This window comes from Phaeobacter sp. CECT 5382 (assembly GCF_001457775.1).
In the GTDB taxonomy this organism is placed as follows: Bacteria; Pseudomonadota; Alphaproteobacteria; order Rhodobacterales; family Rhodobacteraceae; genus Pseudophaeobacter.
Map to the genome: position 1 here is coordinate 114,990 of NZ_CYSG01000009.1, position 55,181 is coordinate 170,170.

Sequence of the window (55,181 nt, forward strand, 5' to 3'; positions counted from 1 at the left end):
AAAGCTGGAGCCTGATAATTGGACAACAAGTAATCAACCCGATTGGTCGCCAGCGCATAGGTATCGCGTCCGCCTTCTTCTTCCCAGGTTTCAAAGGGTTTGTAGTCCAGAAGATCAGACTTCCAGAAGGCGGTTTTGAAGTTCGCCTGGGTATGCGCGCAGCCCAGATAGTGCCCGCCCGGACCGACTTCGCGGATCGCGTCCATAGCCTGGGCCTCTTCTCCCATGTCAACGCCTTTGGCAAGACCGTGCAGCACGCCCAACTGGTCAGCGTCCATAACGAATTTTTCAAAATCCGCCACCAGACCACCTTCAAGCCAGCCACAGGAGTGCAGCATGAAGTTCACCCCGGACAAAAGCCCCATGTTGAGCGAATTTGCGGTTTCATAGGCGGCCTGCGCATCAGGGAGCTTGGAGCCACAGAAGGAACCAGAAGACCGGAACGGCAGGTTCATGCGGCGCGCCAGCTGGCCCGCACCATAGGTGATATGCGATGCTTCCGGGGTGCCAAATGTCGGCGCACCCGAATTCATGTCGATGGATGTCACCATCGCCCCAAAGATCGCAGGGGCGCCAGGACGCACCAACTGGCTATAGGCAACACCCGCCATGACCTCAGCAAGAACCTGGGTCAAGGTGCCCGCAATTGAAACCGGCGCCATGGCTCCACCCACGATAAAGGGCGAGATGATGCATGCCTGGTTATTGGCGGCATAGATCTCCAAGGAGCCCATCATCACATCGTCAAAGGTCATCGGCGAGTTGATATTGGTCAGCGAGGTCATCACGGTGTTGTTCTGTACGAACTCCTTGCCGAACAGAATCTCACACATATCAACCGAATCCTGCGCCCGGCTAGGCTCGGTCACTGACCCCATGAAAGGTTTGTCGCTGAGGGTCATATGCGCCAGCAGCATATCCAGGTGACGCTTGTTCACCGGAATATCCGTCGGCTCGCAGACGGTGCCGCCAGAGTGATGCAGCCATTTCGACATATAGGCGAGCTTCACGAACTTATTGAAGTCTTCCATGGTGGCGTAGCGGCGTCCGCCCTTGGCATCGCGCACAAAGGGCGGACCATAAACAGGTGCAAGCACCATGTTTTTGCCACCGATAACCACCGATTTTTCGGGGTTGCGGGCATGCTGAGTGAATTCTGACGGTGCCGTAGCACAAAGCTTACGCGCCAGCCCGCGCGGGATGCGCACGCGTTCGCCCTGCACATCCGCACCGGCATCACGCCAGCGCTGCAGCGCCGCGGGGTTATCGACGAAGTTAACACCAACCTCTTCGAGGATGATGTCAGCATTGGCTTCAATGATCTCCAGCGCTTCGGTCGACAGAACTTCGAAGTTGGGGATATTGCGCTGAATGTACTTTGCGGTCTCGATCTTGATGCTGGTACGTTCTGCGCGACGAGCGGCGCCGCCGCCACCTCGGCTCCTACGACGTGGTGCTTCTTCAGCCATGATCTGCCCTCTTGAGGAATTGCGTTGCAAGACATTTAGCCCGCCCCCAAAGCCCTTCGCCGAAGGATAACGGCCAATCCGGTTGAAAAGCGACACATCCCCCGCATTTTTAGCCACAAACCAGCTCTGCATCTCTGCCAAAGGAACTACCGCCGCCTCTGGTGCGAGCGCCGAACGCAGCCTTCGCAATTTTTTGCGCCGCAGCTGGCGTTCACATCCATCTGTGCTCTTGCCAGATTGCCGTTCAGGGAATAAGAGCCAAACATGAGCCAGACATCCCATGACCGCCTTCTTATCATAGACTTTGGCAGCCAGGTTACGCAGCTTATTGCGCGCCGCCTGCGTGAGCTGAACGTCTATTGCGAAATTCACCCCTACCAGAACGTCACAATGGATTTTGTGCGCCAGTTGGCGCCCAAGGCCGTGATCTTTTCTGGTGGCCCAGACAGCGTGACCCGCGAGGGCAGCCCGCGCGTTCCTCAAGAAATCTTCGACTACGGCGTGCCGATCCTCGGCATCTGCTACGGCCAGCAGGTGATGATGCACCAGCTGGGTGGCAAGGTCGAAAGCGGCCACGGCACTGCCGAATTTGGTCGTGCCTATGTGAAACCCAGTGTCGCCTCGCTGCCGCTCCTTACAGGTTGGTTCGAAGACGACGAAGACCGCGAACAGGTCTGGATGAGTCACGGCGATCACGTCAGTGAAATCGCGCCAGGCTTTGAGGTCTACGGAACCTCGCCAAACGCGCCCTATGCCATCACGGCAGATGTAGCGCGCAATTTCTACGCGGTCCAGTTCCACCCGGAAGTGCACCACACCCCCAATGGCGCCAAGCTCTATGAGAACTTTGTGCGCCTGGCCGGGTTTACCGGTGACTGGACTATGGGGCTTTACCGCGAACAGGCGATTGCTGCGATCCGTGAACAGGTCGGCGACAAAAAGGTGATTTGCGGCCTGTCCGGTGGCGTTGACAGCTCGGTCACAGCTGTGTTGCTGCACGAGGCCATTGGCGACCAGCTGACATGTGTCTTTGTCGATCATGGTCTGCTGCGCAAAGGTGAGGCCGAAGAGGTCGTCACCATGTTCCGCGACAACTACAACATGCAGTTCATCCACGCTGATGAACAGGAGTTGTTCCTCGGAGAGCTGGACGGACAATCCGACCCCGAGACCAAACGAAAAATCATCGGCAAGCTGTTCATTGACGTGTTCCAGAAACATGCCAATTCCATCGAGGGCGCCGAATTCCTGGCCCAGGGCACGCTTTACCCAGATGTGATTGAATCTGTGAGCTTCTCTGGCGGGCCTTCGGTCACCATCAAAAGCCACCACAACGTCGGCGGCCTCCCTGAAAAGATGGGCCTGAAACTGGTAGAACCGCTTCGCGAGCTGTTCAAAGATGAGGTGCGCGCCCTGGGGCGCGAGCTGGGACTGCCCGCCAGCTTCATCGGCCGTCACCCCTTCCCTGGCCCCGGCCTGGCCATTCGCTGCCCCGGTGAGATCACCCGCGAAAAGCTGGAGATCCTGCGCGAGGCGGATGCCGTCTATATCGACCAGATTCGCAAACATGGTCTGTATGATGATATCTGGCAGGCCTTTGTCGCCATCCTTCCTGTGCGCACCGTTGGCGTTATGGGCGACGGTCGCACCTATGATTTCGCCTGTGCGCTGCGCGCAGTGACATCGGTAGATGGCATGACTGCGGATTACTATCCCTTCAGCCACGACTTCCTTGGTGAAACCGCAACCCGGATCATCAACGAAGTGAAGGGCATCAACCGCGTCACCTATGACATCACGTCGAAACCTCCGGGCACCATCGAATGGGAATGATCCCAGCCCGGCAGTGACCCCAAGAATAAAAGCCTCGGCGAAATCGCCGGGGCTTTTTTGTGTCGTAAAGGAAAACCACTAATCCCGCGACCGGGCGTTGACCCCCAAGCAAATTCCCGCTCTCTGTAGAGCTTGAGGATAGTGCGCATGTTTGCGCTCAGTGCCACGCCCTTGTGCCCCCCTTGTGAAAGCTCTCTTGTGAAAGCCCCAGCGACAATGACCAGTGAGACCCATATTCTGCGTGCTGCCCTGTGGATGCTGGGCGCGATCGGATCATTTTCAGCTATGGCCATTGCCGGGCGCGAGGCCGGATCGACGCTGGATACCTTTGAAATCATGACCTATCGTAGCCTTGTCGGCGTCGCGATTGTCGTTACCGTGATCACTGCAACAGGCAATTGGCACGCGATCAAAGGACAACGGCTGGGCCAGCATCTGATCCGCAATCTCGCCCATTTCACCGGGCAGAACCTGTGGTTCTTTGCAGTCACCATGATCCCGCTGGCGCAGGTCTTTGCGCTGGAGTTCACCTCGCCGCTTTGGGTCGTCGTGCTGTCACCGCTGATCCTTGGCGAGCGGTTGACACGCATTCGGGCCTTTTCGGCCATTTTGGGTTTTGTTGGCATTCTGATCGTCGCCCGCCCATCGCCTGACAGCCTGAACGCCGGTGTGATCACCGCAGCAAGCTGCGCCATTTTCTTTGCCCTCACCGTGATGTTCACCAAACGCCTGACCCGGCACGAGGGCATCGCCTCGATCCTGTTCTGGCTCACCTCCATGCAGCTGGTCATGGGGCTTGTCATGTCCGGCTATGATGGTGTGATCGCCCTGCCGGATGTGACCACCCTGCCCTGGATCCTAACCATCGGTGTTGCCGGGCTTGCCGCACATTTCTGTTTTACCAAAGCGCTGTCTCTGGCGCCTGCAACGGCTGTTGTGCCGATAGATTTTGCCCGCCTGCCGGTCATCGCGATTCTGGCCATGCTGATCTACGACGAAGCTGTAGTGATCTGGACATTTGTCGGCGCAGCCGTGATCTTTGCAGCCAATTACCTCAATATTCTGGAGGCCGCGGGAAAGCTTGGCCGCAAAAGGCCTGCGTCTTCCTGACGGTTGTGCAACTGGTTGATGTGTCACAGGCTGGATCTCAAAGCGGAATTGACCTGCGCGTGCGACCGCATTAGCTAGTCCAGACGCCAACAGGAAAGACCCGGAAATGCTTTACAATAATGCACAGGACTGGCGCGATGCGCCGCAAAAACGCGTGTTGTTCTTTGGCATGTCCGGACTGGGAAAAACCTATATCAGCAACATCCTACGCGGTGCTGGCAGCTGGTTTCACTATTCCATCGATTACCGGATCGGCACCCGCTACATGGGGGAATACATCGCCGATAACGCCAAGGCCGAAGCGATGAAAAACCCGTTTCTGCGCGATCTTCTATTGTCGGATTCGATCTACATCGGCTCTAATATCACCTTTGAAAACCTGACCCCAGTTTCCTCATATCTTGGCAAGCCAGGGGATGAGACAAAGGGTGGGCTGCCAATAGACGAATATCACCGCCGTCAGGAACAGTTTCGACTGGCCGAAGTTCATGCCCTGTTGGATACCGAGTATTTCGCGGATCGCGCGACCCGGCTTTATGACTACCCTCATTTCATCTGCGACACAGGTGGATCCATCTGCGAATGGGTGGATGCCGATGACCCCAAAGACGTCATTCTCAGCGAGCTGTCCAAGACCTGCCTGATGGTCTGGATCAAAGGCGATGAAGCCCATAGCGAAGAGCTTATCCGCCGTTTTGACCGCGCGCCCAAACCGATGTCCTACCAACCTGAATTTCTACACAGGGTTTGGAAGCAGTATCTCGACGAAATGGCGATTCCAGAGACGGATGTCGACCCGGATGCCTTTATCCGCTGGACCTATGCCCAGGCCCTAGCCCACCGGCAGCCGCGCTATGCGGCGATGGCAAAGAACTGGGGCGTCACCGTCAGTGCCGAACAAATCAGCCAGGTCAAAACCAGCGAAGATTTCGACCGGCTGATCGAAACCACATTGGACGCTAGGCAACAATAACCAAGAGCGCCTTGGCGAGTTTCAATAGCTTGTCGGCTGCTGCAATCGCTTTGCTGGCATCTTCCAGATCCTTCAATCGCGTCTCTGCCTTCTTCACCGCTTTTTTAAGACGCTTGGCCGGCGTTTCACTATCGGTTGGGCTGGTCAGGTGAACCCGCTGCGCATCCCGCAGCTTGTTCATGTATTTCAGGATCTGGTCAGATTTCTTCCGCGCCGCCTTTTGCTGCGCCAGATCTGGGCTTTCTTTGGCCAGGCGCTGCAATTTGCCGATGGCGGCAAAGCCCATATTGTAGAGACGGATATAGTCTTTCAGCTTTCTGATTTCGGTTTTCTTTGACGCTTTCTTGCCCGCCATGTCAGTCCCTCCTCAGGCTCAGTTCACTTTCAGCGCTTCAATGTCATTCAACAGGGCAATCAAGCCGTCGATATCGCCTGGCGTATTGACCTGCTTATGCAGCAGTTGCTGGGATTTCCACACCGCCAGAAGTGGTGCCGAATGGCTGTTTTTCAGCCTCTTCGAATACCAGTTAAAACTTGCCTCATAATTCGCTACTGCCCGCCGATAGGACTGAATGCTGCCACTGTCTTTGGCGGTGGTCATCCGGCTATGCGCCTTGGCCAATCTGTTGGCGGCAACATTCAGACGATCCGAAGTTTCAAAATGCGCGATGAGTTCCGAGACGATCAACAAGATATCGTCATGGGCCGTATTCACCAATTGTTTGACGATCCGGGCCCGCCTCGCCTCGACATATTTCCCAAGCAGAGAGCTCATCGGAGCGATCTCAGCCTTTTTTACCACGGCCCCCGAGGTCGCACCGGATGCCGCCTTAAATGCATTCAATGACCCCACCATGGAGGCGAAGTTTTCAGCCGTCCCCGGCCCGACCTTGGAAGCGTTGATTGCTTTGAGAACCTTTTCGTAGCTCCTGAGGGCCGCGAAGCCTTCGCTTGCATAGGCAGCCGTACCCCGCACCAAGGGCAGCGCGTAAGTGGCCCCCAGCACACACTTTCCAGGCTGAAACTCATCCTCGGCCCCCAGGCTGGTCACACCAAATGAGACGGCAATGCAATCAGTCGGGTAGTCATAGACCAAGGCCCGCGCCCGGATCTGGCGATCCTTTTCGCGCGCAGCTTCTGCCTGCACGCCTCGTGTCAGGCTCGGACCTGCTCTTTTGGTTGCAACCTTCAGACTGGAAGACAGGCTGGTCACGCCGTCAGTAATGTCGGGATAGGTACAGGCCCCGAGCGGAAATAGAGAAATTAGGGAAATCAATACGAAATGGTGAAACTGTCTCATCTCAAATCAGCCTAACGTCAAAGTAATTCACCCCTCAATGTACTCCACCTTTGGTTTATCTTCAATTGTCACGATCGCTTGCGCACCCTAGCAATCTTGCAGGGCGCGCGGTATCTAAGGCCAAAATCCCAATCGAGCTGTTGCACAATGCCCATCAAGATCCCTTCCGACCTGCCCGCCTATGACGTTCTGACGAACGAGGGCGTCATGGTGATGTCGCCGGATCAGGCCGCGCGTCAAGACATTCGCCCGCTTCGGATTGGTCTGCTTAATCTGATGCCGAAAAAGATCCAGACAGAGAACCAGTTCGCCCGTCTGATTGGTGCTACCCCTTTGCAGATCGAACTGACACTCATTCGGATGACAGAACATCAGACCCGCAACACCGCCGCCGAACATATGGAAGAGTTCTACCATTCCTTTCAGGATGTTAAGGACCAGAAATTCGATGGGCTGCTGATTACCGGCGCGCCGATCGAGCATCTCCAATTTGACGATGTCACCTATTGGCAGGAGCTTTGCGAGGTCTTTGACTGGACCCAGACCAATGTGCAGTCAACCTTTGGCGTCTGCTGGGGCGGCATGGCGATGATCAACTACTTCCACGGGGTGCGCAAACACATGCTGGACCATAAGGCCTTTGGCTGTTTCCGGCATCAGAACCTTGCGCCAGCCTCTCCCTTTTTACGTGGGTTTTCTGATGACTGCGTCATTCCCGTTTCGCGCTGGACCGAGATAAAACAAGACGAAATCAGTGAAAGACCTAGGCTAAAAACCCTGCTTGGCAGTGACGAGGTCGGCCCCTGCCTGGTGCAGGACTGCGATCATCGCGCGCTCTATATCTTTAACCATTTCGAATATGACAGCGACACCCTAAAACAGGAATATGATCGTGATGTCGCCAGTGGCACCGCGATCAACGTGCCGCAGAACTACTATCCTGATGATGATCCAAGCCGGGAGCCGCAGAACCGGTGGCGCAGCCATGCCCATCTGCTCTATGGCAACTGGATAAACGAGATTTATCAAACTACCCCCTATGACTTGAACGACATCGGAAGCTGACGCCTGTATCATAAGGTGGCAGCCAGCCTTCGGCTCTTTCAGTACCAACTGAAAGAATTGGTCATGGTTACGTGAGTAAAAGCGATTCACATTTCACCACGCCTTGCCCTATAAAGGGCTGAGGACAGGAGTGTTTTGACCATGAAACTGCCATTTGACGGCGCCATCAGTCGCTATTTCAAAAAAGAAGCCCCCGCGGAAATCATGACGGCAATCAAAGCCTCCGATAAAGATGATATCCTCGCGCCCAGCTTTCCCTATAAAGACAGGATGGGCCGAAAGGCATATGAACAGGATCTCGAAGCACTCCAGGTGGAACTGGTCAAAATGCAAGCCTGGGTCAAGGCCTCTGGCGCTCGGGTTGCCGTGGTCTTTGAAGGCCGAGATGCTGCCGGAAAAGGCGGCACAATCAAGCGGTTCCGCGAAAATCTCAACCCGCGCGGTGCCCGGGTTGTGGCTCTTGCCAAACCCACCGAGGCAGAGCAGAGCCAATGGTACTTCCAGCGCTATGTCAACCAGCTGCCCTCGGGCGGGGAGATCACCTTTTTCGACCGCAGCTGGTACAATCGCGGGGTTGTCGAACATGTCTTTGGCTTTTGCACGCCAGATCAGCGGGCGCATTTCTTTCGCCAGGTTGGCGGTTTTGAGGAAGCTCTTGTTGATGACGGCATCCTATTGTTCAAATTCTGGCTCAACGTTGGGCGCGCCGAACAGCTGCGCCGCTTTCTGTCGCGCGAAAGCGATCCTTTGAAACAGTGGAAGCTGAGCCCGATTGACGTCAAAGGTCTGGCCAAATGGGATCAGTATTCCCAGGCGATTTCCGAAACCCTGAACCGCAGCCACAGCGACGTGGCACCTTGGAAAATCATCCGTTCGGATGACAAACGCCGGGCCCGGCTCGCCGCTATCCGCACTGTGCTGCACGGTGTCGATTATGACAACAAGGACGCCAAGGCAATCGGCCCTATCGACGCTGACATTTGCGGTGGACCGGACATCTGGGATGTCTAAACGCGGGTATCACCATGGCAATCTTCGCCAGGCTCTTGTTGAGGCTGCCCTAAGCCTGATCGAAGTAAAAGGCCCGACTGGTTTCACCCTTTCCGAGGCCGCCAAACAGGCCGGTGTCACCCCGGCTGCTGTCTATCGGCACTTTGAAGGGCGCGAAGATCTGATTGCGGAAGCCGCGCGTCAGGGATTTTTGATGTTCGCGGATCTGATGCAGCATGCCTATGACAAGTATCAACCCTCGGCTCTGGCTGCGTTTGAGGCCACCGGTCGGGCCTATCTGGCCTTTGCCCGCAAACATCCCGGCCACTATATAGCCATGTTCGAAAGCGGTATTTCGGTGAACCGCACGCCGGAGCTGGCCAACGCCGCCCATCGTGCGCGCAGCATTCTGGAACTTGCGGCCGATGACCTGAGCCAACACATTCCAGAGGACAAGCGCCCGCCGGCCTCGATGTTTTCCGCACATATTCTGGCAATGAGCCACGGCGTGGTCGAGCTCTACGCCCGCAACACTCCAGGAGCCACCTCACCATTTCCTCCGGAAGAGTTGCTGGAAACCGGCATTGGCATCTATCTGCGCGGTCTGGGATTGATCGAACCTGATAAGTAATGTCGCAGGCCTCCTCTGTCACTAGAGACAAGAGCAGCGGCGTTGGAGCCGTCGGGTTCACGCCACTTATAGTGATAGTGCACGCCATTGGTACACAGGACTTTAGCGCACAGGACTTTGCAAGTCGGGAGACGACAAACAAAACGGCCCTAGTAGAGACCAGAGCCGTCTGTTTTAGAGTGTGTTGTTACTTTGGCGCGGATATCAGGCCGCATCTTCTCCGTCCACGTCGACCAGATCGGTGACAATCGAACGCAGGCCTTCCAGCAAACCCTCGTTGGGCGGCATCGAGAGAAGCGGCGCCATTTCCTTGATCAGTTTTTCCGGCAGGTTCCACCACTCCAGCTGCAACAGCCCGGCAACTGTATCCTCATCAAAGCGGCTGCGCAGGAAAGTGGCTGGATTTCCGCCCCAGATTTCGTAAGGTCCAACGTCTTTCGTCACCGTCGAGGTTGCCGCGATCACCGCACCATCGCCAATCGTGACCCCAGACAGGATGGTCACGTCCTGGCCGATCCAGACATCATTCCCAATCACCACATCGCCGTTGCTCTGCGGGTGTCCCTGGATCTCTTCGCCGCCCAGCTCTTCCTGAAAGACATGACCAAATGGGAAGGTCGTGATCCAATCCACCCGGTGGCCGCCGCCCAGAACAACTTTCAGACCTGAGGCCAGAGAGGAAAATGACCCAATACTGAGATTGGCACCGTCACCAAAATGCTGGGTGTCGATCGTCTCGTAACCATAGGTAAACCGGCCGATATTGATCTTGCCATTGCCCAGTGGGCCTTCTTTGAAACTCGCAGGCGAGGTCATAGTTAACTCCTGTTAAACGGGCACTCGTTCTGAGTGTTGGCAGCAGTTCTACGAGAAGTTTCTGAATAAACTTTAAAAATTTTAGCCAGCCTGCCTGGCATTTTGGCCAGACTAGCAGACCAGTCAATCCGGCCAGACCATTCGGAAAAGAAAAAGGGCCCGCCACTGGCGAGCCCCGTAATCCAGAAGGATCTTGATATATTAGCGCTTGGAGAACTGGAAGGAACGACGCGCTTTGCGGCGGCCGAATTTCTTCCGCTCAACAACACGGCTGTCGCGTGTCAGGAAGCCTGCGGCTTTCAGAGCACCACGCAGCGAGGGATCATACAGCTGCAGTGCTTTGGAAACACCGTGCTTGACCGCACCGGCCTGACCGGACAGACCGCCGCCTTTGACGGTCGCGTAGACGTCAAACTGGTCTTCGACACCGGCAACGGTGAACGGCTGGCGCAGGATCATCTGCAGAACCGGACGGGCAAAGTATGTTTTCATTTCTTTGCCGTTGACCACGACCTTGCCGGAGCCAGGCTTGATCCAAACGCGGGCGACCGCGTCTTTACGCTTGCCGGTGGCATAGGCACGACCCAGTGCGTCACGAACGGGCTCACGCGCGATGATGTCTTCTGCGACGGCTTCAACGCCTGCAACGGCGCTCAGCTCTTCGAGAGTGTTGATCTGATCAGTCATCGATATCAGCTCCGCGTGTTTTTCTTGTTCATGGACTTAACATCCAGAACTTCGGGCGCCTGGGCTTCATGCCCGTGCTCGGTGCCAGCATAGATCCGCAGGTTGGTCATCACCTGACGCGACAGGCGGTTGCCTGGCAGCATGCGCTTGACAGCCTGATAGACAACGCGCTCAGGGTGCTTGCCTTCCAGAATTTCCTGCTTGGTGCGGGACTTGATGCCACCGGGGTGGCCAGTGTGCCAGTAGAAGTGCTCTTCGCGCTTCTTGCCGGTCATCTGGATCTTTTCAGCATTGATCACGATGACGTTGTCACCCATGTCCATATGCGGAGTGAATGTGGCTTTGTGCTTACCACGCAGACGCATGGCAATGATCGATGCGAGACGGCCCAACACCACGCCTTCGGCGTCGATGATGATCCATTTCTTCTCGATGTCTGCCGGTGTAGCAGAGAAGGTTTTCATGGCAGGTCAATCCTGTTTGTCGTGACGACGAAGGCAATAGCTCCTTCGCCTGAATTCGATGAAGCGGGTTTACGGGTATCGAATGCACCCGTCAATGCAGCAAACCAAGTTAAAATTAAGCAAAATCAAAGTGTTGCAAAATAGGTATCATAATACCCCAAATCAAACACTGATTTGCTCCGGCGGATTATCCAAAAGAGCCCGCAGGCGAAGCATCGCCTCCTCAAACCGTTTTAGAGAAACATGGCCATTCACAGCAATGCGAACCGCATTGGGCGCACGCCCGTCACGCAGGGCAAATTCATCTGCAGATCGGATCTGAACCCCCGCCGCCTCTGCTGCGCGAGTAAAGGCCGCCGAACGCCACCCTGAGGGCAGCCTAAGCCAGAGAAACGGTACATGATCATTCCAGACCAGCTCAAACCCACCAAGAGCATTCACAGCCACGCGGACATAGTTCGCCATCTCATGGCGCACGTCCCGCGCCAGTACTTTGGTCCTGGGGTCGGATAAGAAAATCCGGCTCAGCTCTGCCAATGGCTGCGCGAGGCCAAAGAAACTGTATTCCGCAGTCCGTCGCAAATCCTGTGCGCGCTCTTTCGGTGCCAAAGCAAAGCCGACCCGCAGGGCTGGGGTCAGGCTTTTGGAAATAGAGCAGACATGCCAAGTCATGTCAGGGGCCAGTGCCCGGTAGCTGGGCGAGCGGGCGTCGCCCATGCGGTAGCAATCATCCTCAAGGATCTGCAGCCCGTGCCGACGGGCCACAGTCAGGATCTCCTGTCGCCGGGCCTGAGGGGTAAAAAGCCCGGTCGGATTGTGCACCTCGGGACTGGTACAAAGGATCGTCGCCCCGGTCTTGCGAATAGCCAGCTCCAGGGACGCGGGTACAATTCCATGTTCATCCATCGCCACGCCAACCACCTTGGCCCGCAGCAGTTCCGCGGCACGCCGAAAGCCGGCATAGGACAGATCTTCGACCAAGAGCACCGGCTGCTGGTCGCGCAACAGCGTTTGCAACACCGTCAGAATGCCGTTCTGCCCTCCATGGGTTAAAACCACCTCGGCCTCCGACAGTGGCCCCAGTGGCTGATCGGACAGCCAGTCCACAACGGCCTGACGTACCGGCAGATAGGCGTCGCGCGTGGGGTAATTCAGATACATCAACGGATCAGCCTTGGCGACTTTCTCCATAGCCTGCCGCAACGCGTCAACCTGGCCGACATCCACAATACGCGGGCTGAACAGGCTGACATGATGCGGGTCCTGCGCCTCAAGCAGGTGCAGCTGGCGGGACCAGACATCGTCCATCACCTGACTCTTCTTTTCCGCAACGAAGGTTCCGCGCCCGACCTCTGCCTGCAGCATACCTTCGTCCGTGAGGATAGAATACGCCCGGGCAACCGTCCCTGGGGTGATCTGCAGCTGGTAGGCCAATTCACGCACCGGTGGCAGTTTGGTTCCGGTTTGCAAGATCTCTTGCGCTATGGCCGCGCGAATGGTGTTCGCCACACGCTGATATTTCGGCCCAGATTGACCTTCCAGGTCCGGCGCCCAAATTGTACCCATTACAATTCACCCTTAGACAGCATGACAATCACATTGTATCAAAACACGACTAACAAATAATCGGGATTGTATCAACACAATAAAGGACCAAGACCATGACACAGCCTGCAACACACAGCCATCCACACATGCCCTACCTGAACAGCCGCCCTGCCCTGCCGGTGCTGGCACAGGTAGCCGTCGCCTTTGCAGTCATGGTAACCAAATGGTCCACCCGCCAACGCACACGCCGCCAGCTGCGCCATCTTAGCGCAGGGCAGCTGAAAGACATTGGGCTCTCTCGCCAGGACGCCCATTATGAAGGAACTCTTCCGTTCTGGCGCCCTTGATCCCCTGGGCAACAGAACCACCTTATGGCCGGGGCCTGTCCCCGGCCTTTTTTATTTTTCGCGCGCACATCTGGGCGGGCAAGCGCAGGCCTTTGCACCTAATCGGTCCTTCCCAACCCACACGCCCAAACCACATGGGCAGACCACATGGGCAATTTCTTAGAGACCTCTTAACGAATTTCCTTGATCGAATCCCGTACCCCGCCTAGATGCGCCTCACTTTCGGTACCGATCCCAACCCCGAATCCGTATTCGGGGGGGCGCTAAGGACCGGCTGGATTTCAATCTACTGGAACGAAGGGGAGTGTCATGAAAGACGCCAACCTCTTCCAACTGGGGATCGGTCTGGAGACAGGCGCCCAAGAGGAAGATACCACCCGCGGAGTAACTCCTGCGAAACTAGAAGCTATTGTGGAAGCGGATCGCGAAGACCATTTCATCCGTCGAGACGGGAAAGTCTTTGCCGGCACCCATCTGATCATCGAAGTGATGAAGGGCACCGGTCTTGACTGCGAGATCCGCATTCAGAATGCCTTTCGCAAATCGGTCGAGGTCTGCGGGGCAACGCTGCTGCACATTCATACCCATAAATTCTCGCCGCAAGGCGTTTCGGGCGTAGCGGTTCTCGCGGAAAGCCATATCTCGGTGCATACCTGGCCTGAAATCGGCTATGGTGCCTTTGACGTTTTCATGTGCGGCGATGCCGACCCGTGGAAGGCCGTCGATGTGCTGAAAGAAGCTTTTGAGACTGCCCATGTCGAGGTGCGCGAACTTTTGCGCGGCGAAGAGTTGATCGCAAAGGAGGTCGCAGCATGAGCGAGGCCACCAAACAAGACGAAAAACAGGTCTGGGTGACAGAAAGCCTGCACGATCACTACGCCCAACGTCTGCGCGTGGATGAAATGCTTTATGACAGTGAGACAGAGCATCAGCGCCTGAAGGTGTTTCAGAACGGCACCTTCGGCCGCATACTGACGCTGGATGATGTGGTGCAGACCACCGAAGGCGACAATTTCATCTATCACGAGATGCTGACCCATGTGCCAATTCTGGCCCATGGCAGTGCAAAACGCGTGCTGATCATTGGTGGCGGCGATGGCGGTATGGCCCGCGAGGCCCTGCGTCATCGCACGGTTGAACACGTCACCATGGTCGAGATCGATGCGGGTGTCGTAGATTTCTCCAAAGAATACCTGCCGATGCTGAGCCAGGGCGCCTTGGACGATCCGCGCCTAAATCTGGTGATCAACGACGGGGCTCTTTTTATGAAAGAGACCAGTGACAAATTCGACGTCATCATCGTTGATTCCACCGACCCCATCGGTCCTGGCGAAGTACTGTTCACCGATACCTTCTACGGTCATGCGGCTCGCGCCCTGACCGAAGACGGCATTATCGTCACCCAAAACGGCGTGCCTTTTATGCAAGGGGACGAGCTGACAGGCACCCTGCGCGCGTTTCAGGCGTTGTTTGCCGATGCCAGCTGTTATCTGGCAACCATCCCCACCTATGCAGGTGGGCCGATGGCTTTTGGCTGGGGCAGTCACAGCAGCACGAACCGCAGCGTTTCGCTTACCGATCTTGAAGCTCGCTTTGCCGCAGCGGGGTTTGAAACCGACTATTACACCCCCGAGGTCCACAAGGCGGCCTTTGCACTGCCGGGCTATGTAAAGAAGCTGTTCCCGTAGTCGGCTCAGAAACTTCCAGACCACGTTTAGGGGTAGGCGCTTGCCTTCCCCTGAACGTTTCTGACCACTGTTGTTTCAGAAGCCCCCCAACGCCAGAGCACCCCCTAGTGACGCAGATAAAGAGCATCGCCGTGACGCGGCACCATTGAGTAAAGATGCGAGATCAACTTGAACCCCTGGGCGCGGAAATGCGCATCGATGTCGTCAAAACTGGCACCGCCTTCATACATCGGCACCCGGCTGACTTCGCATTTACACAGCTCAAACTGTCGCAAACCATCCCCCAGCCCCTGCAGGATCGACAATTCATGCCCCTGCACATCCAGCACCAGCATTGCACGGTCTGCCGAGGTTGGATCGATACCCTGCCCCGCCAGGATCCCCCGCAAGGATTTTGTAGTCATCTCCAGCACCTCACCGGTTTCCCGACTGTGGGGAAATCGCGTCTTGTAGGTCTCTGTGGCAGTGTGAATGGAGGAAGACGATCCATCGTTATTGAAGCGATGAAACTGCAGCTCTTCGCCGGTTTCAGCCGACACCAGAGCACATTCGGTCAGATGACGCGTGGCCCCGTTTCGTGACGCCACAACCTGACACAGCTTGCTATAGGTCGCAGGGTCCGCTTCGACCCAAAGCACGGATTTGGCACCATATCCCTCGTAGACTGCAGCGTCTTCGGCCCAATGCGCACCGATGTGAACGATCAGATCCACCGGAGACAACCGCTGCATTTTCACCTCATAACGGGAGGCTCGGAAATACTTGCGCCAATGATCCGGCACCAGTTTCTTGGCCTGCTTTTCCGCCAGTTTCAAAACTTTCATTCCAAACTCCGCATTCGATTTCTTGGCGATGGCGTCAGCTGCACCGCATCAATCAACTTTCAAAAAATGGCAAAACCACATGCTCCGATCCTGACGGAATGAATTGCGACCGGAACTTACGGTTGCATATCCTGACATCACGGGCGGCAGCTTCACTTTTGGCGCAGAATAAGCGGGGTTCTGCGCCAAAAGAAACCCAAGATCACTGAGAGTCTGCTCGGAGTGTATGATTTTTATAGGCAAAATCGCCGCACTTGAGCTTTACCGCTCCCTTCTGATAGTCGAAGCGAACAGAACTGACACAGGCCAAGTAGGGCCCACGTAGAGGCCAAGTACGGACCAAAGCGGTTTTACAGCTAAGGGCAGACCAGATGAAGAATACTCCAATCCGCGTTGTGAACCGAGAAACCGGAGCCGTTTTCGATGAGGTGATCCTGGGGGAAAAATTGATCCGCTGGGCCTATCAGGATGGCAGTGCCGGTCTGATCGAGCGCCTGTTGTTCCGCTCGCCGCTTGTGAGCCGCCTGATGGGGCGCTGGTTTGACTCTTCCTGGTCGCGTGGCAAGATCCAGTCGGTGATAGACGAGCTGTCCATCGACATGTCCGAAGCGCAACGCCCGGCACAGGATTACAGCTCGTTCAACGATTTCTTTGCCCGCCACCTGACACCCCAATCGCGCCCCTCCAGCCCTGCTGCAGAAGATGTTGTCTCCCCCGCCGACGGGCGCGTACTGGTGTTTCCTAAACTGGACAGGGATGTCTTTGTCCCGGTCAAGGGGCACCCAATGTCAATCACCGCAATGCTGCAAGATGAGGCCGAGCGATTTCTCGGCGGGGCTCTGGCCATCGTCCGGCTTTGCCCCGCTGACTATCACCGCTATCATTTTCCGGCTGCGGGCAAGATCCTGCGCTCTCATGAAATTTCCGGGGCTCTGCACTCGGTGAACCCCATCGCCCTGGGGGCAGGCCCGGATGTGTTTGGCGAAAACAAACGTTGCAATACTCTGATCGAAAACGACCGCATTGGCACCTATTGTTTTAGCGAAGTCGGGGCCTTCGGCGTTGGCTCCATCATCAATACCCGCACCAGTGGCACGGTCGAGAAGATGGAAGAAAAGGGCTATTTCAAATTCGGCGGCTCCACCGTTGTCGTGGTCTTTGAACCCGGCCAGATCGTGTTCAGCGACGACCTGATCGCCAATAGTGCCCAGGGGCGCGAAACCCTGATCAAGGTTGGTCAACCGCTCGCACATGCGCTGAACTGAGCACAGCCTGGCACGGGCTCGAAGCTGACGATCCCAAACGCGCGTTTCAGAGCGCTAGCGTTCCGGAGGGATTGCGTAGGTCATGGTGGAGCGCGCCACCAGCTTATCCGAGCCTTCCGTGAACATATGCACATCGCCCACTGCCAGGCTGCGCCCCAGTTTTAACAGCTGACCTTTGGCAATTATGGCTTTGCCTGCTTCCGGCTTGCGCATAAAATCGAGCGAACAATTGGTGGTGACGGCCAGCGCTTTGCGTCCCAGCCGCGACAAGACCAGCGCGTAGACCGTGACATCCGCGAGCGCAAACATCGACGGTCCCGACACCGTGCCGCCCGGGCGCAGATGCCGGTCTGCCACTTTCAGGCGCATGGTGATGCCATCCTCTGATAGCTGATCAATTCCAAAATCATCTGCCACTTGTGGAAAAATTTCCGCCATATAGGCTTCAAGTCCGCGCGCGTCGAATGCCAATCCCATGCTTTTCCTTCCCTCATTTGCAGCCTAGTGTTCACCCGGAACCTAGAGGGAGAGCAAGATGGCAATTCTGGAACGTGACGACAAAGGTGCAGTAGCGCATCTGCAAATGAATTCCCCCGAACGGCTGAATGCGCTTTCGGACGAAATGCTGGCCGCATTGCAGACCCAGATCGACGTCCTGAAGGACGACAAATCCATCAAGGCCGTTATCCTGTCCGGCATCGGCAAGGCCTTTTGCGCGGGTCATGACATTCGTCAGATGACAGCAGGACGCGACAACGCAGATGGCGGCAAAGCCTATTTCGAGGATCTGTTTGCCCGCTGTACCTCGGTGATGCTTGGCCTGCAGCGCCTGCCGCAACCCGTCATTGCTCAGGTCCATGGCATCGCCACCGCCGCAGGCTGCCAGCTTGTCGCCTCCTGTGATCTGGCCATAGCTGCTGAGGACTGCCGGTTTGGCGTAAATGGCGTCAATATCGGGCTGTTTTGCTCAACACCCATGGTGGCCCTGTCGCGCAACATCCCCCGCAAACACGCCTTTGAGCTGCTGACCACAGGCGACTTCATGATGGCGCCACGCGCCGCCGAACTGGGCCTGATCAATCGCGCCGTCCCTGCGGATCAGCTGGAATCCGAAACCCGCGCACTGGCCGACAAGATCGCAGGCAAGCTGGGGGCTGCCGTCAAGATCGGCAAAGAGGCCTACTACAACCAGCTGGAGATGCCCATCGACGCCGCCTATGCCTATACCAGCGGTGTCATTGTCGACAATCTGATGCAGCGCGACACCGCCGAAGGCATGGCTGCCTTTATCGAAAAACGCGCGCCAGATTGGGAAAAACCCTGAAGCGAAGCGGCCGCATTGGTAAAAAACTGAATTTTCGGAAAATTTTAGGCTTTGTTTACCTTTCGTGAATTATTGTTTCCATATCAGGCCTTTTAAACGAGGCAGGAAAATGGCAAAGATTGGGCACGAGTTGCGACTTGGTTTGCAACACGGACACAATTTGGGCCGCTGCAGCGGAAGGTCCCTCCAACCGGGAATCTCTCTCCCCGGGTGACATTCCCGCGCAGCGGCCCCAAATTCCTCTTCCCAGCCCCTCGAAACAGGTCCTGATCTCCCGAACAGCGCCCGACAGAGCCCTATTGTAGGAAAACAGCCGCTGTCTTCTCATGCGACCCAGCAGTTTCGGAGAAAATGCAGCCATGTAGTGATGGATTGTCTCCCTTTCTGAATGTGGTCATTTTGGTCACCTGCCACCAGTTGCCGAGCCGCAATGCCAAATCTGCCTTGCCTCTTTTGCCCAGTTTCGCCGCCTTGTCGCCACAATTGGCCCCCTGCAATATTGCTTAAGCGCGCGCACTGCCCTATTTGCCCCTCATGACAAAGACATTGCATATCGTGGGCGGCGGCATGGCCGGGTCCGAGGCAGCCTGGCAGGCTGCGAACATGGGCGTAAACGTGGTGATCCACGAGATGCGGCCCAAGGTGGAAACTTTTGCCCATCAGACCGGCAATCTGGGCGAGATGGTCTGCTCCAATTCCTTCCGCTCGGATGACGATGAGCAGAACGCCGTGGGATTGCTGCATTGGGAAATGCGCGCCGCTAATGGCCTGATCATGACAACCGCCGACACCCACCGCCTGCCTGCTGGTGGTGCGCTGGCTGTAGATCGCGATCCTTTTGCTGAAACCGTCACCGCACGGCTCAAGGCCCACCCCAATGTTGAAATCTCCTACGAGGAGATCACCGAACTTCCCGAAGATGGTCATTGGATCTTTGCCACCGGTCCTTTGACGTCCGGCACGCTGGGAAAGGCCATACAGGCCGAAACCGGCGCCGAGGCTCTGGCCTTTTTTGATGCCATAGCCCCAATCATCTACGCTGAAAGCATCGACATGTCGCAGGCCTGGATGCAGTCACGCTATGACAAGGGCGAAACCGAAGAAGAACGCACGGCCTACCTCAACTGCCCAATGACCGAAGCGCAATACGAGGCCTTTATTGACGCCTTGCTGGCGGCGGACAAAACTGAATTTCACGAGGGCGAAACAGCGGGCTATTTTGACGGCTGCCTGCCGATTGAAGTTATGGCGGAACGCGGTCGCGAAACCCTGCGCTTTGGCCCGATGAAACCGGTTGGTCTGACCAACCCGCATCAGCCCGAGGTCAAGGCCCATGCGGTGGTGCAATTGCGCCGTGATAACGCGCTTGGCACGCTGTTCAACATTGTCGGTTTCCAGACCAAGATGAAATATGGTGCTCAGACCGAGGTGCTCAGGATGATCCCCGGTCTTGAGAACGCCAGCTTTGCGCGTCTCGGCGGCATCCATCGCAATACATTCCTGAACTCACCAACCCTGCTGGACAGTGAGATGCGCCTGAAGTCAAAGCCGCATCTGCGCTTTGCCGGCCAGATCACAGGGGTTGAAGGTTACGTTGAAAGTGCTGCGATGGGACTGTTGGCCGGACGGATGGCCGCCGCTGAGATCTTGGGTCAAGAGCTGCCACAGGTGCCGCAGGACAGTGCTATGGGCGCTCTGATCCACCACATCACCGGCGGCGCTGAGGCCAAGACCTTTCAGCCGATGAATGTGAACTTTGGCCTGTTCCGCCCGGTGGACGGATTGAAAGGCGGCCGACGCGGGCGCAAGGATCGCTACAAGGCCTATACAGACCGTGCCAAATTGGCCTGGCAGGACTGGCTCGGTCATTTTCCTGCAACCCCGGTGTGATTGCCCAAGATAGGCCAACCGATTGAGGAGCACGCTTCCCGTATGAGTTACCGTACGCGTTTTGCCCCCTCGCCCACCGGTCCCTTGCATCTGGGCCATGCCTATTCGGCAATACTGGCGTTTGACATGGCCCAGGCCGCGGGTGGGACATTCCTGCTGCGGATCGAGGATATCGACCAAAGTCGTGCACGCATCGAATGGGAAACGCAAATCTTTGACGACCTGCAGTGGCTGGGGCTTGATTGGCCCAGCCCGGTCATGCGGCAATCTACCCGTCTGCCACGCTACCGTGAGGCCTTGGCTCAGCTTGAGCAGCTTGGCCTCACCTATCCCTGCCACTGCAATCGAGCCGATATCGAGGCCGCAGCAGGTGCTCCGCAAGAGGGGGTGCCGCAATTTGGCCCTGACGGACGGATCTACCCGGGCACCTGTCGCAATCGCGCGATGTCGCAGGCCAAGCCCAGTGATGTCATTCGTTTGAATATGGAGAAATCCATCCAGCTGGCGGGCCACGCGAGCTTCAGAGAAACAGGTTCGCAATTTCACGGCCCGCATAAGTTGGACCCGGATCACCTGACCACAGCCGTTGGCGACATCATCCTGGTCCGGCGCGGCATGGGCAGCTCTTATCATCTGTCGGTCGTGGTAGACGACGCCGACCAACACATCAGCCATGTCACGCGCGGGGTGGATCTGTTTGAGGCCACCCAGATCCATGTGCTGTTGCAAACCCTGCTGGCCCTGCCAACCCCGATCTATCATCATCACGTGCTGATCCGTGACGATGACGGTAAGCGATTGGCTAAGCGGGACGACGCCCGCGCCATCGCCAAATACCGCGCCGAGGGCGCGACGCCGCAAGATATCCGAACAATGGTCGGCTTGTAGCCGCTTTTGACATCGAGCCCGGACCAGACGTTCCGGGATCAGGCTTCGATGGAACTGGGCTAATCTCTCATCTTTTCACAGTTACATTGTTAAATTGTACGCTCGTCGCTATTCCATAGGTGCCATCAGTTCCTGCTCTTCACCATCGCGCACAGCCGTATAAAAACAGGTCCGTCGATTTGTGTGGCAGGCTGCACCGACCTGCTCAACCAGGGCCAGCAGGCAATCTCTGTCACAGTCAAGCCGCAGATCAACGAGGCTCTGAACATGACCAGAGCTCTCTCCCTTGATCCAGAAAGACTGGCGCGAGCGCGACCAATAGGTCACCCTGCCCGTCTCAAGTGTGCGCGCGACGCTTTCAGCATTCATCCAGGCCATCATCAGGACCTCACCGCTAGTGGCGTCCTGAGCGATGCAGGGGATCAGCCCGGCGGCGTCGTATTTCAGGCTGTCAGGAGTAAAAGACATGGGAAAACCCTTTTGCATCTGGAATCTGCCCCCTATGTATGGGGAAGATATCCCAAGGGAAAGCCCGAGGCAGAGCATGTCCAGCGAAACAGACCTGATCAATCTTTACTCTTCACGCATTTTGGCGCTGGCGGCGGATATTCCCCACCTGGATCGATTGGATGCCCCTGATGTTACCGCGAAAAAGCGTGCCCCCCTGTGTGGATCTACAGTCACCGTTGATCTAAAACTGGACAATGGGCGGGTTGTCGAATTTGGCCAAGACGTAAAAGCCTGCGCGCTGGGGCAGGCTTCCGCCTCGATTGTCGGGCGCAATATCATCGGCCGTAGCCTCGCCGAAGTGCAAACCGCACGCGACGAGCTGAAAGCCATGCTCACCGATGACAAGCCCGCCCCCAAAGCCCCCTTTGGGGATCTCGAAGTCCTCATGCCCGCGCGTGAATTCAAAAATCGACACGCCTCAATCTTGTTGTGTCTGGACGCCTGTCTTGACGCGATGACGCAGGCCGATACAGAAAACTCCGCCTAGTCTTCTCTCTTGCGTGTTCCACGCGACATGTTTCTCGCGTCATCCGCGCCCCGGTGACTGATGAAAAGGTCGTTTCCAGACACTCAAAAAAAATGCCGCCACGCATCCGGGCAGATGGTGGCGGCAGGCAATGCGTTGTCATGCGGGGTCCAGGCACACTTGTCGGCTGATAGGCACAACCGGCAGGAAAGTAGTCAGGCGGGAATTTCCTCATCTGATCGGGACAGGATGCAAGTGCGCCCGGCATGGCAACGGCAGGCAGAAACAAAAATACTCGGTACAGAAATTCGACTATACAGTAGGCTGGGTTTGAAGATCTGAAGAGACAGATCCGGGAAAATCTTGGTGCAGTTACAGCAGGCGCAGTTACAGCAGGCCGGGCAAATGCAGAGCAACCACCAACATCACCATCAAAGAGGCTGCTCCAATAGCATCTTGCAGAAGGGTGGACTGGGTGTTGTGCAGGGTTGTTTTCAGTTGTGAAATCATGGCTCTGGCCTCCTCAGCTCTGTCGGTGTGATCAGCTTATGCTGTCATCTTGTTGTTCGCGCCGCGCTCCGTCGGTCTTGTTGCCTCTTTGTTCTCATTTTTAAAGCGACCTGTAAAGAACTTTTTGAGAACATTTGCGAACTTTTGAGAACAAACTAAATGCTGAGGGTCCGAAAAATCCTTAACCCACTGAAATCAAACGAATTGCCTGATCCTGTTTCATCAACCAAAGCAGAACACGCGCGGCCTTGCCCCGTTCCGACGCCAGATTCGGGTCTGTTGCAAGCAGCGCACGTGCGTCACTTTGGGCCACTGCCATAAGTGGCGCCTGCCGTTCCAGATCAGCAATATGGAACCGGGGCAGACCGGATTGCGCCGTGCCGATGACATCCCCAGCACCGCGCATCTGCAAATCGGTTTCCGAGATCCGGAAACCGTCTTCGCTTTCACGCAGCACCTCAAGACGTCGTCGCCCGCCCTTGCTCAGCGGAGGTTGATACATCAACAAACACGTCGAGGCGGCACTGCCACGACCGACGCGTCCGCGCAGCTGGTGCAATTGGGCCAGGCCAAAAATCTCTGCCCGCTCAATGACCATGATCGTTGCATTGGGTACATTCACTCCCACTTCAATCACGGTAGTAGCCACCAGAACTTTAGTGTCACCCCGTTGAAAGGCGGCCATGGCAGCGTCTTTTTCAGCCGGTGGCATCTGGCCGTGGACCAGGCCGACAATGCCTTCGCCCAGAATGGCCCTCAGGTGTTTGAAACGTTCTTCAGCGGCTGTCAGATCCATCACTTCCGACTCTCCGACCAGGGGACAAACCCAGTAGCATTGGCGCCCTTCGTCAATGGCGCGGCGCAGATGGTTAACTACTTCCTCCATCCGCTCCGTGCTCAGAACAGCGGTTTTGATCGGCAGGCGTCCGGGCGGTTTTTCATCCAGTACCGAGACATCCATATCGCCATATTGCGCCAAGGCCAGCGACCGCGGGATCGGAGTGGCTGTCATCACCAGCACATCCGCTCCCTTGCCTTTTTCCGCCAGTTCCAGCCGCTGACGCACCCCAAATCTGTGCTGTTCATCAACGATCGCCAGACGCAACTGCTGGAACACAACATCCTGCTGGAACACCGCATGGGTCCCGACGAGGATCTGAATGTCGCCCTTGGCCAACGCGGCCAGTTTGGCACGCCGTTCGCCCCCCTTGTCGCGACCAGTCAGCAACTCCAGCACCACGCCTGCGTCTTCTGCCAGCGGCTGCAGGCTTTCGAAATGCTGCTGCGCCAAAATACCCGTCGGCGCCATCATCACACTCTGCCCGCCAGCTTCGACCGCGACCAGCAGCGCCATAAATGCCACAAGAGTTTTCCCTGACCCTACATCCCCTTGCAGCAAACGGTTCATCCTCTGGTCAGAGGCCATATCGGTGGAAATCTCCTCGATCGCCCGCGCCTGCGCGCCTGTTGGCCGATACGGCAAGGCGGCCAAAACCTTTGACTGCAAGCGCCCGGTGGCCTGACTGCGTAGCCCCTTGTGTGTACGCTCAGCCTGACGAGCCAGCGCCAAGGTCAGCTGATGCGCAAACAGCTCATCATAAGCCAGCCGAGTGCGTTCCGGCGCCTCAGGGGAAAGATCGTCCAGCCCCCGCGGCGCATGCGCCGCCAGCAAGGCCGCGCGCCACCCCATCCAGCCCTCTCGCTTGATCTGCCCTGCATCGATCCATTCCGGCAGATCCGGCAGACGGTCTAGCGCGCTGTGCACAGCTTTGGTCATGGTTTTCTGGGTGATGCCATGGGTCAGCGGGTAGACCGGTTCGAACTCCGGAATGTCTTCAGCTTCGGCCAGCGGCACGATGTGATCCGGATGCACCATCTGCGCCACACCGTCAAACAGCTCAACCTTTCCCGAGACCAGCCGCCGCGACCCTTCGGGGCATTGCGCCTCCAGGTAACGACTGCGTCCGTGAAAGAAAACCAGTTGGAATTCAACCTCTTGGTCACTTACATTAATGCGGTAAGCACCGCCGCGATTGCGCGCCGGACGATGCGCGCCCACCGTGACTTCAACCGTGGCAATTGCAGGCAGGTCGAGCCCTTGAATGCTATCACGCCGACGCCGATCAAGGACCGAATGCGGCAAGGCAAAGGTCAGATCACGCGGGGTTTCCAAATCGATCTGCGCCAGTGACTGTGCAGTCTTTGGCCCAACCCCTTTGAGCGTCTCTACCGCTGCAAACAGCGGAAACAGGATTTCCGGGCGGCCCGTCATGCGCTGCCAACAAAGGCGAGCCATTCATCCTCGCCCATCACCTTGATGCCCAGGTCAGCTGCCTTCGTCGCCTTGGAGCCTGCACCCGGCCCCGCGATCAAAATATCGGTTTTCTTCGAGACAGATCCAGCCACTTTGGCACCCAAGGCTTCTGCGCGCGCCTTCGCTTCGGCCCGGGTCATTTTCTCCAAAGTACCGGTAAAGACCACGGTTTTGCCAGCAACCGGGCTATCATTACTTGGCGCTTCTGGAGGGATCACAGTCAGATGCGCCAACAGACGATCAAAGGCCGCGCGTTCATCCGTGTTGGCGAGGGCGTCCGAGAGAGACAACCCCAAGGCGGGGCCAATTCCGTCGGCAGAAATCAGATCATCCCAGGCGGCGGTCGCTTCTGCAGGCACATCACAGGCGGCGATAGCAGCAGCGCGGGTTTCGGTGATCCGCGCCCGACGATCCTCTGCCGCGGCTTTCAGGCGTTCGCGTTCTTCGGCCTCGTCTGCAGTCCGATGCGCCAGTGCCGCCGGACGCGCCTGATCCAGCGCTGTCACTAGCCTGTCCCAATCGCCATAGTGTTGTGCCAGATCCTTGGCGGCGACTTCGCCCGTGTGGCGAATACCTAGCGAGAAAATCAGGCGCCCAAAGGCAATATTACGCTTCTCATCAATGGCCATAAAAAGGTTGGTGGCGGATTTCTCGCCCCAGCCTTCGCGGTTTTTCAATTGCTGCAGTCCAGCGCCATATTTTTCTTTTATATCAAAGATATCCGCAGGCTCTTTAACCCAGCCATCACTGTAGAACTGTTCGACCTGTTTAGCGCCGAGGCCTTCGATATCAAAGGCGGCACGTGAGACGAAATGCTTTAACCTTTCAGTGACCTGGGCCGGGCAAATGACGCCGCCAGTACAGCGACGCACGGCATCGCCTTCTTCGCGCACAGCCGGGCTGCCGCATTCCGGACAGGTCTCGGGAAAGCGAAAGATCTCTGCTCCTTCGGGACGTTTAGACAGATCGACATCAGCCACCTTGGGGATCACATCGCCAGCACGATAAATCTGAACCCAGTCGCCAACCCGGATGTCTTTGCCCCCCCGGATCACGTCACCTTTAGAGTCCAGACCGGTTATGTAGTCTTCGTTGTGCAAGGTCGCGTTGGAAACGACAACACCGCCAACAGTCACAGGTGTCAGCCGGGCAACCGGGCTCAGCGCCCCGGTGCGGCCAACCTGAATATCAATCGCCTCGAGTCGGGTCCAGGCGAGCTCTGCGGGGAACTTATGCGCAATTGCCCATCGTGGCGTGGTCGACCGAAACCCAAGACGCTCCTGCAGCGCCAGATCATCCACCTTGTAGACAACCCCGTCGATATCATAACCCAGCGTTGCACGCTGTTCTTCGATCAGACGGTAGTGACGGATCATATCAACGACACCTGAACACAGGCAGGTCAAAGGATTGGTTTTAAAGCCGAGTTGAGCCAGACGCTCAATCGCCTGCATTTGTGTTTGCGCCAAGGGAGCCGAAAGATCGCCCCAGCTATAGGCAAAAAATCGCAAAGGTCGTGCACGGGTTTTTTCAGCATCCAATTGCCGCAATGATCCCGCAGCCGCGTTGCGCGGGTTGGCAAAGATCTTGCCACCGCGCTCTTCATGACGGGCATTCAGTGCGGCAAAATCGGCGTGGCTCATGTAGACTTCGCCGCGCACCTCAAGAACCTCCGGCGCGCCGATCAGCTGCTGCGGAATATCCGAAATGGTACAGGCATTGGCCGTGACGTTTTCCCCTGTTGTGCCATCGCCACGCGTCGCCGCCTGGATGAGGCAGCCGTTTTCGTACCGTAAGGAAAGTGACAACCCGTCGATTTTGGGCTCTGCTGTAAAGGCCAAAGGGGCACGATTGTCCAGACCAAGATAGTTTCGGATGCTGCGATCAAAATCGGCAACATCCGAATCGTCAAATGCGTTGCCAAGCGAAAGCATGCGCTGGACATGCTGGATCTTGCCAAAACCAGAGGTCACCGGCGCGCCGACAGAATCCTTTTGGGTCGCCTGAGCGCCCAACTCAGCAAAGGCGTCGATCAGGTCAAGATAGCGTCGTTTGGCTGCATCATAGTCCGCATCACTCAGAAATGGCGCATCCTGCTGATGATAGGCCTGATCAGCAGCAGCCAGCTGCTCCTGCAGGGCGAGAAACTCCTCTCGTGCCTGTTCCAGCGAAAGCTCTTTTGGAGGTGTCAATTCTTGCTGTCCCACGCGCAGTCCCCGTCTCGTTCAGACCTAGGTGATAAAACGCGGATCGAGCCAGGTCCAGACACGCCAGACACCGAAGCGAAGAGAAGGAGGATCAAGGCAGTAAAAAACCCGCCGTAGCGGGTTGATCGCGTAAACTGGCCATTTGTGTCCCGCCGAGAACACAGGGCCGTTAACCATTAATTCACAAAGAAGACATCCTGACCGAAACCTTTGGGCCATAAATGGCCCAAAGGCTGGAAGGGTCAGTGGTAGGTTTCAGGATCAAATGCGATCGCCTCAGGCACCAACCGCCATGCGGTGGCCGCCAGACATCTGATCATCCTGCGGGTCCCGCAGCACATAGCCTCGGCCCCATACGGTTTCGATGTAATTGTCGCCACCGGTCGCTGTGCTCAGCTTTTTGCGCAGCTTACAGATGAAAACATCGATGATCTTAAGCTCGGGTTCGTCCATCCCACCATAAAGATGGTTAAGGAACATTTCCTTGGTCAGGGTGGTCCCTTTGCGCAGGCTCAAAAGCTCAAGCATCTGATATTCTTTGCCAGTCAGGTGAACGGTCTTGCTGTCCACTTCAACGGTCTTGGCGTCCAGATTGACCGCGATCTTGCCCGTCTTGATGATTGACTGCGAGTGCCCTTTTGAGCGGCGAATGATTGCGTGAATACGTGCAACCAGTTCTTCGCGGTGGAAGGGTTTGGTCAGATAATCATCTGCGCCAAAGCCGAAGCCTTTGATTTTATTGTCGGTATCATCGGCACCGGACAGGATCAGGATCGGCGTTTCAATGCGCGCCAGGCGCAGTTGACGCAGGACCTCATGACCATTCATGTCGGGCAGCCCCAGATCCAGCAGGATCAGGTCGTAATCATATAGCTTTGCGAGATCGATCCCTTCCTCACCCAGATCCGTCGAATAGACGTTCAGGTTGGCATGGGTCAGCATCAATTCGATGCTTTTCGCTGTGGTAGGGTCATCTTCGACCAGAAGAATGCGCATGTTTATGTTCTCCGCCTGTACACTGTTTCCCTCAGGTTGCGTTAACCCTGATGGAAAAAGGTTAATGGCCCGTTACCATAATCGTTAATTCTCAACTTTGACTCAAGTGCTGAGGTATCTATTTGGCACAAACTTATCGGTAGTCTTTAAGACGGGTGGTCTTAAGTGCATCCTCACCATGGTCTGCTACGGCAGCAATCCAGCTTCGAAACTCCTCTTCACTTAGCCCATACCTACGTAGGGCCTCTGTCTGGGGAATCAACCCATACAGCACCCCACGCACCACCGCAGCCTTACGTGAAGCCACCCACCTGCGGGTCGTCTCGGGTGGCAAATCAGCGCGGGTCATAGTGGAGCCATCAGGCAAGGTCACGGCGCGCGGCCCCTCTACTTTCTTCAGAAACATGCCTCTACCCCTATTCGGTACATCAATTTCTCTGGTCTGCTGCAGCATTTGCTCAGTCTAATTAAAGACGCGTGAACCTGCCCCCTTGAGAGTCTGTAGGATTTTCATATATTCTGCGACGCTTGCCCCCTTGATCTAAGGATTTGCCTTATGGCGCTGGATATCGACACTCCGCTGAACTCTCTTGGCTTTGCCAAACCGCCCTCAGAAACCCGCGTGGTCGTGGCCATGTCCGGAGGCGTCGACAGCTCAGTTGTCGCCGCCTACCTCGCCGATCAGGGCTATGACGTGGTTGGCGTGACACTACAGCTGTATGATCATGGGGCTGCCTTAGCAAAAAAAGGCGCCTGTTGTGCCGGCATTGATATCCATGATGCCCGCCGGGTCGCCGAAGAACGTGGTTTCCCGCATTATGTTCTCGACTACGAAAACATCTTCAAAGACGCCGTGATCGACGAATTTGCCGACAGCTATCTGGCCGGCGCCACCCCGGTGCCCTGCATTCGTTGCAACGAACGGGTAAAGTTCAAGGATCTGTTGGAAACTGCACGCGATCTGGAAGCAGACTGTATGGCGACAGGGCACTATATTCAGCGCAAGATGGGCGCCAATGGTGCAGAGCTGCACAGTGCAGAGGACGCGAATCGCGACCAAAGCTACTTTTTGTTCTCGACCACGCCCGAGCAGCTCGATTATCTGCGCTTTCCGCTGGGGCATCTGCCCTCCAAGGACGCCACCCGCGAGATGGCAGCGCAATACGGGTTGGCCGTTGCAGATAAGCCCGACAGCCAGGACATTTGTTTTGTTCCTGATGGTAATTATACCAGTGTCATCGAGAAATTGCGCCCAGGTGCGGCTGAACCAGGTGAGATCGTGCATGCCGACGGGCGTGTTCTTGGCACGCATACCGGCGTCATCCACTACACCATCGGCCAGCGCCGCGGTCTTGGCATTGGCGGGCTGAGCGAGCCACTTTATGTGGTGCGACTGGATGTCGACAAGAAACAGGTGATAGTCGGCCCCAAAGAGCTGCTGGCCACCCGTACCATTCCGGTGCGCGAAATCAACTGGCTCGGCGATGAGCCGTTTGACAGCCGCGCCGAATGGCATGTGATGGTCAAGGTCCGCTCGACCCGCCCGCCACGCGAAGCCATCATTCGCCCGCTGTCGGCAACCACAGCCGAGGTCGAACTGCTGACACCGGAAGAAGGCGTCTCCCCCGGTCAGGCCTGCGTGTTCTATGAAACCGAGGGCAGCCGCATCTTTGGCGGTGGTTGGATCTGGCGCGGCTACTAAAGCGCGCCAGTCTCTTACGGAAGCAAAGTAAAGGTCAGAGGCGGCTCAGCACAGCGCGGGCAGCGCGCAGGCCGGGCGCCTCACCGCCCTGCCCCAACCGCTCCATGGTCAGCGCCATAGCCGCTTGCTGGCGATCTGGCGCAGCTGCAACTTCGCTGAGCCGTGCAGCGATATTCTCGACCGTGCAGTCCGGGCCAAGACATTCCGGCACCACGCGCGTGTCACTGACCAGATTGACCAATGTGACAGTGTCAATCAACGCCATGCGTTTCATGATCTGCCAGGATAGCCACTGGAAGCGATAGGCAATCACCATAGGCGTTTGCGCGGCAGCTAGTTCCAGTGAAACCGTTCCCGAGGCCGCGAGCGCAAGATCTGCGGTAGTAAAGGCCGCACGCTTCATCGCCGCAAACTCCGCACCCTCAAGTTCATTGGGATCAAGCAGCACAGTGTTTTCGGGCCAGTTTTCCAATTGCGCCCGAACCAGCCCGGCGACTGGCGCCGCACAGGGGACAATGATCCGATGCGCAGGGTGCTGGTATTGAAACGCCTTCAGCGCCGCCCCAAAAACCGGGGCCAGTCTACTGACCTCCGAGCGGCGTGATCCCGGCAAAGCCAGCACCACCGGGGCATCGCTTAGACCAAAGTGGCGGCGCAGATCAGTGATCTCCGGCATGCTTGCCTGTGGTTCTGCCACAACCGGATGGCCGACAAAATCGCAGGCCATGCCAGCCGCTTCCATGTAGGGCGGCTCAAACGGCAGCAAGGCAAGCACCTGATCGATGCATTTCGCCATCTTGACCGCCCGCTTTGGACGCCAGGCCCAGACCGAAGGTGCCACATAGTGCACCGTGCGGATATCGCTTTCCGCCTTGACCAAGCTGGCTACACGTAGCGAAAAATCCGGGCTGTCGATGGTGATCAGTACATCCGGGCGCATATCAATGACGGCATCGGCCGTTTCACGAATGCGCCGTTTCAGATGGCGGTATTTGGGCAGCACCTCGGCGATGCCCATGACCGACAGTTCTTGCATGGCAAAGCGGGATGTCAGCCCCTGCGCAGCCATGGCATCGCCTCCGACTCCCTGAAACTCCACATCCTGAGCCAGCGCTTTCAAACCGGCCATCAGCGTCCCACCCAGCCGGTCGCCAGAGGGTTCTCCGGCCAGAATGAAGACCCTGAGGCTCAAGGTTTGCGCAGCCAGAGAAACAGCCCCAGCCGGTCGCAGGTCGCGATCACCTCCTGCTGGTCCAGCACGATCACGCCGCCGGCCTCCAACACGATCCCAGAAAGACCAGCTGCTGCGGCTAGCTCCACGGTTTCAACTCCCACAGTTGGCAGGTCCGCGCGGCGGTCCTGCCCCGGTTTGGGCGCTTTGAACATCAATCCGCCCTGCCCGTCGGGGCGATGTGCAAGACTGCGCAGCATCCAGTTGGTTCCAAAGATGTTTTCGACCGCGATGGCCTGTCGGGCCCGAATGGCACAGGACTGGCCAATATCGGCGGCGCTCATGGCTGCAACCACGGTTGTGCCACGCATAGCATCTGCCTTGTCCAGCTCGCCGGGTTGCACCTGTGTTGGAATACCCTCTTCCATCAACAGATCCGGCGCCACGTCATGGGCCGCGCGCAGGGTAAACCCAGCCTGTTCTAGAACCCCCATGATGGCGCGCAAGGCTCCGTCATCGCCTGCGCCAAGGGCGGACTGGATCACCGGCACCAGTGGCAGAGTCGCGGCATCAATTGCCGCAGGATCGATTTGCGGGCGCGTGACCGCGCCTGCCAAACAGATTTCGCTGATGCCAGCAGATTTGAGCCGCGCTAGAAAACTTCCCAGATGCTCCAGCCGGAAATGAATTTCGGCATCGACCTCGTCGGGTTCGGAACCTTCCATCGCACAAACTAGCGGGCGCTTGGGTAGTCGTACAGCCACTTCCCTGGGCAGCGCACCGGTTCCGGCAATAATCGCAAGCATGGTCTCAGCCCCCCGGCGTCAGAAAGGAACGATCCGTCTGACCGGTAATGAAGGCGACGATTTCCTGGACATAGACACTGTCGGTTTCATCGCCCAGCCGGCGCGCGCGTTCCTGAAAGGTGCCATCGCCCTGTGCCAGCATCTGAAAGGCCGCCCTGAGAGCGGTAATATCGCTGCGGGTCACGCCGCGACGCTTGAGACCGACCAGATTGAGCCCATCCAATTCGCCACGTGGGGCCTGTACAAGCCCATAGGGTATGACGTCATTGGTCACCATGGTCACAGCGCCAATAATGGCGCCACGACCGATCCGCACCCATTGGTGAATGCCTGAGAGCCCACCAATGATGACATCATCTTCGAGCACACAGTGACCGGCGACGGCCGCAGAGTTCACCACGATCACCCGATCGCCGACAATGGCATCATGGGCAATGTGGCAGCCGGCCATGAACAGCCCGTCATCGCCAATCCGCGTGACACCACCACCGCCTTCGGTGCCGGCATTGATGGTGACATGTTCGCGAATGCGGTTTCTCTGGCCAATAACCGTGCGGCTTTTTTCCCCCTGAAACTTCAGATCCTGTGGGATTTCACCAATCACTGCAAAAGAGAAAACAGTTGTCTCGTCGCCAATCTCGGTATCGCCGGTGAGGACCACATGCGACTTCAATGTTACCCGATCACCCAGAACCACCTCGGGACCGATATGGCAAAACGGACCAACCACACAGTCCTTGCCAAGTTTGGCGCCCTCTTCGATGACGGCACTGGGATGGATCTGGCTCATATGCATCAGTCCTTTTGCAGATCGACCATGGCGGTGAATTCGGCCTCGGCAGCAACTTCACCTTCGACTGTCGCGGTTCCTTTGAATTTGAAGATCTTGCCACCGGGTTTGCCGCGCAGGGTTTCGACTTTCATCTCCAACACATCACCGGGGATGACCTTGCGGCGGAATTTGCACTTGTCGATGTTCATGAAATAGATCAGCAGATCCGTGTCGACCATATCCATGCCGACGCCCAGCATCACGCCCGCAGTCTGCGCCATGGCTTCGACGATGGTGACGCCCGGCATGATGGGAGAACCGGGAAAATGGCCCTGAAAATGCGGCTCGTTCATGGTCACGTTCTTGATACCACGCGCCGAAGAAAAACCGTCGATATCCAGCACCTTGTCCACCAAAAGGAAGGGGTAGCGATGGGGAAGGATCCGCTGGATCAGATGAATGTCGGCACTTTGCAGCTCGGAGGTCATGGCAACTATCCTGTGGTTTAAAACGATTTGCGCCGTTCCCTATCAACTGAGCGCAATTTCAGCAAGTTTGGCGCGCGATTACTCCTCGTCCAGCCGTTCTGGGATCAACGATGCCCCAGACAGACCATCACCAAGAACCTTATCGATACGGGAAATCGCCAAATCGGTGATATCCACGGCATCCGAGCTGAGAAAAACGGTCGAATGATCCAGAATGGCGCCGGCGCCGGCATCGCGCATGATCTGTTCCAGCAGAGGTAAGGACGCCGCAAAGAACTCCCGCCGGGCAGTCTCGCTCAGCTGGCTGATTTCACGTAACTTCTGGTCTTGGATACGGCGAGTTTCCTGCACTTTTTCATCAAAGGCATCCGCCAGAGCGCGAAAAGCATCGGCGGCAATTGTGGCACGGCGTTTGGTCAGATCCTGCTCTTCGGCACGCAGCTCGGCTTCGATACGACGGTTCTCAGCTGTCAGCACCGCCCCCTCGGCCTCGACTTCGCGGGAAATCCGCTTGCCAAAAGCGCTCTCGGCAAACAAACGATCCGGCTGAATAGTCAGAATGCTGCTTTGTGGCGCGCCGAGTTGAAAATCCTGGGTCGGGTCAAAATGTGGGAGAAGGTTTTGTGTATGTGTCTGCGCCCATCCCTGCGACGCGCCTCCAATCAACGAAACCATCGCGCAAAGGCCAAAGAGCGCCAGCCAAACAGCCAGCGCTCCTTTCGTGCCATGTGTCGCCTTTCGCACGGTCACGCGGTCAGAACCGCGCTTGCAGCGTCAGGTCAAAGCTTTGTTCCTCGTCGAAATCCTCTTTCTTCAAGGCTTTGGAGAAATTGAAACGCAGAGGGCCAAAACCTGTGGTCCACAAAAGTGAAAAACCGATCACATGCCGGAATGATCCGGATTCACCAACGAGGCTATTACTGCCGACAGTGTTGACATTGCTCAGATCCCAAAGATTTCCGACATCGTAGAACAACCCGCCCCTAAGCCCAAGTTCTTCGGGTAGCCCCAATGGGAACTCGGCATCAAAACGCGCCACAGCATAAAGGTTGCCGCCAAGGAAATCGCTATAATTTCCATCAGCCGGTGTCAAAGGATCCCGTGCGCTTCGGTCTCTTGGTCCGATACCGCCTGGTTCAAAGCCCCGCATGATCTGTGGGGACAGGATAAAGCGGTCAATAGACCGGCTGCTGTCATTGCCCAGCCAGTTGAGCGCGCCCCCTTCAAAAGTCGCACGCAGGGTGACTTCTTCATTGAAGATCTGCTTCTGGGCTACAAATTTGGCCGTAGCTTTGAGATATTCATTATCTCCGCCTAGCCCGGCATAATCTGCACCGACCTGAACCAGGAACCCGGCGTTGGGATCCAACCCTGTCAAACGACTATCGTAGGAATAGGTAAAGCCCAAGGCACTAGCAGATTTTTCGCCCTGATTGATCTCACTTTCAACGACAGGACCCGCAACAGGATAGACAGTTCCGTTTGTGGTCAAAGGAGAGCGACGGAGCATCTCGTCCGAATCCCAAGTGTAGCGCACTTGCAGACGTGAATTTTCACCGGTCTGAAAAGTTAGCGCCGGACGAAAGAACACCCGTTTGGTATCATATTCAGAGAAGCTGGAATCGGTTTCAGAAAATCCAAGATCCAGGTCAAAACGCAGATCTCGTCCAAGCAGATAGGGCTCGGAGAAGCCCAGAACATATTCTTCAGATTCCTGTGCGGTAGAAATCGCAAAGGACAATCGCTGTCCGCGGCCTAGGAAGTTGTTTTCGGTCAGACCAAGAGTCACTCCAAAACCATCTTCGACGGAATAGGCACCGCCGAGACTCAAGGAGCCTGTGGGTTGTTCTACAACATCCACATCGACAACCACGTGGCTGGGGGAGCTGCCTTCGCGCACGTCGACATCAGATTCGCTAAAGAAACCCAGCGCGCGAATACGCTCCGCCGTGCGCCGGATCTCCCGTGGATTAAAGGGGTCCCCTTCGACGGTTTTGAACTGCTGACGAATAACCCGGTCCAGTGTGGTGGTGTTCCCCTCGATATCGATCCGCTCGACAAAAACACGCGGTCCACGCGTCAGCGCAAATTCGACATCCAGCGTCAGATCCCGATCATTGCGCGTTACCCGCGGCTCCACACGCAGGAAGTCAATTCCCTTGCGCAGGGCGAGGTTCTCCAAACGTTCGATCGACTGCTCCACCAAAAATGGCGAATAAACAACACCCGGTTTGATTTTCAGCGCCGCGCGAAACTCATCCGCATCAGCCTCGGAAAGATCACTCACAACGGAAAGTTCACCAAAGGAGAACTGCTGGCCTTCGACAACATCGACCACCAGGAAAACCGCATCCCGTTCACGCGTGACTTCGGCATTGGCGCTGTTGACGTTGAAATCGACATACCCGCGAGACAGGTAGAAATCGCGCAGCACCTGTTTGTCAAATTCGATGCGATCTTCGATCAATGTATCGCCACGGATGAAAGCCCGCAGGAAACCAGCCTGTTTGGTCTGCAGAACGCGGCGCAATCTGCGGTCCGAATAGACTTGATTGCCCAAAAACGAAACCCGCTCGACCTCGACGGTGTCACCTTCGGAAATTTCGAAAACCAGATCAACCCGATTGTCGCTGCGGCGAATGATTCTCGGTGTCACCTGAGACGCTAGGCGCCCCTGTGCACCATAGGCCTCGGCAATTGCGGCAGCATCGCGTTCGGCCAGGGTCGGGTTGAAGACACGACGAGGTGCCGACTCGATGATTCCCGACAGATTTTCATCTTTGATACGGCGGTTGCCCTCAAAGTTGATCTTATTGATTGTCGGGAATTCGGTCACCTTGATGACCAGAGTATTACCCTTTGGAACCAATTCAGCGCTTTCGAAAACACCACTGTCTAGGATGTTTTGATAGGCATCATTGAGCTGGCCAGCCGAGACGGTCTTGCCCCGCTCAATCCCTGTATACGCAACGATTGTTGAGGTCTGAATCCGCTGATTGCCTTCGACCTGAACCGTGTTGAAACGGTAGTTTTGCGCGGCCGCGAAATTGGGTGACAGCCCAAATCCAAAGACCACAGACAAGGCGACCACAGAGACGCCTCTATACAAAATATTGGTGCGTGTTGTACGCACACCGCAGGATGTGCCCGCGTTCTTCCCCCAAAACATCAGTCTTTACCCGATTTTATAGCACCTTTGAATCGTGCGTATCGGGTTTGTGCCGACTTGTCAAAACCAACAAAAATGCACGCGGGCAATTACCCGCGCGCAAGTTGTAAAAATACTCTTTTATTTGTTCCCGTTACAGCCCGGCGAGCCAGGCACCGAGGCTCAGCGACACAAAAACGATCGCAGCCGCAAGCGCGCGATCCCAGTTCAAACGCAGTAGCAGACCAACCCCTCGTTCGGACTCTATGTGTTGTATATGCATGCCGGAACACTCCCCAGATTGACACAGTCGCAGGCCCAGACTGACGAGAGACTGCAGGGATTGCCCCTGCTGAACCTTCGTGCTGCCGCCGCGTCCATGCGCATTAACGCAGATTTCCAAAACGTTAACCGAGGAATGTGGCCAGAGTTTGACGCAGACATAACCGCATCAAACTCTGCAAAACCACCTAACAGAAAATGTCATTCGCCAAGGCAAAGACCATCAGCGACAAGATCATGGTGATCCCGAGGGTCATAAGAACCTGAATCGCACGATCGCTGGGCGGACGCCCGACAACGGCTTCATAGGCGTAAAACACCAGATGCCCCCCATCCAGAGCCGGGATCGGGAAGAGGTTCAGCAAGCCGACCGCGGTCGACAGTACGGCGATGAAGCGGATAAAACTTTCGGCCCCCTGGCTGGCCATCGCACCTGAGGTTTCCGCGATTCCAATCGGACCGGACAGATTACAGGTGCTGATAGCACCGGTAATCATATGCCCAAGACCAGAAACCGACGTCGAGATGACGGCCCAGACCTGAGCACTCCCCGAAGCGATCGCAGTTCCGATTCCCACAGCTTCGGTGGCCGGCTCATAGATTTGCCCGCCAACGACGCCAATGCGCCAGTGGCTGGCGAAGCTTCCATCCGCCTGAGGTTCATCCGTACGCCGGGGCGACAGTGTGAGTGTCTCAGTTGCGCCCTGGCGGTCAACCGAAAGGGTAAGCGCCTGCCCGTCTGCGGCCTCAACTCTCTCCTTCAGCTGATCAAAGGTAAAAATGTCATCCCCGTCGACGCCAGTGATGAAATCCCCTCCCCGCAAACCTGCATCTGATGCGGCACTGCGCGGCGCCACGGCCTGAACATATGAAGGTGAGAGATAGGGCCCTTGAACCTCGAGCTCCGCCCCGTCACGACGCACCAGATAGTCAAGGCTCGGAGTCACCGGCAGCGCCGCACGAAAGGCACTCCAGGCGTCGCGGTCTTTAACTGATGGAACTTTTTGTCCGGAAACTTCAAGCACTTCATCGCCGGGACGCAATTCGCTTTCAATGCCGGGAACCTCGATAAGCGAGCCGATGGTCAGTGGATCGCGTACGGTTCCATAGGAAAAGGCCAGAGCCGAAAACACGATGGCAGACATCACGAAGTTGAACATCGGCCCGGCTGCAACCGTGGCCGAGCGTGCCCAGAGAGGTGCACCATGCATGGTCCGGCGCAGTTCTGTCGGATCAGCGGCAGCTTTCGCAATAGCATCCACGTCCTTGCCCGAGGCCGCATCAGAATCCCCAAGGAATTTCACATAGCCGCCAAAGGGCAGCAGCGCCACCTGCCAGCGCGTGCCATGCTTATCGACGCGGCTCCACAACACCGGGCCAAAGCCCAGGGAGAAAACTTCGGCATGGATGCCTGACCAGCGACCAACGATGTAGTGGCCATATTCATGCACGGCAACAATGACCGACAGGGCCACGACAAAGCTGGCAATCGTATAGAGAAGCCCGCCAAACTGGGGGAGAAATGAAAGTGCGTCCAAAACGTTACCTTATGCCTGTTGCTGCCGCCGCATCCGCCGCGTTACGCGCGATGTGGTCAATCCGGCTGACGTTATCAAGGGTCATTGCGGAATCAATGAGGCCGCTTTGCGTCTCAATCTGATCAAGAACCCGCGCGGTGATCTCAGCCATGTCGGTGAAGCCGATCCGGCCAGCAATGAAAAGATCCAGGGCACGTTCCTTGGCCCCATTGAAAGCCGCGCCCATCATGCCGCCCCGCTCCATCACCGCATAGGCCTGAGCCAGCGCGGGATAGCGGATCGGATCGGGTTCGGCAAAGTTAAGCTGGCCGATGGCCGCCAAATCAAGCCGGGCCACCGGCAGATCGCGCCTCTGCGGCCAATGAAGCGCATAGCCGATGGCATGGCGCATATCCGGAGCGCCAAGATGCGCCATCAGGGCGCCATCGTTGAAACCAACTAGGGCATGCACCATGGATTCCGGGTGCACCAGAACCTCAATTCGATCGGGCGAAACTCCGAAATACTCACGTGTTTCAATCACTTCCAACGCCTTATTGAACATGGAAGCACTGTCGATTGTGATCCTTTGCCCCATATCCCAATTCGGATGCGACGAGGCCTGCGCCAATGTTGCATTTTTCAGATCGGCCAATGGCCAGTCGCGAAACGCCCCACCAGAGGCGGTGATGATAATGCGCTCGACAGCCTCAATATCCTCCCCGACAAGGCCCTGGAAGACTGCGGAATGCTCGCTATCGACCGGCAGTAGTCGGGCACCATAGCGGGCAGCCGTTTCCAGCAGCAACTTACCGGCGCAAACCAATGATTCCTTGTTGGCCAGCGCGAGCGTGGCGCCCTGCTCCAGAGCTTTCAGTCCCGGCGCCAACCCAGCAGCCCCGACAATGGCAGACATCACCCAATCGGCTGGTCGGGCTGCCGCCTCGATCAGGGCAGCCTGTCCGGCAGCCACTGCAACGCCGCTGTCGGCAAGTGCGTCCCGCAGCTGAGGCAGGTTTTCATCATAGGCGGTCACGGCAAGATCAGCGTTAAGAGCAATGGCATCCCGGGCGAGCTGAGCAATATTGCCCCCCCCGGTCAGCGCCACCACATCATAGGCCGCAGGATCGCGCCGGATCAGATCTATCGTGCTTTGCCCGATCGATCCGGTAGCGCCAAAAATGGAGATTTTCCGCATGGTACTGCCCTCTCAGGCTATCCCAGAAAGGTGAACAGAAACAGGAACATCGCAGCGGCACCAAGCATTCCGTCGAAGCGATCCAACAGACCACCATGCCCCGGGATCAAAGCACTGGAATCCTTGACCCCCGTCTGCCGCTTCAGCGCGCTTTCAGCAACATCACCTGCTTGGCTGGCCATGGAAACAAGCACCGAAGCCAGCACAAAACCCGCGCCCATGTCAAAACGTGCGGCAAAGATCACACCGACCACAGCTGCGGCGATCCAACCCGCAGAGGTGCCGGACCAGGTTTTTTTCGGGCTTATACGCGGCCAGAACTTGGGGCCGCCAATGGTTTTCCCAGCGAAATAGCCCGCGACATCCGTCGCAACCACCACCAGAATCAACCAGACAAGCCACTGTGCTCCGAGGCCATTGCGCAACCAGATGAAGCTTACGCCGGCCATGACCACCCATAGGGCAAAGACGGCAAAACGGATCCGAGCCTGTTCCGCGACCAGCGCAGCCCCCAGACCGACAGGCAGCAAAACAACCGCAAGGGCCGCCATCATCGGCAACAGCGTAGACGCCATCACAGCAAAGGCGGTCGCAGCCCCCAAAAGCACGGCCAGCCCAAAGCGGCGCGGCGCCAGCATCAGGCTCAGCTCCCAGATCATGCCGCCACAGCTGAGCGCGATAACGAGACTGAAGACTAGACCGCCCGCCCAGACAGCGCAGATTGCCACGGCAACCATGACCAGAGCCGACAGCACGCGCGGCATCAGATCTGCCCAGGGGCCCTGACGGTTTTGCATCATTTCTTCACCGCTCCGAAACGCCGGTCCCGGGTGCCATAGCTGCGGCACAGACGGCCCAGTTCTTCGGCGGTAAAATCAGGCCAGAGCGTGTCGATGAATTCATACTCAGCATAGGCCGACTGCCACAGCAGGAAATTGGAGATACGCGCCTCGCCGCTGGTGCGAATGACCAGATCCGGGTCCGGTAACACATGTGTATCGAGGTACCGTGGCAATGTTTCTTCGTCGACATCCTCTGGCGCAAGCAGGCCCGTCGCAACATCCTCTGCGAGACGTTTGGTGGCCCGGGCAACCTCATCACGACCGCCATAGTTCAGCGCGATGGTGAGATGGGTTCCGTCGTTTCCCTCGGTTTCATGCTCCAGCTCGTCCATCAGACGCACGAGCTTATCATCAAGACGCAGACGATCACCAATGAAGCGTACACGCACATTGCGGGCGGCGAGCGCTTTCATTTCTTTGGAAATGTAGCGGCGGAAAAGGCTCATGAGCCCCGAGATTTCGACCTGGGTCCGTTTCCAGTTTTCTGTCGAAAAAGCAAATATCGTAAGATATTTCACACCCAGTTCGGGACAGCATTCAACAACTTCGCGCACGCGTTTTGCGCCCGCGTGATGGCCAAACAGGCGCGGTCTTCCCCGCGCCTGTGCCCAACGGCCATTGCCGTCCATGATGATTGCAACATGACGAGGACCAGATCGTTCCTGTTCCTCTGTCGCGTCACTGTCCGTACCGATATCGTTTTTACTGGACATAAACGAGATCAGACCTGCATGATTTCGGTCTGCTTGTTTTCAAGCGCGTCATCCACAAGTTTAATCATCGTATCTGTCAGATCCTGCACCTCGGTCTCCCAGAACTTCTGGTCGTCTTCGGACATGCCGTCTGCCTTGGCTTTTTTGATCTGGTCCATCCCATCGCGGCGCACGTTGCGGACAGAAACTCGGGCGTGTTCGGCGTAGGTGCCGGCGACTTTGCCCAACTCACGGCGACGCTCTTCGTTCAGCTCGGGGATCGGCAACATGATAATGGTGCCATTGAGCTGCGGATTGATTCCCAGCCCGGAATTGCGAATGGCTTTTTCCACTTTGCCAACGAGGGACTTGTCCCAAACATTGATGGTAACCATACGCGGTTCGGGCACATTCACGGTGCCGACCTGGTTGATCGGCGTCATGGATCCGTATGCATCTACCATTACCGGTTCCAGCATTGAGCCAGAGGCGCGGCCGGTCCGCAACGAGGCGAATTCCGTTTTCAGGTTTGCCATCGCGCCATCCATACGGCGTTTCAGATCATCGGTATCCAGTTCGAAATCGTCAGACATTCTGCTCTCTCCCCTGACTTGAGGCGGTCTTTGATCTGCTCATAAGCCATTGGCCCGCCATTGTATAGCGATCATGACAGGGTTTTGGGTCGCGGCGGTTGCTCTGACCTAGCCAAATCAGTCCCAAACGCCGCTAAATCGGGACAAAAAAAAGAAGCGCCGTGTCAGATGGGGCCTCAATTCAGAGACGTTCTAGGCAGACGGGCTGGCCGCGTCTGCCCCGCCCCCTGTTCACCATCCAAGCGCGAAAAAGGCTGCTAGTAAATGAATTGCGCGTGACAGCGGAACTGTCACGCGCAGAAAATTTTGGTCCAGGGGGGACCATGACACCATTCGGCAAGATAAATTTACCCAATTGTCACTTTCTGAAACCCGGTGCCTAGCCACTTCTAGCCAACCTCTGTGACACTTCCATGACGTGCATCGCAAGAGAGTGAATAGTCCGAGGCCTGAAGATCAGCCGGAGACCTTTGTATAGGTGCCTTTGCCTGCTAGAATCCCACGAAAGCCACCGGGCTCATCCAGCGAGAAGACTATGATCGGCAGGTTATTATCCCGGGCCAGGGCGATCGCCGAAGCATCCATCACGCCAAGACGTTTGGCCAGAACATCATCAAAGCTGACGGTGTCATAGCGCTTTGCGTCGTCAAATTTTTCGGGATCCTTATCATAGACACCATCCACTTTGGTGCCTTTGAAAATCGCCTCACAGCCCATTTCATTGGCACGCAGCGTCGCGGCGGTGTCGGTGGTGAAATAGGGGTTGCCGGTCCCGGCCGCAAAGATGCAGACCCGTTTCTTTTCGAGATGGCGCACCGCGCGACGGCGGATATAGGGCTCGCAGACCTGATCCATCGGGATCGCCGAGATAACCCGGCAAAAGACACCAATGTCTTCGAGCGCGCTCTGCATCGCCAGGGCGTTCATCACGGTCGCCAGCATGCCCATGTAATCTGCTGTGGTGCGTTCCATGCCCTGTGCCGCGCCGGACAAGCCGCGGAAAATATTGCCGCCGCCGATGACCATGCAGATCTCAACGCCCATGTCGTGCACGGTTTTGACTTCACGCGCGATGCGCTGAACAGTGGGCGGATGCAGGCCAAATCCCTGATCGCCCATCAGCGCTTCGCCGGAAATTTTGAGCATGACACGGTTATAGGTAGCGTCTGGAGCAGTATCCAGCGTTTCAAGATCTAGGGGCATATTGCGCTCCGACGGATGAGGGGGGTTAGTTTGCGCTGCAAAATGAAGCAAAACGGCGTGATGTTCAATGCGCCCTGATCGCTTTCCTCGGTCTTTATCCCTAGTATCCGGTGTCTCGCGACAGTATCTCCAGTTTTGAAGCTGTTTTTTTCTGCAATCAATCATAGACTGACGAGCGCCCCTACGATGATGTTGCCTGATATCGACCCGGACAAACCCGTTTTGCTGGCAGGCCCCACGGCCTCTGGAAAATCGGCTCTGGCCATGGAAATCGCCGAAAAACAAGGCGGTGTGATCGTGAATGCAGATGCCAGCCAGATCTATGACTGTTGGCGTGTGGTGACCGCACGCCCCAGTCTGCAGGATGAAGCCCGCCTGCCCCATCACCTCTACGGCCATGTTCCATTTGATGCGCAATATTCCGCAGGCCACTGGCTGCGCGATGTCCTGCCGCTGCTTGCCGGGCCACAACGTCCGATCATTGTCGGTGGAACTGGGCTGTATTTTTCGACGTTGACGCAGGGCTTGGCAGAAATTCCACCAACCCCAAATGCCATTCGGGTCCAGGGCGATTCCCTCTCTCTTGAGACGCTGCTGGCGGACCTGGACACGATCACTGCGGCCCGGATCGACGTGCAGAACCGCGCTCGTGTCCAGCGCGCCTGGGAAGTTTTGCAGGCCACGGGAAAATCTCTTGCCACTTGGCAGGCAGAAACCCCCGCGCCGCCACTGCCCCTGAGCGCCTGCACCGCTATCGTCATGAATAGCCCCAAAGACTGGCTCGAAGCACGCATCCGTCAGCGTTTTGATCTGATGCTCGAGCAGGGTGCCCTGGATGAGGTCCGCGCCATGCAAGACCGCTATGATCCGTCCCTGCCCGCCTTCAAGGCGATTGGCGTGCCGGAACTGGTTGGATACACAACGGGTCAGCTCACACTTGATCAGGCCCGCGAGCAGGCCTCAATCGCCACACGCCGCTACGCCAAACGCCAAAGAAGCTGGTTCAGATCAAAGATGCAGGCCTGGATCCAGTTGGAACCGGACCTGCAATAGCGCTCGCCTGTATCGCAGCATGCGGTCAGCCAGTCTGACCCCATATCTTTCTGCCTGATATCTTCCATACAGTGTTCAGGTGCCTGGATGCAGCCAGGCTCAACATGCAGCCAGGCTCAACTCTGTTCGCCGCCGAGCTTCAGCCAAGCGTCAGTCTGTCTATTGAACGCTTTCGCCATTTGGCTACCTAGCGACGACGCCCACCGCCTTCCCTCCACGCGACGCGTTATATAAATAAATTCAAATTTGTTTATATAAAAACTTCACCAAATAGGGAAATTGGTTCCAGATCCGTAACAACAGGATGGAGATTCAGGTTTTTCAAATATCCCAATAGGGAGAACTTGCCCGAATCGAAAAATAATGCCCTGCTAAGTCGTGTTGAAAATTTCAAGAAACTTTAATCTATCAGTGTCTAATGCCGTTTGATCCAAACCCCGCCGAGGAAATTCAGGTCGTGCCTCTCAGCAGGCTGTCTCCAGATGGAGCATGGCAGACCGAGCTGGCCCATGACCGCAGCGAGCACCTGCTGATCTGGGTGACCAGGGGCCAGGGTCGTTTTCTGATGGACGGCGCGCAGCGCGGCTTTGGGACACATAGTGCCCTGTTTTTTCCGGCGCGCGCACTTTTGTCGGTAGAGTTTGGTCGCCAGTGTTTGGGGCAGGCCCTGCGTGTTCCGGTTTCATCACCAGTTGCGATGCCAGACCGGCCAATGCATCTGAAGATTACTGATACCAGAGAACAGGCGCGGCTGAATACGCTGCTCGAATCCATGGTAGCCGAGCAATCTGGCCACCCGGCTCTGTGGCGTCGGGCGTTGCAGTCTTATAGTGAACTGATAAGTATTCAGTTGCGCCGCCTGCCGCCTTCCGGCCCCCTGCCACCGAGCCGCCCCTCTGCTGCGCGGCGGCTGTCGCAGGCCTATTGTCAGCGGGTCGCCGATTTTTACGATGCCCGTGCCAGTATGGCGGATCATGCGGCCGCGCTGTCGGTCACGCCAACCCATCTGACTCGCGTCTGCAAAGCCGAGACAGGCAAGACTGCCGCCGCCTTGCTGATGGAGCGACAACTCCATGCTGCACGAATCCTGTTGATTTCTTCGGATATCACCATGCGCGACATTGCCGACCGGCTCGGCTTTGGGAGCGCAGCCTATTTTACCCGCTTCATCACCCAACACACCGGTCAGACCCCCAGCACGTTGCGCAAGGCCGCCCGCAAACGGATTTGACTCGGCTAGGTTTGAGACTGGCCCAGATCTTGGCCTGGGTCCGACGTTACCTCTGATCCAGCTCTGATTCCCTCCTCAATGCAGTCTGTCTGAAGAGGCACGGAAATGACCGGGAACTGGGCACTCCTGCCCAGTTCTCTCTTCTCCATCCAGTTCACAATCCAAACGCGACGCCAAAAATGTCGCTTTTAATGCACTCAACGCCGATTCTGTGCATTGACCTCTCCCCATATCTAGGGCCGAATGACTGTATGAAAAGGCGATAAGCCAAAACAGCATCTTTCCGGACCGGATCTAATTCCCGTTCCAGACAAGAGCTTGCCCTGATCAGGTCTGCTCCAGACTAGCACTGGCTAAGATTTGAACAGGCAATGTCCAAACGGGGATCAACCCCCGATGGTGCACAACAGGGAGACCCGAATGATCAAAATCAACACCACTGAAGCTCAGCCCCATTGGGCAGCAAAAATGCATGCACGCGAAGTTCTGGACGGCAAGCTAGATCGACGTGAATTTCTGGCGCGAGCCACAGGCCTAGGCGTCTCTGCTGCCGCTGCTTATGGACTGATTGGCCTCGCAGCCCCAGCTCAGGCGGCGACGGACATGAAATCCGGCGGCTCCCTGCGTGTGCAGATGGAAGTCCGCCCGCTGAAGGATCCGCGCACCTATGACTGGTCGCAGATGGCGAACCTGACCCGCGGCAGCAACGAATATCTTGTTGAGTACAACAACGACGGCTCCATCCGCGGCATGCTGCTGGAAAGCTGGGAGGTCAACGACGACGCCACCGTTTACACCCTAAATGTGCGCAAGGGTGTGACCTGGAACAACGGCGATGCTTTCACCGCTGAAGACGTGGCCCGCAATATCACTGGCTGGTGCGACAAGAGCCTTGAAGGCAACTCGATGGCGGGTCGTTTCGGCACCCTCGTTGACGCCGAGACCGGCGCCGCTGTTGCTGGCGGTGTAGAGGTCGTCGATGATCATACCGTCCGGCTGAACCTGCCCGGCCCCGATATTTCACTGATTGCGGGCATGGCCGACTATCCGGCAGCCATCATGCACTCCAGCTTTCAGACCAACGACTTCACCGCCAATGTCGGAACAGGCCCCTACCAGCTCACCACGCTCGAGGTCGGTGTCAAGGCCGTGCTGGAACGCAACAGCGGTCACACATGGTGGGGCGATGCCGTCTATGGCACCCCGGCGCTGGACCGCATCGAATACATTGATTTCGGCACTGACCCGTCCTCCTGGCTGGCTGCGCTGGAATCTGACGAAGTCGATATGCTCTATGAATCGGTTGGTGAATTCATCGATGTGATGGACGGCCTTGGATACAACAAGTCCGAAGTTGTCACCATGGCGACGATCGTCGTGCGCCCCAACCAGCTGGCCGAAGTTGACGGCAAACGCCCCTATGCAGACAAACGCGTCCGCCAGGCGATCCAGATGGCTGTGGACAATTCTGTCTGCCTTGAACTCGGGTATGGCAACCGTGGACAGGCCGCCGAGAACCACCATGTCGGCCCGATTCATCCCGAATATGCCGAGCTTCCGCCGCAGAAATACGACCCCGCAGCGGCACGTGCGCTGATGGAAGAAGCAGGCATGTTGGATTTCGAACATGAAATCATGTCGATTGACGATGACTGGCGCAAGAATACCACTGATGCCGTCGCCGCTCAGCTGCGCGATGCCGGTTTCAAGATCAAACGGACCGTTCTGCCCGGCTCCACTTTCTGGAACGATTGGTCAAAATACCCCTTCAGCTCCACCAACTGGAACCCACGCCCGCTTGGCGTACAGGTTCATGCTCTGGCCTATCGTTCTGGCGAGGCTTGGAATGAATTCGGTTGGGCAAACGAAGAGTTCGACGCGCTGCTGACCGAGGCGCTGTCGATTGCGGATGCCGACAAGCGCCGCGAGGTGATGAAAAAGATGGAGATGATCATCCAGGAAGAGGGTGTCACCATTCAGCCCTACTGGCGCTCATTGTATCGTCACATGCGTGAAGGTGTTGCCAATGCCGAAATGCATGTGACCTTTGAACACCATCACTACAAATGGGGTTGGTCGGCTTAACCGCCCGCCAACACTCCCTACCCCAGAGCCGCGCAATTTTTCTGCGGCTCTGGGCAGCCAAGAACAACAACGGTGCGCCATGAAGGCAGCACCGGTTTGCCGCCAGACTGACAGGGAACCCTATGGGATTGTTCATTTTACGCCGCACTGGCGTGATGATCCTCACGGCGCTATGCCTGACGTTCATCGTTTTCTTTCTAACCAACCTTTATCCGAATCTGGAAAAGCTCGCTAAGACGCAAGGCAACTTCAGAATGACGGATGAGGCCGTGACCAGCTGGCTCAACAGCAATGGTTATGGGCAACCGACTGCTGTGAAATACGGTCAATGGCTGGGTGTTTTGCCCGGCTGGACCCTCACCACCGACGACGGCGAAACAGGTCGCTGTATCACCGGTGTGGTGAGCGCGGACGAGGCCGCCGACGCAGCACGGTTTTGCGGAATTTTGCAGGGGGAATGGGGCTTTTCCACCCGGTTCAAGGATGACGTTGCAAGTATCGTGTGGGAACGGCTTGGCAACACAGGGTATCTGATGTTTTGGGTGCTGATGCTTATGGTGCCTTCGGCGCTGATCATCGGAGTTCTTGCCGGCATGCGCGAAGGGTCGGTCACTGATCGTAGCCTTTCGACAGTATCTATCCTGACCACCGCGACCCCTGAATATGTTTCGGGCGTTATCTTTATTGCGGTCTTCACCTCTTCCACAGTGGGCTTAAAGTGGTTCAAAGGCACCGCGACCTCTGCCATGGACAATCCGACCTTCGAGAACTTCTTTCTGCCGGTGCTGACGATTGCGCTTTATGGTATGGGCTATATCGCCCGCATGACGCGCGCCTCAATGACCGAAGTCATGACTGCGCAGTACATCCGGACTGCGCGGCTCAAAGGTGTCAGCTTCCACAATATCGTTCTGAAACATGCGCTCCGAAACGCGCTGATTGCACCATTCACTGTAATCATGTTGCAGTTCCCCTGGTTGCTCAACGGCGTCGTGATTGTTGAAACCCTGTTCAACTACAAAGGCTTTGGCTGGATCTTGGTTGAGGCAGCAGGGAACAATGACATTGAGCTGTTGCTCGCGATTTCAGTCGTTTCCGTCTTTGTGGTTCTGGTGACCCAGCTGATTTCCGATATCGGCTATGTCTACCTAAACCCGCGCATTCGCATTTCTTAAGGAAAGGAGAGAGACATGGATCCCCTCAGCTGGACCGGCCAAATCGCCTTCCTCAATCCAATCATAGCCCTGGCGCTTGGCCTCTTGGTGGCATCTGTTCTGGCCTGGGTCGTTGTCAGTGCTGTGCTGCCCGAAAACCGCGCCATCAATGATATTGGCGGCACCATGACGCTGGCCTCCGGGCCGCGCGATATCGCGGCCCTTGCGGTACGCCTCACAACCCTTGGCACAACAGTCCTTGCTCTGGCCTACTTGGTCCTGGGGCTGGCGCTGGGTACGGATGCAGGCATCCTTGGTGCCATGGCTCAGCAGTTCTGGCCAGTTTGGACGGCCCTGGTTCTGCTTTTCACCCTGTCGATTGCGTTCAAGCGGCGGCTGGGTCTTTATGGCAAGCTGTTTGACAGCCCTATCGGCATGATCGGCTTTGCGCTGGTTATGTTCTGGGTTTTCACCGGCTTCTTTGGCGCCATAGATCTGATCATCACCCATGATCCACTGTCGCAGCTTTCTGGTCTCAAGAACAAGGTTCCCGGCACCCCCTTGCGCAGCCCCGAAGATGGCGATTTTCTGTGGTATCTGCTGGGTGGCGATAATCTGGCGCGTGATGTTTTCAGCCGTATGGTGAAAGGCGCCTGGGAAGTTGTTAAAATTGCACCCCTAGCGACGATATTTGCCTTTATGGTCGGCATCACCCTTGGTCTGCCTGCCGGATATTTTGGCGGCCGTTTGGATACCTTTCTGTCTTTCCTGGCCAACCTGATCCTCGCCTTCCCGGTGATTTTGCTGTTTTACCTGCTGGTCACACCAGAAATCGTGGCGACCGGGTTGCCGCAATATATGGCAGCGGTGCTCTTTGCCTTTCCCCTGATATTCTTTGGCGTGTTGATCAACTCTCGCTATCGCACCCAGCCTTCCAAGAACTATCTCTGGCTGGCTATCGTGTTGCTGCCGCTGCTTGTCGCCTATTTCTCTTTGATCAACGAAGATGGCTCCAAGATCAACTTCATCCCGCAGGCGTTTGATTTGTTCGATATCCCCGGCGGTATCCTGGTGGTCTTTGTCTCGGTGGTTTTTGTCAACTCGCCCACGGTGTTCCGCATCGTGCGGGGTCTGACCATGGATATCAAAACCCGTGACTATGTAGCAGCGGCGCAAACCCGTGGCGAACGCCCCTGGTACATCATGCTCTGGGAGGTTCTGCCCAATGCGCGTGGCCCGCTGATCGTCGATTTCTGCCTGCGCATTGGATACACCACCATCCTGCTCGGGACATTGGGCTTCTTTGGTCTTGGCCTGCCACCGGAAAGCCCTGACTGGGGCTCCACGATCAACGAAGGCCGTAAGTTGTTGTCGATCTATCTGCACCCGGCCCTGCCACCTGCCATGGCCCTGCTGAGCCTGGTTCTGGGGCTCAACCTACTGGCGGATGGCCTGCGCGAAGAAAGCCTGAAAGACTAGAGCCGTCTCTTTCGGGGGCCTCTCACGTCTTGGCCCCCGCCACCAAACAAGAAAAGTCCCCGCCAGATCCTGGCCCGGAGGACTGCTCCAGACAGGGAGACAGAAGAATGAACAAGCTTGCTGAATATGACGGCCCGATCCTCGAGATCGACAAACTGTCGATTTCCTTTTTCACGCGCCTGCGTGAGATCCCCGCAGTGATGGATTTCTCCGTCTCGGTTCAGCCCGGCGAAGCCGTGGGGCTGGTGGGCGAATCCGGTTGCGGCAAATCCACAGTTGCCCTTGGGGTGATGCAGGATCTGGGAACCAACGGCCGTATTGTTGGTGGCTCGATCAAGTTCAAGGGCCGGGATCTGGCCGAGATGAGCGCCGAGGAGCTGCGCGATGTGCGCGGCAACGAGATCGCGATGATCTATCAGGAGCCGATGGCGAGCCTGAACCCGGCAATGAAAATCGGGCGCCAGCTGATGGAAGTGCCGATGATCCACGAAGGCGTGAACGAGAAAGAGGCCCATGCCCGGGCACTTGAGGTGGTGACAGATGTGCGCCTGCCTGATCCGGAACGGATGCTGAATTCCTATCCGCATCAGCTGTCCGGCGGCCAGCAGCAGCGCATCGTTATAGCCATGGCGCTGATGTCCAAGCCTTCATTGCTGATCCTGGATGAACCAACGACGGCGCTGGATGTGACCGTCGAGGCCGCCGTGGTCGAACTGGTCAAAGACCTAGGCAAGAAATACGGCACCTCGATGCTGTTCATCAGCCACAACCTTGGACTGGTGCTGGAGACCTGCGACCGGCTCTGTGTGATGTATTCCGGTGAGGCGGTCGAACGAGGCTCCATCGCCGACGTCTTTGATGAGATGCAGCATCCCTACACCCAGGCGCTGTTTCGCTCGATCCCGCTTCCGGGGGCCGACAAGACCGCGCGCCCGCTGGTGGCGATCCCCGGTAACTTCCCGCTGCCGCATGAACGACCCAATGGCTGCAACTTTGGCCCGCGCTGCGACTATTTCGAAGCCGGGCGCTGTGACGCCGATGATATCATGATGTCGGATGTGCCCGGCAATGATCGCCATGCAACCCGCTGCCTGCGCTTTCAGGAAATCGACTGGAACGCCCCGATCCAGGTTGGCGAACAGAAAGAAAAGACCAAACCCGGCAAGGTTGTTCTCAAGATGGACAACCTCAAGAAATACTATGAGGTGGCCGCCAATGCGCTGTTTGGCGGCGGCGCCACCAAGGTGGTCAAAGCCAATGAAACCCTGAGTTTTGAGGCCCGAGAATCCGAAACCCTGGCCATTGTTGGTGAATCCGGCTGTGGCAAATCCACCTTCGCCAAGGTACTGATGGGGCTGGAAACGGCCACCGAAGGCGCCATCCTACTGGACGGGACCAATATCGAACAGATCCCGATCGAGGCCCGCGACACCAAGACGATCTCTGATGTTCAAATGGTGTTCCAAAACCCCTTTGACACGCTGAACCCCTCGATGACGGTGGGGCGGCAGATCATCCGGGCGCTTGAAATCTTCGACATCGGCGACAGCGATCAGGATCGCAAGCAGCGCATGCTGGAATTGCTGGATCTGGTAAAACTGCCGCGTGCCTTTGCTGACCGGATGCCTCGACAGCTCTCTGGCGGGCAAAAACAGCGGGTCGGGATCGCCCGCGCCTTCTCCGGCGGTGCCCGCATCGTGGTCGCAGATGAGCCGGTCTCGGCGCTGGATGTATCGGTTCAGGCCGCTGTGACAGACCTGTTGATGGAGATCCAGCGCGAGGAAAAAACCACGCTGTTGTTCATCAGCCATGATCTTTCCATTGTGCGCTATCTCAGCGACCGGGTGATGGTGATGTATCTGGGTCATGTGGTGGAACTAGGTGACACCGACCAGGTCTTCTCGCCGCCCTATCACCCCTATACTGAGGCCCTGCTTTCGGCTGTTCCCATCGCCGACACCTCTATTGAAAAAGAGCACATCGTGTTGGAGGGCGACATCCCGTCAGCCATGAATCCGCCATCGGGTTGCCCCTTCCAGACCCGGTGTCGCTGGAAATCCGAAGTCCCGGCCGGGCTGTGTGATATCGAGGTGCCGCCGGTGCGCCAGCTGGAGACTGGACATCAAATCAAATGTCACCTCAGCGATGCAGTGCTGGACCGGATGACCCCGGTGATCAAGGTCGCTGCGGAATAGGTGTGGCTGCCAGAAAACACCCTGCCCGCCCGTTTTTTGGGGCGTGGCAGGTGTGATCAGTCGCGCAACAGATCCTCATAGCGACGATCCGTGAGCGTTGTCATAAAGGCCACCAGAGCATCAACCCGCCGCGCTTCCAATGCAGGCCCATGGGTAAGTTCCTTCACTGACAATGTGCCGGGCACCAAGGCTTCTCCCCAGGGAGCGTCTGTTTCCGGATTGATCTGTGCTGCCTCTGCCTTGCTGTTGTAGCGATTGTAAAACAGCACCACGGTGCGCAAATCCTGGAACACCCCGTTGTGCATATAGGGGCCGGTGACAGCCACATTGCGCAGGGTTGGCGTACGGAACTTTCCTCTTTCAGACGGATCAGTCACCGCAGGGTTGGCCAGAAGCCCGTCATCCACAAACCCATCCGCCATACCGGCCTCGGTGATCACCGCCGGGTTTCGGGGCACCCCAATATTGTGATAACTATAGTCACTAAAGGTCTCCTGCGCGCCCATCGGGCTTTTGCGTAGCTGATGACACTGATTGCAATTGGTGAACTGTTCGGAAAAGAACAGTACTCGTCCCAATTCTTCCTCGGGCGACAACTCGGCTTCTCCTGCAAGATAGCGGTCGTATTTGCTGTCAAACGGAGCGAAAATCGCGCTGCGTTCATAGGCCGCCAAAGCCTGGGTCATAGCAGCAAATCCGCTAACCTCCGAGGCTAGGGTGTCTGGAGAGAAAACCGCCCCAAAGGACTGAACATAAGATGGGTTTTCACGCAGACGTTCCACCACCAGCGCCGCATTCGGCATCCCCATCTCGATCGGATTCAAAGGCGGCCCCCCCGCCTGTTCCTCCAGATCCCCGGCGCGCCCATCCCAGAACAGGCCCCCTGTCCAACTGCCGTCAGCTGCCTGATGAAATGACGGGACATAGGCGGCATAGCTCGCCGTCGGCGCATTTCGATTGCCCAAAGACCCGCCGTCATCCCCCAGCGAGAAAGCTCCGTCTGCTGCGCGTCTCGAATCTGCAAAACCTGCCTCAGGGTCATGACAACTGGCGCAGGACTGGCTGCGCTCCAGTGACAGGTTTTCATCATGGAAAAGGTGTTCACCCAGTCGCTCAAGCGGCGACAGGCCATTGTCGGCATCCAAGCTTTCCGCCCCAGCCGCCTGCGTCAAAAACACTACAGCGGCTGCCGCTGAAAGAGGTTTGAAAAGAGTGTTTAACATCATGGGCTCCGGAAATTACGGCTGTGCCTGTAAATCCCGGAAACCCATAGTGCAGACCTTGATATAGCGCAATTCCCGATTAAAAAAATCAGGTATTTCACCCCCCACTCCCACAGCGGTGATGTGATGGCGCGCCTTTTGCCGGGTCTTTGTGGTCAGCTCAACAGCAGGACCACGATCATCAAGAGGTTCATCGACGCAAATTGCATCAACCAGGGATGCCGTTTGCTGCGCAGAGCGACAAAGACCGCCAAGACGACAGATACGACCAGCCCGATCAGTGAAAGCAGACCGCCGATGGCACCGATCACCCCGGTTCCCGGCCCCCAAGGAGAGCCTTCGAGAGTCATGCCGATCAACCCAAAGCCAATCAGAATCCCCAATATTGCTCCCAGCAAGGTTGCACCGACACTGCGCGCTTTTGACAAGGCACGGCCACCAAGGACGCTGTCGATCACCTCCTGCGAGGGAACCACACCTGGGGTCCATTGAATGCGGTCGAGCCGGTCGTCAAAGCTTCTGCTGGTCACTGCAATTCCTCCTGAAATCATGGGCAAATTCATAAAAAATTAAGGCATCTTAATGGCGAGTTAACGAAATTGACGGGGCCTTTAATAAAACCCCATGCACCCTACCCCAACCAGAACCGAAAAATCGTTACTGGTCAGTTATTTAGAAAAATTGGAAGCTCTTAGCCGCCCCAAATTTTCTTCACATAGGCCTGAGTTTCTTTGTAAGGCGGCACACCGCCGTGTTTTTCGACTGCATGCGGTCCGGCATTATAGGCCGCAAGCGCCAAGCGCCAGGAGCCGAATTTCTTGAACTGTTTTGACAGGTAGCGCGCACCGCCTTCGAGGTTCTGTTTTGGAATGGAGGGATCCACTCCCAGCGAACGAGCAGTTGCCGGCATCAGCTGCGCCAGCCCCAAAGCCCCCTTGTGCGATTTTGCTGTTGGGTTCCAATTGCTCTCCTGCTGTACCAAACGCAGAAAAAGATCCTCGGGCACATTATGTTTTCGCGCCGCCCGCCGGGCCAACGCCAAATACTCACCGCGATATTTACCAGCGTAACGCGGGCTGATGGAACTGACACCTGGAATAGCCTTTGGCTGCAAACGCTCCGACCCCTGGTATTGCTGAGAGGCACGGGTATCCAAGACACGGGTATGAGCGGAAAACAGGTCCCGACGGTTTTTGGTGCTGAACATATCAGCCAAAGCTACCTGCGGCAGGATCAGGCCAGCCCCAAGAGCAGTTCCTACGATTGCCACTGTCAGACGTCGCATTTCGGCCACATGTCGCCCCATGTCACGGTCTCTTAAATAATTATCTCAAAACGCCAGCTACGGTCTGCGCCACCGTATGACCAGTACGATCAATCCGGGGATTATAGCGAAATTTGCATAAAATGGAAGCGTTCAAGCCCCTATCGGCATGGCTTTGCCCAAAGCTACTCTACTTCTTCGCCCCTACCTTTGCCCATTGCATGGTCTTGTGGCCTCAATCTTTCCCCCAGACAAGCCTGCTTTCCTCACTGCGCCGGGGTCTATACTGTGCCTGCAACGCGACGGGTGAGATTCGCATCAATGTGACCTCCACCTGCGCCCCAACAAGAACACAAGACAAGAATAAGGACGGATCCCAATGGCAGGCTCAGTCAATAAGGTCATTCTCATCGGCAATCTGGGACGTGACCCTGAAGTGCGCTCTTTTCAGAACGGTGGTAAGGTGTGCAATCTGCGCATTGCGACCTCGGAGAACTGGAAAGATCGTAATACTGGCGAACGACGCGAGCGCACCGAATGGCATTCGGTCGCCATTTTCAATGAAGGTCTGGTGCGGGTTGCCGAGCAATACCTGCGCAAAGGATCCAAGGTCTATATCGAAGGCCAGCTACAGACCCGCAAATGGCAAGATCAGAGCGGTCAAGACCGCTATTCCACCGAAGTCGTGCTGCAGGGCTTTGGCTCGACACTAACAATGCTGGATGGCCGCGGCGAAGGCGGAGGCAGTGACGGCGGCGGCTACGGCGGTGGTCAGGGCGGCGGAAGCCAGGGCGGTGGCTATGGCGGCGGTGGCGGTGGCTATGACAGCGGCCCGCAACAGGGCAGTGGTTTTGGCGGAGGCTCCGGTGGTCCGTCTCATAATATTGATGATGACGAAATTCCGTTCTGAAGGGGCTTTGTTGCACAAATCGGGTGAGGGATTCATTTCGTGAATCCAGCATGGTAGC

General features: G+C 56.7%; 53 protein-coding genes (1 of these 53 only partly in view). 22 read left to right on the forward strand and 31 right to left on the reverse strand.

Annotation, left to right across the window (positions count from 1 at the left end; translation table 11 throughout):
• Window positions 1-1,469 carry the 5' portion of a trimethylamine methyltransferase family protein gene (locus PH5382_RS11590; RefSeq protein ID WP_058334598.1) on the reverse strand. The gene continues 76 nt to the left of window position 1, outside the view, so only the first 1,469 of its 1,545 coding nucleotides appear in the window; the start codon lies at window positions 1,467-1,469; its stop codon lies off the left edge, out of view.
• A 264-nt stretch (window positions 1,470-1,733) separates the two neighbouring features.
• Here PH5382_RS11590 and guaA point away from each other — a divergent pair, with 264 nt between their 5' ends.
• The 3 genes from guaA to PH5382_RS11605 all read left to right on the forward strand — a co-directional run bounded on the left by guaA (window position 1,734) and on the right by PH5382_RS11605 (window position 5,385).
• Window positions 1,734-3,302: a glutamine-hydrolyzing GMP synthase gene (gene guaA, locus PH5382_RS11595; protein WP_058334541.1), complete on the forward strand. Its 1,569-nt coding sequence runs from the start codon at window positions 1,734-1,736 to the stop codon at window positions 3,300-3,302.
• Between the two features lie 216 nt (window positions 3,303-3,518).
• Window positions 3,519-4,412, forward strand: coding sequence for a DMT family transporter (locus PH5382_RS11600; RefSeq protein ID WP_082645644.1), 894 nt, complete (start codon window positions 3,519-3,521; stop codon window positions 4,410-4,412).
• Window positions 4,413-4,518: 106 nt separating this feature from the next.
• A complete protein-coding gene (locus PH5382_RS11605) occupies window positions 4,519-5,385 on the forward strand; it encodes a hypothetical protein (protein ID WP_058334542.1) in 867 nt (288 codons plus the stop codon).
• Here the strand turns inward: PH5382_RS11605 and PH5382_RS11610 are convergent.
• Together PH5382_RS11610 and PH5382_RS11615 are read right to left on the reverse strand one after the other, a co-directional pair.
• On the reverse strand, window positions 5,372-5,740 hold the full coding sequence (locus tag PH5382_RS11610; RefSeq protein ID WP_058334543.1) for a hypothetical protein: 369 nt from the start codon (window positions 5,738-5,740) through the stop codon (window positions 5,372-5,374). The genes PH5382_RS11605 and PH5382_RS11610 overlap by 14 nt on opposite strands.
• A gap of 18 nt (window positions 5,741-5,758) precedes the next feature.
• Window positions 5,759-6,685 carry a hypothetical protein gene (locus PH5382_RS11615; RefSeq protein ID WP_156414891.1) on the reverse strand — a complete coding sequence of 309 codons (927 nt, stop codon included), beginning with the start codon at window positions 6,683-6,685 and terminating at the stop codon, window positions 5,759-5,761.
• Window positions 6,686-6,832: 147 nt separating this feature from the next.
• Between PH5382_RS11615 and metA the strand changes: the two genes are divergently transcribed.
• The 3 genes from metA (at window position 6,833) to PH5382_RS11630 (ending at window position 9,371) form a co-directional block, all read left to right on the forward strand.
• The gene (gene metA / locus PH5382_RS11620; protein WP_058334545.1) at window positions 6,833-7,750 is read left to right on the forward strand and encodes a homoserine O-acetyltransferase MetA; all 918 of its coding nucleotides are present in this window, start codon (window positions 6,833-6,835) and stop codon (window positions 7,748-7,750) included.
• A 141-nt stretch (window positions 7,751-7,891) separates the two neighbouring features.
• The gene (gene ppk2, locus PH5382_RS11625) at window positions 7,892-8,761 is read left to right on the forward strand and encodes a polyphosphate kinase 2 (protein WP_058334546.1); all 870 of its coding nucleotides are present in this window, start codon (window positions 7,892-7,894) and stop codon (window positions 8,759-8,761) included.
• Window positions 8,754-9,371: a TetR/AcrR family transcriptional regulator gene (locus PH5382_RS11630; RefSeq protein ID WP_058334547.1), complete on the forward strand. Its 618-nt coding sequence runs from the start codon at window positions 8,754-8,756 to the stop codon at window positions 9,369-9,371. Before ppk2 ends, PH5382_RS11630 begins: the two co-directional genes overlap by 8 nt.
• A 204-nt stretch (window positions 9,372-9,575) precedes the next feature.
• On the opposite strand, the gene PH5382_RS20330 is transcribed toward PH5382_RS11630, so the two are convergent.
• From PH5382_RS20330 to PH5382_RS11650, 4 genes are all read right to left on the reverse strand, one after another.
• A complete protein-coding gene (locus PH5382_RS20330) occupies window positions 9,576-10,187 on the reverse strand; it encodes a CatB-related O-acetyltransferase (RefSeq protein ID WP_058334548.1) in 612 nt (203 codons plus the stop codon).
• 201 nt (window positions 10,188-10,388) lie between these two features.
• The gene (gene rpsI / locus PH5382_RS11640; RefSeq protein WP_058334549.1) at window positions 10,389-10,874 is read right to left on the reverse strand and encodes a 30S ribosomal protein S9; all 486 of its coding nucleotides are present in this window, start codon (window positions 10,872-10,874) and stop codon (window positions 10,389-10,391) included.
• A gap of 5 nt (window positions 10,875-10,879) precedes the next feature.
• Window positions 10,880-11,338: a 50S ribosomal protein L13 gene (gene rplM / locus PH5382_RS11645; protein ID WP_058334550.1), complete on the reverse strand. Its 459-nt coding sequence runs from the start codon at window positions 11,336-11,338 to the stop codon at window positions 10,880-10,882.
• Window positions 11,339-11,500: 162 nt separating this feature from the next.
• Complete coding sequence (locus tag PH5382_RS11650) at window positions 11,501-12,904, reverse strand: aminotransferase-like domain-containing protein (protein ID WP_058334551.1); 1,404 nt, start codon at window positions 12,902-12,904, stop codon at window positions 11,501-11,503.
• A gap of 95 nt (window positions 12,905-12,999) precedes the next feature.
• Between PH5382_RS11650 and PH5382_RS11655 the strand changes: the two genes are divergently transcribed.
• The 3 genes from PH5382_RS11655 to speE all read left to right on the forward strand — a co-directional run bounded on the left by PH5382_RS11655 (window position 13,000) and on the right by speE (window position 14,921).
• Window positions 13,000-13,233 (forward strand): DUF1127 domain-containing protein, encoded by a 234-nt coding sequence (locus PH5382_RS11655; RefSeq protein ID WP_058334552.1) that lies wholly within the window; start codon window positions 13,000-13,002, stop codon window positions 13,231-13,233.
• 309 nt (window positions 13,234-13,542) lie between these two features.
• Complete coding sequence (speD, locus tag PH5382_RS11660; protein WP_058334553.1) at window positions 13,543-14,049, forward strand: adenosylmethionine decarboxylase; 507 nt, start codon at window positions 13,543-13,545, stop codon at window positions 14,047-14,049.
• A complete protein-coding gene (gene speE, locus PH5382_RS11665) occupies window positions 14,046-14,921 on the forward strand; it encodes a polyamine aminopropyltransferase (RefSeq protein ID WP_058334554.1) in 876 nt (291 codons plus the stop codon). Before speD ends, speE begins: the two co-directional genes overlap by 4 nt.
• Before the next feature lie 104 nt (window positions 14,922-15,025).
• Here the strand turns inward: speE and PH5382_RS11670 are convergent, their stop codons facing one another.
• Window positions 15,026-15,745 carry an FkbM family methyltransferase gene (locus PH5382_RS11670; protein ID WP_058334555.1) on the reverse strand — a complete coding sequence of 240 codons (720 nt, stop codon included), beginning with the start codon at window positions 15,743-15,745 and terminating at the stop codon, window positions 15,026-15,028.
• 371 nt (window positions 15,746-16,116) lie between these two features.
• Between PH5382_RS11670 and asd the strand changes: the two genes are divergently transcribed.
• A complete protein-coding gene (asd, locus tag PH5382_RS11675; protein WP_058334556.1) occupies window positions 16,117-17,010 on the forward strand; it encodes an archaetidylserine decarboxylase in 894 nt (297 codons plus the stop codon).
• Between the two features lie 54 nt (window positions 17,011-17,064).
• Here asd and PH5382_RS11680 read toward each other — a convergent pair whose 3' ends face one another.
• Complete coding sequence (locus PH5382_RS11680; RefSeq protein ID WP_058334557.1) at window positions 17,065-17,487, reverse strand: PaaI family thioesterase; 423 nt, start codon at window positions 17,485-17,487, stop codon at window positions 17,065-17,067.
• Between the two features lie 58 nt (window positions 17,488-17,545).
• Here PH5382_RS11680 and PH5382_RS11685 point away from each other — a divergent pair, with 58 nt between their 5' ends.
• The 3 genes from PH5382_RS11685 to gluQRS all read left to right on the forward strand — a co-directional run bounded on the left by PH5382_RS11685 (window position 17,546) and on the right by gluQRS (window position 21,112).
• Window positions 17,546-18,334, forward strand: coding sequence for an enoyl-CoA hydratase (locus PH5382_RS11685; protein WP_058334558.1), 789 nt, complete (start codon window positions 17,546-17,548; stop codon window positions 18,332-18,334).
• Window positions 18,335-18,868: 534 nt separating this feature from the next.
• Window positions 18,869-20,224 carry a methylenetetrahydrofolate--tRNA-(uracil(54)-C(5))-methyltransferase (FADH(2)-oxidizing) TrmFO gene (gene trmFO / locus PH5382_RS11695; RefSeq protein ID WP_058334560.1) on the forward strand — a complete coding sequence of 452 codons (1,356 nt, stop codon included), beginning with the start codon at window positions 18,869-18,871 and terminating at the stop codon, window positions 20,222-20,224.
• 42 nt (window positions 20,225-20,266) lie between these two features.
• Entirely contained in the window at window positions 20,267-21,112 is an 846-nt protein-coding gene (gene gluQRS / locus PH5382_RS11700; protein WP_058334561.1) for a tRNA glutamyl-Q(34) synthetase GluQRS, read from the forward strand.
• A gap of 108 nt (window positions 21,113-21,220) precedes the next feature.
• On the opposite strand, the gene hisI is transcribed toward gluQRS, so the two are convergent.
• Window positions 21,221-21,598, reverse strand: a complete 378-nt coding sequence (gene hisI, locus PH5382_RS11705) for a phosphoribosyl-AMP cyclohydrolase (RefSeq protein WP_058334562.1) — start codon at window positions 21,596-21,598, stop codon at window positions 21,221-21,223.
• 58 nt (window positions 21,599-21,656) lie between these two features.
• On the opposite strand from hisI, the gene PH5382_RS11710 reads away from it, so the two are divergent.
• The gene (locus tag PH5382_RS11710; RefSeq protein ID WP_058334563.1) at window positions 21,657-22,109 is read left to right on the forward strand and encodes an iron-sulfur cluster assembly scaffold protein; all 453 of its coding nucleotides are present in this window, start codon (window positions 21,657-21,659) and stop codon (window positions 22,107-22,109) included.
• Between the two features lie 366 nt (window positions 22,110-22,475).
• Here PH5382_RS11710 and PH5382_RS20290 read toward each other — a convergent pair whose 3' ends face one another.
• The 5 genes from PH5382_RS20290 to PH5382_RS11730 form a co-directional block, all read right to left on the reverse strand.
• Complete coding sequence (locus PH5382_RS20290; RefSeq protein WP_255354102.1) at window positions 22,476-22,598, reverse strand: hypothetical protein; 123 nt, start codon at window positions 22,596-22,598, stop codon at window positions 22,476-22,478.
• A 181-nt stretch (window positions 22,599-22,779) separates the two neighbouring features.
• Entirely contained in the window at window positions 22,780-24,870 is a 2,091-nt protein-coding gene (gene recG / locus PH5382_RS11715; protein ID WP_058334564.1) for an ATP-dependent DNA helicase RecG, read from the reverse strand.
• A complete protein-coding gene (ligA, locus tag PH5382_RS11720) occupies window positions 24,867-27,119 on the reverse strand; it encodes an NAD-dependent DNA ligase LigA (RefSeq protein WP_231751860.1) in 2,253 nt (750 codons plus the stop codon). Before ligA ends, recG begins: the two co-directional genes overlap by 4 nt.
• Before the next feature lie 276 nt (window positions 27,120-27,395).
• Complete coding sequence (ctrA, locus tag PH5382_RS11725) at window positions 27,396-28,115, reverse strand: response regulator transcription factor CtrA (RefSeq protein WP_058334566.1); 720 nt, start codon at window positions 28,113-28,115, stop codon at window positions 27,396-27,398.
• A gap of 133 nt (window positions 28,116-28,248) precedes the next feature.
• A complete protein-coding gene (locus PH5382_RS11730) occupies window positions 28,249-28,521 on the reverse strand; it encodes a CtrA inhibitor SciP (protein WP_058334600.1) in 273 nt (90 codons plus the stop codon).
• A 150-nt stretch (window positions 28,522-28,671) separates the two neighbouring features.
• Between PH5382_RS11730 and mnmA the strand changes: the two genes are divergently transcribed.
• On the forward strand, window positions 28,672-29,817 hold the full coding sequence (gene mnmA, locus PH5382_RS11735; RefSeq protein ID WP_058334567.1) for a tRNA 2-thiouridine(34) synthase MnmA: 1,146 nt from the start codon (window positions 28,672-28,674) through the stop codon (window positions 29,815-29,817).
• Between the two features lie 34 nt (window positions 29,818-29,851).
• Here mnmA and lpxB read toward each other — a convergent pair whose 3' ends face one another.
• The 13 genes from lpxB to pyrH all read right to left on the reverse strand — a co-directional run bounded on the left by lpxB (window position 29,852) and on the right by pyrH (window position 42,529).
• A complete protein-coding gene (gene lpxB / locus PH5382_RS11740) occupies window positions 29,852-31,009 on the reverse strand; it encodes a lipid-A-disaccharide synthase (RefSeq protein WP_058334568.1) in 1,158 nt (385 codons plus the stop codon).
• Entirely contained in the window at window positions 31,006-31,794 is a 789-nt protein-coding gene (locus PH5382_RS11745) for an LpxI family protein (RefSeq protein WP_058334569.1), read from the reverse strand. The genes lpxB and PH5382_RS11745 overlap by 4 nt, the downstream gene beginning before the upstream one ends.
• Before the next feature lie 4 nt (window positions 31,795-31,798).
• Entirely contained in the window at window positions 31,799-32,584 is a 786-nt protein-coding gene (gene lpxA, locus PH5382_RS11750; RefSeq protein WP_058334601.1) for an acyl-ACP--UDP-N-acetylglucosamine O-acyltransferase, read from the reverse strand.
• Window positions 32,585-32,589: 5 nt separating this feature from the next.
• Window positions 32,590-33,054: a 3-hydroxyacyl-ACP dehydratase FabZ gene (gene fabZ, locus PH5382_RS11755; RefSeq protein ID WP_058334570.1), complete on the reverse strand. Its 465-nt coding sequence runs from the start codon at window positions 33,052-33,054 to the stop codon at window positions 32,590-32,592.
• Window positions 33,055-33,132: 78 nt separating this feature from the next.
• Window positions 33,133-33,804, reverse strand: a complete 672-nt coding sequence (locus PH5382_RS11760; protein ID WP_231751861.1) for an OmpH/Skp family outer membrane protein — start codon at window positions 33,802-33,804, stop codon at window positions 33,133-33,135.
• 4 nt (window positions 33,805-33,808) lie between these two features.
• The gene (bamA, locus tag PH5382_RS11765; protein WP_058334571.1) at window positions 33,809-36,223 is read right to left on the reverse strand and encodes an outer membrane protein assembly factor BamA; all 2,415 of its coding nucleotides are present in this window, start codon (window positions 36,221-36,223) and stop codon (window positions 33,809-33,811) included.
• Window positions 36,224-36,356: 133 nt separating this feature from the next.
• Window positions 36,357-36,485 (reverse strand): hypothetical protein, encoded by a 129-nt coding sequence (locus PH5382_RS20295; protein ID WP_255354103.1) that lies wholly within the window; start codon window positions 36,483-36,485, stop codon window positions 36,357-36,359.
• Window positions 36,486-36,672: 187 nt separating this feature from the next.
• Entirely contained in the window at window positions 36,673-38,022 is a 1,350-nt protein-coding gene (gene rseP, locus PH5382_RS11770; protein WP_058334572.1) for an RIP metalloprotease RseP, read from the reverse strand.
• 4 nt (window positions 38,023-38,026) lie between these two features.
• Window positions 38,027-39,199, reverse strand: coding sequence for a 1-deoxy-D-xylulose-5-phosphate reductoisomerase (gene dxr / locus PH5382_RS11775; protein WP_058334573.1), 1,173 nt, complete (start codon window positions 39,197-39,199; stop codon window positions 38,027-38,029).
• A gap of 17 nt (window positions 39,200-39,216) precedes the next feature.
• Window positions 39,217-39,999 carry a phosphatidate cytidylyltransferase gene (locus PH5382_RS11780; protein ID WP_156414892.1) on the reverse strand — a complete coding sequence of 261 codons (783 nt, stop codon included), beginning with the start codon at window positions 39,997-39,999 and terminating at the stop codon, window positions 39,217-39,219.
• Window positions 39,996-40,754 carry an isoprenyl transferase gene (locus tag PH5382_RS11785; RefSeq protein WP_058334575.1) on the reverse strand — a complete coding sequence of 253 codons (759 nt, stop codon included), beginning with the start codon at window positions 40,752-40,754 and terminating at the stop codon, window positions 39,996-39,998. The genes PH5382_RS11780 and PH5382_RS11785 overlap by 4 nt, the downstream gene beginning before the upstream one ends.
• Window positions 40,755-40,762: 8 nt before the next feature.
• Entirely contained in the window at window positions 40,763-41,326 is a 564-nt protein-coding gene (gene frr / locus PH5382_RS11790; RefSeq protein WP_058334576.1) for a ribosome recycling factor, read from the reverse strand.
• A gap of 456 nt (window positions 41,327-41,782) precedes the next feature.
• Window positions 41,783-42,529: a UMP kinase gene (gene pyrH / locus PH5382_RS11795; RefSeq protein WP_058334577.1), complete on the reverse strand. Its 747-nt coding sequence runs from the start codon at window positions 42,527-42,529 to the stop codon at window positions 41,783-41,785.
• Between the two features lie 186 nt (window positions 42,530-42,715).
• Between pyrH and miaA the strand changes: the two genes are divergently transcribed.
• The 6 genes from miaA to PH5382_RS11825 all read left to right on the forward strand — a co-directional run bounded on the left by miaA (window position 42,716) and on the right by PH5382_RS11825 (window position 51,726).
• On the forward strand, window positions 42,716-43,582 hold the full coding sequence (gene miaA / locus PH5382_RS11800; protein WP_058334578.1) for a tRNA (adenosine(37)-N6)-dimethylallyltransferase MiaA: 867 nt from the start codon (window positions 42,716-42,718) through the stop codon (window positions 43,580-43,582).
• 418 nt (window positions 43,583-44,000) lie between these two features.
• Window positions 44,001-44,813, forward strand: coding sequence for a helix-turn-helix transcriptional regulator (locus PH5382_RS11805; RefSeq protein WP_058334579.1), 813 nt, complete (start codon window positions 44,001-44,003; stop codon window positions 44,811-44,813).
• Between the two features lie 420 nt (window positions 44,814-45,233).
• The gene (locus tag PH5382_RS11810; protein WP_058334580.1) at window positions 45,234-46,898 is read left to right on the forward strand and encodes an ABC transporter substrate-binding protein; all 1,665 of its coding nucleotides are present in this window, start codon (window positions 45,234-45,236) and stop codon (window positions 46,896-46,898) included.
• Window positions 46,899-47,020: 122 nt separating this feature from the next.
• A complete protein-coding gene (locus PH5382_RS11815) occupies window positions 47,021-48,073 on the forward strand; it encodes an ABC transporter permease (protein ID WP_058334581.1) in 1,053 nt (350 codons plus the stop codon).
• Between the two features lie 15 nt (window positions 48,074-48,088).
• A complete protein-coding gene (locus PH5382_RS11820) occupies window positions 48,089-49,531 on the forward strand; it encodes an ABC transporter permease (protein ID WP_058334582.1) in 1,443 nt (480 codons plus the stop codon).
• Window positions 49,532-49,638: 107 nt separating this feature from the next.
• Window positions 49,639-51,726: a dipeptide ABC transporter ATP-binding protein gene (locus PH5382_RS11825; RefSeq protein WP_058334583.1), complete on the forward strand. Its 2,088-nt coding sequence runs from the start codon at window positions 49,639-49,641 to the stop codon at window positions 51,724-51,726.
• 56 nt (window positions 51,727-51,782) lie between these two features.
• Here the strand turns inward: PH5382_RS11825 and PH5382_RS11830 are convergent, their stop codons facing one another.
• The 3 genes from PH5382_RS11830 to PH5382_RS11840 all read right to left on the reverse strand — a co-directional run bounded on the left by PH5382_RS11830 (window position 51,783) and on the right by PH5382_RS11840 (window position 54,234).
• Entirely contained in the window at window positions 51,783-52,949 is a 1,167-nt protein-coding gene (locus PH5382_RS11830) for a cytochrome-c peroxidase (RefSeq protein ID WP_156414893.1), read from the reverse strand.
• Between the two features lie 155 nt (window positions 52,950-53,104).
• Complete coding sequence (locus tag PH5382_RS11835) at window positions 53,105-53,479, reverse strand: hypothetical protein (RefSeq protein ID WP_058334604.1); 375 nt, start codon at window positions 53,477-53,479, stop codon at window positions 53,105-53,107.
• Window positions 53,480-53,640: 161 nt separating this feature from the next.
• Entirely contained in the window at window positions 53,641-54,234 is a 594-nt protein-coding gene (locus PH5382_RS11840) for a lytic transglycosylase domain-containing protein (protein WP_058334605.1), read from the reverse strand.
• 358 nt (window positions 54,235-54,592) lie between these two features.
• On the opposite strand from PH5382_RS11840, the gene ssb reads away from it, so the two are divergent.
• Window positions 54,593-55,123 (forward strand): single-stranded DNA-binding protein, encoded by a 531-nt coding sequence (ssb, locus tag PH5382_RS11845; RefSeq protein ID WP_058334584.1) that lies wholly within the window; start codon window positions 54,593-54,595, stop codon window positions 55,121-55,123.
• The last annotated feature ends 58 nt before the right edge of the window (window positions 55,124-55,181 follow it).

Coding starts and splice junctions, on each gene's coding strand:
- PH5382_RS11745 (WP_058334569.1), bottom strand. CDS start 31,794: ATGCTTGCGATTATTGCCGGAACCGGTGCGCTGCCCAGGGAAGTGGCT.
- PH5382_RS11680 (WP_058334557.1), bottom strand. CDS start 17,487: ATGGGATTGGCATTCGACGCGCGCGGACTTGAAGCCTATATGGCGGAA.
- PH5382_RS11830 (WP_156414893.1), bottom strand. CDS start 52,949: ATGTTAAACACTCTTTTCAAACCTCTTTCAGCGGCAGCCGCTGTAGTG.
- PH5382_RS11650 (WP_058334551.1), bottom strand. CDS start 12,904: ATGGGTACAATTTGGGCGCCGGACCTGGAAGGTCAATCTGGGCCGAAA.
- ctrA (WP_058334566.1), bottom strand. CDS start 28,115: ATGCGCATTCTTCTGGTCGAAGATGACCCTACCACAGCGAAAAGCATC.
- PH5382_RS11670 (WP_058334555.1), bottom strand. CDS start 15,745: ATGAAAGTTTTGAAACTGGCGGAAAAGCAGGCCAAGAAACTGGTGCCG.
- bamA (WP_058334571.1), bottom strand. CDS start 36,223: ATGTTTTGGGGGAAGAACGCGGGCACATCCTGCGGTGTGCGTACAACA.
- mnmA (WP_058334567.1), top strand. CDS start 28,672: ATGGCGCTGGATATCGACACTCCGCTGAACTCTCTTGGCTTTGCCAAA.
- pyrH (WP_058334577.1), bottom strand. CDS start 42,529: ATGCCCCTAGATCTTGAAACGCTGGATACTGCTCCAGACGCTACCTAT.
- PH5382_RS11825 (WP_058334583.1), top strand. CDS start 49,639: ATGAACAAGCTTGCTGAATATGACGGCCCGATCCTCGAGATCGACAAA.
- rpsI (WP_058334549.1), bottom strand. CDS start 10,874: ATGACTGATCAGATCAACACTCTCGAAGAGCTGAGCGCCGTTGCAGGC.
- PH5382_RS11600 (WP_082645644.1), top strand. CDS start 3,519: ATGACCAGTGAGACCCATATTCTGCGTGCTGCCCTGTGGATGCTGGGC.
- miaA (WP_058334578.1), top strand. CDS start 42,716: ATGATGTTGCCTGATATCGACCCGGACAAACCCGTTTTGCTGGCAGGC.
- PH5382_RS11815 (WP_058334581.1), top strand. CDS start 47,021: ATGGGATTGTTCATTTTACGCCGCACTGGCGTGATGATCCTCACGGCG.
- guaA (WP_058334541.1), top strand. CDS start 1,734: ATGAGCCAGACATCCCATGACCGCCTTCTTATCATAGACTTTGGCAGC.
- PH5382_RS11710 (WP_058334563.1), top strand. CDS start 21,657: ATGTCCAGCGAAACAGACCTGATCAATCTTTACTCTTCACGCATTTTG.
- PH5382_RS11730 (WP_058334600.1), bottom strand. CDS start 28,521: ATGTTTCTGAAGAAAGTAGAGGGGCCGCGCGCCGTGACCTTGCCTGAT.
- frr (WP_058334576.1), bottom strand. CDS start 41,326: ATGTCTGACGATTTCGAACTGGATACCGATGATCTGAAACGCCGTATG.
- gluQRS (WP_058334561.1), top strand. CDS start 20,267: ATGAGTTACCGTACGCGTTTTGCCCCCTCGCCCACCGGTCCCTTGCAT.
- hisI (WP_058334562.1), bottom strand. CDS start 21,598: ATGCAAAAGGGTTTTCCCATGTCTTTTACTCCTGACAGCCTGAAATAC.
- ppk2 (WP_058334546.1), top strand. CDS start 7,892: ATGAAACTGCCATTTGACGGCGCCATCAGTCGCTATTTCAAAAAAGAA.
- PH5382_RS11840 (WP_058334605.1), bottom strand. CDS start 54,234: ATGCGACGTCTGACAGTGGCAATCGTAGGAACTGCTCTTGGGGCTGGC.
- PH5382_RS11780 (WP_156414892.1), bottom strand. CDS start 39,999: ATGATGCAAAACCGTCAGGGCCCCTGGGCAGATCTGATGCCGCGCGTG.
- dxr (WP_058334573.1), bottom strand. CDS start 39,199: ATGCGGAAAATCTCCATTTTTGGCGCTACCGGATCGATCGGGCAAAGC.
- PH5382_RS11810 (WP_058334580.1), top strand. CDS start 45,234: ATGATCAAAATCAACACCACTGAAGCTCAGCCCCATTGGGCAGCAAAA.
- PH5382_RS11805 (WP_058334579.1), top strand. CDS start 44,001: ATGCCGTTTGATCCAAACCCCGCCGAGGAAATTCAGGTCGTGCCTCTC.
- PH5382_RS11605 (WP_058334542.1), top strand. CDS start 4,519: ATGCTTTACAATAATGCACAGGACTGGCGCGATGCGCCGCAAAAACGC.
- PH5382_RS20330 (WP_058334548.1), bottom strand. CDS start 10,187: ATGACCTCGCCTGCGAGTTTCAAAGAAGGCCCACTGGGCAATGGCAAG.
- PH5382_RS11610 (WP_058334543.1), bottom strand. CDS start 5,740: ATGGCGGGCAAGAAAGCGTCAAAGAAAACCGAAATCAGAAAGCTGAAA.
- ssb (WP_058334584.1), top strand. CDS start 54,593: ATGGCAGGCTCAGTCAATAAGGTCATTCTCATCGGCAATCTGGGACGT.
- metA (WP_058334545.1), top strand. CDS start 6,833: ATGCCCATCAAGATCCCTTCCGACCTGCCCGCCTATGACGTTCTGACG.
- recG (WP_058334564.1), bottom strand. CDS start 24,870: ATGACGGGCCGCCCGGAAATCCTGTTTCCGCTGTTTGCAGCGGTAGAG.
- PH5382_RS11630 (WP_058334547.1), top strand. CDS start 8,754: ATGTCTAAACGCGGGTATCACCATGGCAATCTTCGCCAGGCTCTTGTT.
- speD (WP_058334553.1), top strand. CDS start 13,543: ATGAAAGACGCCAACCTCTTCCAACTGGGGATCGGTCTGGAGACAGGC.
- rplM (WP_058334550.1), bottom strand. CDS start 11,338: ATGAAAACCTTCTCTGCTACACCGGCAGACATCGAGAAGAAATGGATC.
- PH5382_RS11785 (WP_058334575.1), bottom strand. CDS start 40,754: ATGTCCAGTAAAAACGATATCGGTACGGACAGTGACGCGACAGAGGAA.
- PH5382_RS20295 (WP_255354103.1), bottom strand. CDS start 36,485: ATGCATATACAACACATAGAGTCCGAACGAGGGGTTGGTCTGCTACTG.
- fabZ (WP_058334570.1), bottom strand. CDS start 33,054: ATGACCTCCGAGCTGCAAAGTGCCGACATTCATCTGATCCAGCGGATC.
- asd (WP_058334556.1), top strand. CDS start 16,117: ATGAAGAATACTCCAATCCGCGTTGTGAACCGAGAAACCGGAGCCGTT.
- PH5382_RS20290 (WP_255354102.1), bottom strand. CDS start 22,598: ATGATTTCACAACTGAAAACAACCCTGCACAACACCCAGTCCACCCTT.
- PH5382_RS11820 (WP_058334582.1), top strand. CDS start 48,089: ATGGATCCCCTCAGCTGGACCGGCCAAATCGCCTTCCTCAATCCAATC.
- lpxA (WP_058334601.1), bottom strand. CDS start 32,584: ATGAGCCAGATCCATCCCAGTGCCGTCATCGAAGAGGGCGCCAAACTT.
- PH5382_RS11685 (WP_058334558.1), top strand. CDS start 17,546: ATGGCAATTCTGGAACGTGACGACAAAGGTGCAGTAGCGCATCTGCAA.
- PH5382_RS11655 (WP_058334552.1), top strand. CDS start 13,000: ATGACACAGCCTGCAACACACAGCCATCCACACATGCCCTACCTGAAC.
- speE (WP_058334554.1), top strand. CDS start 14,046: ATGAGCGAGGCCACCAAACAAGACGAAAAACAGGTCTGGGTGACAGAA.
- trmFO (WP_058334560.1), top strand. CDS start 18,869: ATGACAAAGACATTGCATATCGTGGGCGGCGGCATGGCCGGGTCCGAG.
- PH5382_RS11615 (WP_156414891.1), bottom strand. CDS start 6,685: ATGAGACAGTTTCACCATTTCGTATTGATTTCCCTAATTTCTCTATTT.